A 55,103-nucleotide genomic window follows, 5' to 3' on the forward strand; every position below is an offset into this window, starting at 1 on the left:
CGCACCTGTCCGGGCACCACGTCTGGACCGTTGAGCGAGGCGGCGGCGACGCCGAGTGGACGGTGCACGCCGTGACCGGGGCCGACGGCGGCGAAGAGCGGCCGGTACGGGTCCGGGCGCGGGCCGTGCTGCTCGCCACCGGGGCCTATGAGCGGCAACTCCCCTTTCCCCGCTGGACGTTGCCCGGGGTCGTCGGGGCCGGTGGCGCCCAGGCCATGCTCAAGGGCGGGCTCGTGCTGCCCGGGAAGCGGGTGGTCGTCGCGGGGAGCGGGCCGCTGCTCCTCGCCGCCGCCTCCTCGCTCGCCGAGGCCGGTGCCGAGGTCCCGGCCGTGATCGAGGCGTCCGGATATCTGGGGTACGCCCGCCACCCCCGTGCGCTCGCCGCCAACCCGCACAAGCTCGCCGAGGCCGTGACGCACGGCGCGGTACTGCTGCGCCACCGGGTCGCGCTGCGGACCCGCAGCGCGGTGACCGAGGTGCACGGTGCCGAGCGGGTCGAGGCCGTCACCGTCGCGCGCCTTGACGGGCAGTGGCGGCCGGTGCCGGGCACGGGACGCAGGATCGCCTGCGACGCGCTGGCCGTCGGCCACGGCCTCGTCCCCGGGATCGAACTGGCCACCACCCTCGGCTGTGCCACCCGCCCCACCCCCGACGGCGCCCTCGCTCTCGCCCTGGACGCCCGCCAGGAAACCTCCGTACGCGGACTCTGGGCGGCGGGCGAGCCCGGCGGCATCGGCGGCGCCCAACTCGCCTGTACGGAAGGGGAGTTGGCGGCGCGCGCAATCGCGGCCAGGCTCGGCAGGAACCCCGGACCGGGCGGGCGCGTGCGGCAGTTGAAGTCCCGCCGCACCAGACTGCGTGCCTTCGCCGAAGCAATGGCAGCCACCCACGCGCCGGGCCCCGGCTGGGCCGACTGGCTCCCCGACGACACCGAGGTGTGCCGCTGCGAAGAGGTGACCGCGGGCCGCATCCGCGAGGCGGTCCAGGACTACGGCGCCCGCGACGCCCGTACGGTCAAACTCCTGACCCGGGCCGGCATGGGCTGGTGCCAGGGCCGCACGTGCGGGACGGCGGTGTCCTGCCTGGCGGGCGGCGCCGAACCCCCCTCGGAACGGCGCCCGTTCGCGACGCCGGTGCCGCTGGGGGTGCTGGCGGGCCTGTCTCCGGAGCCTCCCCCCGACGGGACCGACCCCTAAAAGCAACGTGACATTGTACTCTGGGTCTCCGCTCGGTACGGAGGAACAGCAGCATGGGTCACCTGAAGCAGAGCAAGGTCATCACCACCACCGAGCGGCTGCGCGACCAGGTCGCTCACGCGCTGCGCGCCGCGCTGATCTCCGGCGAGCTCCGCCCCGGCCAGGTCTACTCGGCGCCCGGCCTCGCCGAGGACTTCGGGATCTCCGCGACCCCCGTGCGCGAGGCCATGCTCGACCTCGCGCGCGAGGGTCTTGTGGAGCCCGTCCGCAACAAGGGGTTCCGGGTCACCGAGGTCAACGAGCGCGACCTCGACCAGTACACGGAGATCCGCGCGCTGATCGAGGTCCCCATGGTCGGCCGCATCACCCGCAGCGCCGACCGCGCCGACCTCGAAGCGCTGCGGCCGGTCGCCGAGGAGATCGTGCGGGCCGCCCGCGACCACGACCTCATCGGCTACCTGGAGGCCGACCGGCGGTTCCACCTCTCGCTGCTCGCCCTGGGCGGCAACGAGCGCCTGGTCGAGACCGTCGGCGACCTGCGCAAGCGCTCCCGCCTGTACGGTCTGACCGCCCTCGACCAGCGCGACGAGCTCATCCCCTCCGCCGAGGAACACGTCGAGCTCCTCGACCTCATGCTGGCCGGTGACGCCCGCGCCGCCGAGAAGTGCATGACCCGTCACCTCGGCCACGTCCGCTCCCTGTGGGCGCGGAGCGAGGCCGCGGACCCCAAGGCGAAGCGCCGCCTCGGCGCGGGCCGCTGAGCCCGCCCGTACCGTTTACGAGTCCCCGGGCCCGGTCCGCTCGACCGGTATCCACAGCACCGCGTCCGTCGTGTCGCCGACCTCCGACGGGCGGGTGCGCAGGATTTCCGGGCCCGGCCGGCTCTGGTACGGGTTGGACGGGAACCACTGGGTGAACACGTCCCGCCACAGGAGCTGGAGCGCCTGAGGGAACGGGCCGGTGTTCTCGAAGACGGCCCACGTGCCGGCGGGCACGAGGAGCGAGTCGAGGTCCTCGGGCGGGTCAGCCCGGGTCAACGCGGCGTGCCAGTAGTCGAGTTCGGTGCCCTCGGCCCGACTGGGGTCCAGGTCGTCGCAGGCCGAGACGATGCCGTCGGGCTCCTGGTCGGACAGGTGGTGGATGCGCAGCGCCGTCTCCTGCCCGACGCTCCGGATGAACTCGGCGATGGCCGGGTTGACCCCCTCGTGCACGAGCGGAACCCGCGCCTTCCTCCCCACCAGATGGAACGCTTCCTTCTCCACGACCCGGTACCGCATGCTGGTGCTCCCTTCGACGACGAGGCGGAAGGACATCCGGGGCTGGGACCGCAGGGCCGCGCCGGTGCGGCGGGCCTCGCCGGGGCCGACGCCGTGCACGGCACGAAAGGCCCGCGCGAACGCCTCGCCCGACGTGTAGCCGTACCGCACCGCGACATCGAGCAGCGTGCGCTGCCCGGCGAGCACCTCGGCGCCCGCGACGGTCAGCCGCCTGCGCCGCACGTACTCCGACAGCGGCATCCCGGCCAGCGCGGAGAACAGCCGCCGGAAGTGGTACTGCGACGTCATCGCGATGCGGGCGAGTTCGCCCACGTCGATCTCCCCGTGGAGCCGGTCCTCGATGTGGTCCATGGCCTGGTTGAGCCGCTTCAGCATCCCGGCCCCCCTTCCTTGCTTACGCGCTCCACGCTAGGAGCGGGCCACCCCGCCCGACCCGACATTCTGTGCCCGCCCCGATCGGGTCGTTGAACGAGCCCGGCGGGCCCGGTGCTGCCTATGTTGGACGGGTCGGGGGATGCCGGTAGGTGTACGTGACGGAAGGCCGATCCCATGTCTCCCATGCCTCCCACGCCGATGGACCCGGAGATCGCCGCGCTGCTGCACCGGTTCGGGGTCGACGGGCCGGGGCCCGACACCCCGCCGTCCGTCGCCGAGATGCGGGCGGGCAACCGCATGCTGTCGCTCGCCGTGGCGCCCGACCCGCCCCTCGCGGTCGGCTCGGTCGACGACGACCGGGTGGCGGGGGTGCCGGTACGGGTCTACCGGCCCGAGACGGCCACGGACCCGATGGCGACCGTCGTGTTCTTCCACGGCGGGGGCTTCGTCGTCGGCGACCTCGACACGCACGACGGGGTGTGCCGCCGACTCTGCCGCGACGTGGGGGCGGTGGTGGTGAGCGTGGCGTACCGACTGGCGCCCGAGTTCCCCTTCCCGGCCGCGTTCGACGACTGCGTGGCGGTGACGAGCCATGTCTCCGACGCCGTCGCCGACTACGGCGCGGGCAAGCTCGCCGTGGCGGGCGACAGCGCGGGGGCGGGGTTGGCGGCGGGGGTGGCGCTCGCCTTCCGCGACGAGGGACGGCCGCTGGCGGCACAGTTGCTGGCCTACCCGTGCACGGACCTGAGCGGGGCCGGTTCCCACCCCTCGCGGGTGGAGAACGCGACGGGATACCTGTTGACCACGGCGGAGGTCGAGAACGACATCCGGCTCTACCTCGGCGACGATGTCGCCGCGGGCGGCCGGGCCCCGGCCTCCCCGCTGCTCGCGGGGGATTTCGCGGGCCTGGCCCCGGCGGTCATCGGCTGCGGGGAGTGCGATCCGCTGCGGGACGAGGGGCTGGCCTATGCGGAGGCGCTGCGCGCGGCGGGGGTGGTGGTGAGGGTGCACCGGTACCCGGGTCTCATCCACGGCTTCCTCAACTTCGATACGAAGTCGGCGGCGGTGGAGGCGGCGGTGGGGGAGCTGTACGGAGAGTTCGGGTCGTTGCTCGACTGAGCCGGTTTTTCGGGGGGACGGCCCGCGAGGGGGCCCGGGCCGCCGTTGCTGGCTACTCTGCACGGGTGACCACCGAGTTGACCTTGCTTACGCGCGTCGCCTACCGGGGCCAGGAAGTGACCGCCCCCCGGCTGCGCGGCCTCCTCGCGCTGCTTGCCGAAGATCTGCGGGCGGGGTGCAGCACCGGGCGCCTCGTCGAGGGGCTGTGGCCCGAGGAGCAGCCCGAGCGGCCGGGCAAGGCCGTACAGGTCCTCGTCTCGCGGGTGCGGGCGCAGCTCGGGCCGGATGTCATCGCCAGCACCCCGGCCGGGTACCGGCTCGCGCTCGCCGAGGACCAGGTCGACAGTTCCGCCCTGCTGCTGCACGCCGCGGCGAGCGAGGCGCGGGCCCGGGCCGGCGAGCACGGCGAGGCGCTGGCCGAGGCCGAGGCCGGGCTCGCCCTGTGGGACGGGGTCGTCGTGAGCGCCGACGGGGAGGAGCTGATCGATCCCGTCGCCGCGCTCTGTCTCGCGCGGGCCGCGACGTACCGCTCCCTCGCCCGGGCCCGGGCGCTCGCCCTCGCCCGGGTCGGCAGGCGGGCGGACGCCGTCAAGCCGCTGGTCCAGCTCGCCCGCGAACTGCCCCGGGACGAGGAGGTGTTGGCCGAACTCATACGCTGCGAGGCCGCCACCGCGGGGCCCGCCGCCGCGCTCACCCGGTACGACTCCTACCGCCGTGCCCTGCGGGACGAGCTCGGGGCCGACCCGGGCGGTGAACTCAAGGAGATTCACCAGGAGTTGCTGCGCGGCGAGGCTCCCGTCGTGCGGCACGGCGTGCTGCACGAGCCGAACCCGCTGCTCGGCCGGGACGCCGACGTCGCCGCGGTCACCGGGCTGCTGCGCAGCGCCCGGGTCGCCACCGTCGTCGGCCCGGGCGGGCTCGGCAAGACCCGGCTCGCCCATGCGGTGGCCCGCGCGGCCGAGCAGCGGGTGGTGCACTTCGTGCCGCTCGCCGGTGTCACCCTCGACGACGACGTGGCCGCCGAGGTCGCCTCGGTGCTCGGCGTCGCCCTGCGCACACCGGGCCCCGCCGGGATCGTCACCGGCATCGTCGGCGCGCTCGGCCAGGGTCCCGCGCTGCTCGTGCTCGACAACTGCGAGCACGTCATCCGGGGCGCCGCCGAGCTGGTGCGGGCCCTGGTGTCGCGCTCGAAGGAGCTGCGGGTGCTCGCCACCAGCCGGGCGCCGCTCGGCCTGACGTCGGAGTCCGTGTACGCGCTGCCGGAGCTCGGCCTCGTCTCCACCGTGGAACTGTTCCGCCAGCGGGCCCGCGCCGCGCGGCCCGACGCGGAGCTGCCGGAGCCGGCGGTCCAGGAGCTGTGCCGCCAGCTGGACGGCCTGCCGCTCGCGGTCGAGCTGGCCGCGGCCCGGGTCCGGGTGCTGTCCGTGCCCGAGATCGCCCGCCGGCTGCGGGACCGGTTCGCGCTGCTGCGCGGCGGCGGAAGGGACGTACCGGAACGCCACCGCACCCTGCGCGCCGTCGTCGAGTGGAGCTGGAACCTCCTGGAACCCGAGGCCCAGGCCGCGCTGCGCGCCCTGTCGGTGTTCCCCGGCGGCTTCACCGAGGACGCGGCCGAGCACGTACTGGCCGACGCGGACGCGCTGTTCCTCCTTGAGCAGCTCGCCGACCAGTCGCTGATCAAGGCGGCCGACACCGCGTCCGGGGTGCGCTTCCACATGCTGGAGACCGTACGGGAGTTCAGTGCCGGCCGCCGCGCGGAGGCGTGCGAGGAGGAGCTGGTCACCGACCGGTTCCTCGGCTGGGCACGGGACTTCGGCCGGGAGCACAACGACGCCCTGTTCAGCTCCGACGGCCTGAACGGCTGGGAGCTGATCAGGACCGAGCAGGACAACCTCGTCCTCGCCCTGCGGCACGCGCTGGCCCGTGACGACCGTCCCGCCATCGCGGCCCTCACCGCCGTGCTCGCCTCCCTCTGGGCCACCGACTCCAACTACATGCGCCTGACTGATCTCGCCGCCGACAGCGCCGGGCCGCTCTCCCACTTCCGGCCGGGCCCCGAGGACGTCGAGTCGGCCCGCAGCGCCGCGGTGGTGTGCGCGCTGAGCCTGTTCATGGGCTACGGGCCGCACGCCGTACGCCAGTTGGTGACCCTGCGCAGGCTGCCGGCCGCCGAGCCGGACACCCTGATCAGGGCTCTGGACCGGGTCCTGCGCGTGCTGCCCGAGGTGCGTCCGCCGCACTACACGCAGCTGCTCGAACTGTGCGAATCCGAGCACCCGCTGCTCGCGGGCGTCGCCGAGTGCATCGCCAGCTATGTGTGGGAGCACGACCACGAGATGGACCGTGCGCTGGACTCGGCCCGCCGGGGTCTCGACGCCCTGACGCAGGTGCGCAATCCGGCCACCGAGATGCTCGGCCACAGCCGCATCAGCGAGCTGTGCCTGCAGAGCGAGCGCGGCGAGGAGGCGCACCAGCATCTGATGGCCGCGCTGAGCGTCCTGGAGCGGACCGGGGACTGGTCCGACTCGGCCGGCTGGCACGACGCGATCGGCGTGCGCTGGGGGCTCGTACTCGCGTGTCTCCAGCTCGGAGACGTCGACGAGGCGGAGCGCTGGCTGAACCTGGCGACCCTTGAGGCGGAGCCGGAGTCGGTGCGGGCCTTCAGCCCGGATCTCGCGAACCGTGCGGAGATCGCGCTGCTGCGGGGCCTGACCGAACTGGGCCTCGGCCTGTGGCGGCAGGCGGTGGCGCAGCTCCGCGGCGTCGACGCGCTGCACGCCAACGACCCGTTCGTGCAGGCGTGGTCCCTTCAGGTCCAGTCGGCGGCCGTGGCCGCGCACGCCCGGCACGGCCGTCTTGAACCGGCTGCCGAGCTGGCCGCCCAACTGCACGTACGGGTCATGGAGTTGCTGGCCGGCCCGAGAGCCGAGGGCAGCTCCACCGAGCTGCCGGTCGCCGGAACGGTGCTGCTGGCCGTCGGCCTCGTCGAGATCACGAAGGGCAACACCACCGTGGGCGTACGCCTGCTCGCGCTCTCCGAACGGCTGCGCGTGCACCGGGAGTTCCCGACGATGTCCACCGCCCGGTCCCGCGAGTCCGCCGAGAACGCCGACGGGGCGGCGTACGCCGACGCGGTGTCGGAGTACGCCGCCCTGGGGCGGAGCGACCTGGAGGCGGCCGCCGTGCGGTTGCTGCGCGGCATCAGCGCTGCGGATCCTGATTGAACTTCGCCTTCGACCAGAAGTAGCCGAGCACGGTGAGGCCGAGAGCCCAGGCGATGGCGAGCCATCCGTTGTTGCCGATCTCGGTGCCGAGGAGCAGGCCGCGCAGGGTCTCGATGGCGGGGGTGAAGGGCTGGTACTGGGCGATCGGCTGGAACCAGCCCGGCATCGAGTGGAGCGGCACGAACGCGCTGGACAGCAGCGGCAGCAGGACCAGCGGCATCGCGTTGTTGCTGGCGGCCTCGACGTTCGGGCTGATCAGGCCCATGCCGACGGCGATCCAGGTCAGCGAGAGGGAGAAGAGCACGAGCAGCCCGAAGGCCGCGAACCACTCCAGGACGGAGGCGTCGGTGGAGCGGAAGCCGATGGCCACGCCGACCGCGCCGACGACGACCACGCTGAGGATCGACTGCAGCACGCTGCCGATGACGTGTCCGACGATGACCGAGCCGCGGTGGATCGCCATGGTGCGGAAGCGGGCGAGGATGCCCTCGGTCATGTCGTTGGAGACGGAGATCGCGGTGCCGACCACGGTGCTGCCGATGGTCATCAGGAGCAGCCCGGGGACGATGTAGGCGATGTACTTGGCGCGGTCGGGGCCGCCGCCGCCGATGCCCATGCTCATGGTGTCGCCGAAGATGTAGACGAAGAGCAGCAGCAGCATGATTGGCGTGAGCAGCAGGTTCAGGGTGAGCGACGGGTAGCGCCGGGCGTGCAGCAGGTTGCGGCGCAGCATCGTCGAGCAGTCGCGTACGGCGAGGGACAGGGAGCTCATCGGACGGTCTCCTTCTGGGCGGCACCGGCCGGGACGGTGGCGACGGGGGCGGTGGGGTGGCTGGTCAGGGCGAAGAACACGTCGTCGAGGTCGGGGGTGTGGACGGTGAGCTCGTCCGCCTCGATGGCGGCGGAGTCGAGCCAGTCGAGGATGGCCCGCAGCTCGCGCTGGCTGCCGCCGCTCGGAATCTGCAGCGAGAGCGACTCGTCGTCGCGGGTCGCCTCGCGCAGCGCGACGGCGGCGCTCTGGTACGCGGCCGGGTCGGTGAAGCGGAGCCGGACGTGGCCGCCGGGGACGAGCCGCTTGAGCTCGCTCGCGGTGCCCTGGGCGACGAGCTTGCCGCCGTTCAACACCGCGATCCGGTCGGCGAGTTCGTCGGCCTCGTCCAGGTACTGGGTGGTGAGGAACACGGTCACGCCGCCCGCGACGAGGCCGCGGATGATGTTCCACATGTTGTGCCGGCTGCGCGGGTCGAGGCCGGTGGTCGGCTCGTCGAGGAAGATGATCCGCGGGCTGCCGACCAGCGTCATGGCGATGTCGAGGCGCCGGCGCATGCCGCCGGAGTAGGTGGAGGCGGGCTTCTTCGCGGCCTCGACCAGGTCGAAGCGTTCGAGGAGCTCGGCGGTCACCCGGCGCCCCTCGCGGCGGGACAGGTGGTTCAGGTCCGCCATGAGCAGCATGTTCTCCTCGCCGGTGATCAGGTTGTCCACCGCCGAGAACTGCCCGGTCACCCCGATCGCGGCGCGCACCGACTGGGCGTGGGAGGCCAGGTCGTGTCCGGCGACCCACAGCTCGCCGGCGTCGGCGCTGATCAGCGTGGAGAGGATCTGCACGGCGGTGGTCTTGCCGGCGCCGTTCGGGCCGAGCAGCGAGAAGACGGTGCCGGCCGGGACGTGGAGGTCGATGCCGTCGAGGACGGTCTTGTCCCCGTAGGCCTTCCGCAGCCCGGTGGCCGCGATCGCGGTTTCGTTCGTCGTTGAGGTCATGCCGCAGAGCTTGCGGCGGACCGGGTTCAACGCGGTTTCAGCCGGGTTTCAGGGGCCCCGGCCGGGTGAGTCCGGCGCCTGCGGGCAAGGCGTCCCCCTCGCCCACACATGCTGATGGGCCCGGTACCCGGTCGGGTACGAGGCCCATCGGCGTACGTGCGGTGGGGCGATCAGGCGGCGGCGAGGGAGATCTCGGTCGACTTGATCAGTGCGACGACGGAGGTGCCGGCGGTCAGGTTCAGGTCGGTGACGGCGTCCTTGGTGATCGCGGCGGTGAGCTCGCCGCCCTGGACGTCGACCTTGACGGAGGCCATGGCGCCACCGGTGGCGACGTCGGCGATGGTGCCCGGGATCTGGTTGCGGATGGACAGGCCCTCGACCGGGCCGGTGGCCAGCGAGACCTCGGTGGACTTGATCAGGGTCTTGACCGCGGCCCCCTCGGCGAGGCCGAGCTCCTTGACGGCCTCCAGGGTGATCGCGGCGGTGATGTCCTGGCCGCCGTCGAGACGGACCTTGACGGTCGCCATGACCTCGCCGGGGGTGACGGCGGTGACGGTGCCGGCGATCTGGTTGCGGATGCTCAGGCTCATGAAGAAACGCCTCACGTAGGTGGTGCCGATTTGTCAGGCTTTGGCCTGCAACATGGTTCACGCTATCGGCGCCCGGGGGCCGCGTTTCGAAGGGTGTCGCATCCGCGAGCCTCATTCGGCGGCGAGGGTGGCAGATTCGACGGTCCCGAACGGCCCGAGTTTCTTGGACCGTGCGGCCCGGCGGTATGGGGGCTTTGGACCCTGTCTCGGCGGTCGGATCCGCCCCACCCCGCCTGGGCGGAGAGGGGCGGGGTGGTGGCAGCGTGGCCCCGGGCCGTCAGAGGCCCAGGTCGGTGAAGAGCTGGTAGCTGGTGGGGTCGCCGGACAGCTGCCAGTTGATGCCCTGGAGCAGGAAGCAGGCGATCAGGTTGCTGGCGGCGAAGACGGTGATCACGGCCAGGGTGACGGTGGCGGCCCTGCGCAACGCGGGCGAGGTGGCGGTGGCGTTCAGGGGCTCGGACTGGGGAGTGAGGAAGAGGGCGGCCGCGGCGGCCACGGCTGCGCCGAGGAAGGCGATCAGGGCCCAGGTGTACAGGTGCAGGCCGAACAGGGCGCCGGCGTAGCCGGGGTCGGGGGGCACGATGTGCATCAGGACCTGGGCGGCCGAGACGGTGCTGCCGATGAGGGCGGCCACGATGGCCCAGCCCCATCCGGAGGCCCACTCGCGGGTGGTCACCTCGCCCTTGCGGGAGCGGGCGATGATCCAGGCGGGGCCCACCGCGCTGAGCAGGAAGAACATCCGCTGCAGCAGACACATGGGGCAGGGGTACTCCCACAGCCCGAACTGGAAGAAGTAGGCGCCCGCGAGGGTGCCGCACAGCCCGATGACGTAGGCGTGGGCGAACCAGAGGCCCAGCCGGTTGGAGAGCCGGACGGGGCTGGTGGTGGACGCGTCGGTGGACACGGCGGTGGTCACGGTGGTGGTTGCCATGGGAACTCTCCCCCTCAGAGGGCGATGTGGAAGGTGTGGGTGATGACGTGGGGGAGGAACGCGATCGCCGTGGCGACCAGGGTCCCGGCCCAGAGCAGGCTGCGGGAGCGGGCCGGCCAGTCGCGGAGCACTGCCATCACACACAGGAAGATGAGGAGGAAGAGGAGGGTGTACATGAGGTCCCAGCTTCATCGGGGGGTCCGTTGTTCTTTTCTTCCTCCACCCTCCGCCTGCCGGCGCGGGGCGGGTAGCCGCAACGGACCGATGCATCCATAGAACCGTTCTATGCCCTCGCCGGGGCGGCCTCCGGCCGGTGTGCGATGGCGTACAGGTCGCGGGCGGGGCCCGTGGGGCGTCGGCCGGTGGGCCAGATGGCGCGGAGCGAGCGGCTCAGGTCGAGGCCGGTGATCGGGACGGCCCTGAGGGTGGCGGAGGCGAGCTCCGCCTGGACCGCGAGGGAGCTGAGCACGGCCGGGCCCGCTCCGGAAGCCGCGGCGGTCTTGATGGCGGTGGTGGAGGACAGCTCCAGGAGGGGAGCGGTCCGCCAGTCGGGGAGCTGCGCGGTGACGGCCCGTTCGAAGGAGGTCCGGGTGCCGGATCCGGCCTCCCGGTGGATCAGCGGGGTCGCGGCCAGCTCGTCGAGAGTGATCGCGGTGCGCCGCGCCCACGGGTGGCCCGGGGCGACCACGACGACGAGCCGGTCGCGGGCCACGAGGCGGCTCTCCAGGCCCTTGGGAGCGCGCGGGCTCTCGATGAACCCGATCTCGGCCCGCCCCTCCAGAACCGCCTGGGCCACCTCCGCCGAATTGCCCGACCGCAGCGCGATGGAGGTCCCCGGAGTGCGGGCGCGCAGGGACATCAGCCAGCGCGGGAAGAGGTATTCGGCGATGGTCTGACTGGCCGCCACATGCAGGTGCGAGTCGCGCTCCGCGCGCAGGGTGTCGATCCCCGCGCCGAGCTGCTGCGCCGCGTCGATCACGGTACGGGCCCATTCGGCGACCAGGGACCCGGCCGGGGTGGGCCGGGAGCCGAGCGTGGTGCGTTCGAGGACGGGCAGCCCGACCAGTTTCTCCAGGTGGCGGATGCGGGAGCTGGCCGAGGGCTGGGTGATCCCGTGCGCCTCGGCGGCCCGCCCGAGGCTGCCCAGTTCGATGACGCTGAGCAGCAGGTCAAGGGCGGTGAGGTCCGGGACGCGGGGCGGGAGGGGCATAGAGCCATTCTATGGGCGCATCGGTTGGCTGCCATTGCTGTCAGCGCTGCGTCTGCCGCCACCGGCCACGTCGAGGGCGGCCCGGGACCGCCCTCGCGCCGCCCCTGATTGAGCCTCAGGAACCCATATGGCAGCTTCGATGAGCGCTGCGGGAGATATCGGATTAGCCTCCGGAATGAGCGCAAAGTGGATCTTTTGATGGTGCGCTCCAGTCGAACCAAGGAGGAGCAATGCGCAAGCTTCACAAGGCCGCTGTCGCGGCCGCCATGCTCGGGGGCCTGAGCCTCATAGCCAGCGGCACCGCAACCGCCCAAGGTGCAGACGGTGGCCACGGCCACGGCGGCCATTGGTGCAAGACCCATGACCTGAACATCGACATCCTCGGTCAGGTCGGGTTGCTCAACGGCCTTCTGGGCAACGCACTCAACGGTGAGGGCAACCCAGGCGCACAGTTCGACGGTGTCGGCTCCAGCTGCTGACACGGTCATCACTGAGCAACTGGGAATCGTGTAACGCCGCTTACCGATTAAGGGCCCGGCGCCCGGGCGAGAAGCCCGGCGCCGGGCCCTGTCCATGCGCACCGCCCGCACCCGCTGTCCGCACGCGGCGCGGCGGTCGGCCCCCGATCCGGCCGTCGGGTCAAGTGGCCGCCGCCGTCAGGGTTTTGGTGACGAGGGAGTCGAGGTAGGCGTCGTCGATGCCGGGGACGCGGAAGAGGGTGCGGAGGTAGAGCGGCGCGAGGATCCCGTCCAGGACGTCGGTCATCCGCAGGCGGGGTTCTCCGCGTGACACCGCCCGGTCGAGCATGGCCTGGAGGTCCTGCCCGCGCGATGCCAGGGCGTTCGGGGCGCTGCCCGTGTCCGGGGCTTCGGTGCGCGCGGCGATGAGGGCGCGCAGGAGGACGGCCGCGTCCGGCCCCTCCAGCGAGGCGGCCGCCCGGTGGGCGTACGCGAGCAGGTCTCCGCGCAGGCTCCCGGTGTCGGGGATGGCCGACACGGACGAGAGGCGCTCCTGGGAGAGGTCGAGCACGATGGCGTTGGTGGTGCGCCAGCGGCGGTAGATGGACGTCTGGTGGACCCCGGAGCGTTCCGCGATCTCGGCGATCGGGATGCGTTCGTGGCCCTGTTCGGCGATGAGTTCCGCCGTCGCCTTGAGGACGGCCTCCCGCACGCGGGCACTGCGTCCGCCGGTGCGGCGACGCGGCTGGTTCTCCGGCCCGGGCCGGCTGTCGGGCTCGGCCTCGTGCTCGCCGGCTCTGTCGTCCTCGTTCATGGCCAAAACACTAACGCACTGCTTCTTGCGTTTGCCGGTTCGGCCGCGCTACCTTCCTAACGCAATCATTCTTGCGTTAGGGGAGCTGTCATGAAGCCGATGCTGTTCGAGGACGACCCGCAGTTCTGGTACGAGACCCTGCGGGCGCTGGGCCACGCCGCCTACGGCGGCTCCGACTTCGGCGAGGTCGTCGCGACCGCCGAGAAGATCACCGCGGGGGACTACGACAGCTGGTACGAGCAGTGGTCGGCCACCGCCGAGCGCACCGCCACCGAAGCCCGGACGGCGCTCGCGGGCGGGCACCGCGTCACGGCGCGGGACGCCTTCCTGCGGGCGAGCAACTACTTCCGCTCGGCGGAGTTCTTCCTCCACGGCAACCCCGACGACCCGCGCATCGCCGCCTCCTACGAGCGCTCGGTCGACTGCTTCCACGCCGCCGCCCGCCTCTTCGAGCCGAAGATCGAGCCGGTGGAGATCCCGTTCGAGGGCACGGTGCTGCGGGGCTACTTCTACCGGGCCCCCGGCGACGCCCCCGCGCCGACGATCGTCATGCACAACGGCTTCGACGGCTCGGCCGAGGAGATGTACTTCTTCGGTGGTGCGGCGGGCCTGGAGCGCGGCTACCACGTCCTGACGTTCGACGGCCCCGGCCAGCCCGCCGCCCGCTTCCACGACGGGCTGCCCTTCCGCCCGGACTGGGAGAGCGTGATCACCCCGGTCGTGGACTGGCTGACCGACACCCGCCCCGAAGTCGACTCCGAACGCATCAGCCTGCTCGGACTGAGCATGGGCGGCCTCCTCGCCCCCCGCGCGGCCGCCTTCGAACACCGCCTTGCCGCAGTGATCGCCGTCGACGGCGTCTACGACCTCGGGCAGATCAGCACCAAGAACCTCCCCATGCCCCGCCCCGAGGCCGAGGCGCTGCTGCGGGCCGAGCACGCGCCCGAGATCGACGCGGCGATCGAAGCCCTGATGAAGACGGATTCGACGGCGCGCTGGGCGATCACGCATGGCTCGTACGCCATGGACGTGGCGACCCCGCGTCAGTTCCTGGCGTCCTACCTGGACTACACCCTGGCCGACGGAATCGCCGAGAAGATCACCTGCCCCACCCTGGTGTGCGAGGCCGAGGACGACCTGTTCTTCGCCGGTCAGGCCCAGCAGCTCTACGACCACCTCAGCTGCCCCAAGACCCTCCAGCTCTTCACCGTCGCGGAAGGCGCCGGAGCCCACTGCCACACCGGCGCCCAGCGCCTGGCCATGGGCCGCATCCTCGACTGGCTCGACACCACCCTCAACCACTGAGTCCGGGCCAGGAATCCCGGCCGGCCCCGGCGGCGCCCACCTCACAGCCGCGCCCCCGAGGGCTGCCGCTGTAGCCGAACTCCTCCGTACCGGGCAGACCATCTCCCGCCCGGCACAAGGGAGTTCGGCCCTCGGTACTCCAATCCGGGGGCTGACCAGGCCAGCGCGGAGTTCTCGATGATCGGGCGGCGCCTTGGCGACCGCACGGTGGCGCCTCGGCGGACCGTGAAGCCAATAAGCCTGTGACAGAACGAAGACGTCGCGGAAGACCGCCTGTAACTCGATGCGAGATACAAATACTTCCGACCGCACGCACCGCGCCACGTCTGGGGGAACACCATGAAGTACACCCGCGTCGCAGCTCTCGCCGCCATAGGGCTCGCCGCCACCCTCTCGCTCACCGCCTGTGGCAACGACGACGGCTCCGGGAACGACTCGTCGTCCTCCAAGAGCTCCCCGTCCGCGCCTTCTTCGTCCTCGGACGGCGCCTCGACGTCGGACGGCACCTCGAAGCCTCAGGCCGGCAACGCGAAGTCGGGCTCCGGCAAGGGCGCCGAAGCCGGCGCCGCCGGCGGCACGGCGAAGACCGGCGGCAAGTCCACGTTCTGCAAGACGGAGGACCTGGCCATCGACGCCACTAACGCCGCCCCCGACAAGACCTCCGGCAGGATCAACATCACCATGGTCAACCGGGGTTCGACCACCTGCTCGGCGACGGGCTTCGCGGGCGTCGACATCAAGGACGCCGACAACACCTCGAACCCCATCGGGCGCGGCCCGGCCCAGCCGCGCATCACCACCCTGAAGCCCGGCGACGCCGCCGTCTTCGACCTCGCCTACACCATCGACAACAGCGGCCACAGCCTCTCGAACCCGACCAACCTCCAGGTGACACCCCCGAACGAGACCCACACCGTGACCCTGAACTGGCCCGCGGGCGCGGGGAAGATCAAGGGCGCCTACACCGACGTCGAGGTCTACCCCACGCACACGACCAAGTAGGCCAAGGATCCTGTTCGGACACGCGAGTTGCACCGCAGCCCTGCGCTGGTGCAACCAGAACGTCCGGCACCTCGACGTCCTGGCCGCCGGAGCCCTGGTCGAGGGCTGCGCGCCGCCTGTGTTGTGAGAGCCCCGTGACCTTCTCACGCGAATTCTGCGTTGCTCTCGCCGCCCCAGGGTGGAATCGCGAGTGTTCGGCAAACTCCTCCTGGAATGCCCCAGTTGAGCTCCGTGATCTCCCGTGCCTACGGTGCGAGTGCGGCGGAACGACCACCTGCCGCGAAAGCACAACAAACGGGATTCAGCATGCGCACACTCGCACATTACGCCACCGGCACCGCACTGATAGCCGGGATTCTGGGCGGAGCCACCGGGGCCTACGCCTCAACTCCCGGCAGCGCAACGACCGTCCAGGGGGACGTGGACAATCTGCTGGCCCCGGGCGGCAAGGACACCACGTTCGTCCGGGACACCGTCTGGAAGATCACGCCGCCCGTCGGCCTGCACATCGTCTCGGGCCCCAACGGCGGGTTCGAGTACGCCAACTCCGCGGACAAGCCCGTCATGAAGTTCACCCCGCAGGACGTGATCGACGCCGCCGGTACAACACACAAGGTGACGTGGACCGTCAAGGGACGGACGGTTCACCAGCATGTCGACATCAGGGGTGGTTCGGTCAAGGGACACCTGGCTCCCCTGATCGAGACGTACGGGTTCTGGGGCTGGGTCAACTGCGTCGGCAAGGCGTCAAAGGGCTACGCCGTCGGCGGCGCGGTGGGCGGCTGCGTGGCAGACGCGGAGACCGGGTGTGCGCCGGGCGCGGTGGCCGGAGCCGGGGTCGGTGCCATCGCCGGGGCCGCAAGTGGCCTTTCCACCTGCTGAGCACGGTTGTCTGTCGGCACGGCGTTGAACCGGGAGCGATACGAATGACCGAGGCTCGCATGAGTACAAACCGAATCAGGGCTCTCGCGATCGTGGCAGCAGCCTGCGCGGCGGGGGTGCTGGTGAATCAGGTAGGCGGCTGGCTCGGATGGGTACTGGCCATCGCCACCGCGGCCGCCATCGGCGGTGTTGCCCGCTGGTGGCAGCGACGGTGAGTCAATCAGCGTGAACCGGAAGGGCCCGAATCCGGGCTCCGCCGGCCAACCGCGACCACCGGCCCAGCACCTGATCGTCGAGACGCACGGCATCCCCCTGGCGACGGTTGTCACCGGCGGTTTCCACCGCGCCCGGTTCGCGTCAGTCGGTGGTGAACAACAGGACCGCGTTCTGGACGCCGAAGCCGAACGAGGAGCTGAGGCCCGCGTTCTTGGTCGCCGGCCGCGGTCGGCCGACGACGATGTCCAGCTCGTGATCGCCGTCCTGGCCCTCGAAGTTCGCCACGGGCGGCACGGTCCGACGGCGCAGGGCGAGGACCGTGTACGCCGCCTGGATCGCACCCGCCGCCCCGAGAGCATGGCCGATCACGCCCTTTACCACCGCTCCGGCGAGGATCACGCGGACATCCTCTCCATGCTCATGGCGGCACGTGACGACGCGGGGGAGCCGATGAGCGACCGCGAGGTGCGCGACAACGTCACCACCATGTTCACCGCGGCGAACGCGGCGGGTCGTGCCAGCGCCATGGTGTGGGCCCTGCACCTGCTCGACGGCAAGCCGCCTCCTCGCGCCCCGTGCTCCCCCGCGTCAACACGCTGCTGGAGTCCCTGCCCCCGGCGATGACGCCTCAGCCACGGGGCTCCCGGTCATGACCGCGCCGCCCACCTCCGCGGCAAGCGCCCTCAGCGCGCGGAACGTTCACAAGGCGTACGGCAAACACGTCGTACTTGCCGGCGTCGCCCTCACCATCCGTTCCGGGGAGACGGTCGGCGTCGTCGGGGAGAACGGCGCCGGCAAGAGCCCCCTCCTGCGCATCCTGTGCGGAGACCTTCGGCCGGACAAGGGCAGCGTCACGATCGAGGGCACCCTCAGCCGCTGCCCCCAACACCCCGTTCTCAACAATGCACTTACGCCGTCCCAGCACCTGAGCCTGTTCCAGGAGGCCTTCGGCCTACGGAAGCTGGACCACGCCCACGAGCTGATCGACCAGCTCGCCTTCGCCGATCACCTGGACGTTCCCGTCAAAGTCCTCAGCGGCGGAACACGGCAGAAGCTCAACCTCGTCGTCGCCCTTATGCACGAACCCGACGTGGTACTGCTCGACGAGCCCTACCAGGGCTTCGACTGGCAGACCTATCTGGCCTTCTGGGACCTCGCCGCCGCCCGCCGCGCAGCCGGGCGCACCACCGTCGTCATCTCCCACCTCGCCTACGACATCGACCGTCTCGACTCCGTCGTTCAACTCGGCGACAAGGCGGCCGCCTTGGCCAAGGGAGCCGACCGGTGAAGGCCTATCGCATCGCGGCCCGCTACAACCTGGTCGAACTCGCCAAGAACAGGCTCGCCGCGCTCCTGCTGGCCGTCCTCATCCCGATGTGGATCCTCACCGCGCCACAGGTCTTCGCCCCCGCCTCGCTGACCTTCCGGCTACGCGCGACCGGCCGGACGCTCACCGCCGCGTCGGACCACGTGAGCCTGATCCACGGTTGCCTCGCGTGGTCATGCTCCTGACGGCCTTCCTCACCTTCAGCGCCGGCCGCCAGGCCGGCCCCCTCGACCGCCGGCTCACCGCGGCCGGCGACTCGCGCACTCGCTCCTGCTGGCCAAGGCCACCTCGCTGCTCTCGGCCGCCGCGCTCGTCGCCCTGTACACGACCGTATGGACGCTGGCCGTATGGTCGCCCCGCCACCCGGAGTTCCTGTGGCTCGGGCTCTTCACCGCATGCCTGGTCTACGGAGCGCTCGGCCTCGTCCTCGCCCTCTTCCTGCCCGGTGAACTCGAAGGCATGGTCGTCATCTTCGTCACCAGCAACCTCGACCTGCTCCCACAAAGCCCCCTGGTCAACCCCGATCCGCACGGGTTCCTGGGCCCCCTGCTCCCGGTGTACGGCCCCATGCAGACCTGCCTCGCCGCCGCCCTGGCCCCCTCGATCCCGCTCCGACCCGTAACCGCAAGCCTCGTGTGGACCGGCGCCCTCACCGTCATCGCCCTGCTCGCCTTCTGCATCCGAACCGGCAGTCGGCAGCCCCGTGACACTTCACGCTTGGCCCTGTATGGCAGCTGACCCTGGAGGCGGCATGGCTGGGTGGGCGGCTGACCGTAGCAGTCCGCACGATGCCTGGGAAGGCGAAGGATCCCGTCTGCGTGGTGTGCAAGCGATGGTGAAGCCCCGACCAGCCGGGGGAAACTGGCCGGGGCGGCTTGGGGTTGAGCGGCACGTCGCGTGTGGGTTCAGCGTGGGCCGAGGGTCCAGCGGGGGCCGGTGGGGCTGTCCTCGATGACGAGGCCGGACTGGGTGAGCTGGTCGCGGATGGCGTCGGCGGCGGCCCAGTCCTTGCGGGAGCGGGCGGCCTCGCGCTGTTCCAGGACCAGGCGTACCAGGGTGTCGACGGCCCCGTGGAGGTCCTCGCCCCGGTCGGACTCGCCGGCCCAGTGCGAGTCCAGCGGGTCCAGGCCGAGCACGCCGAGCATCGCGCGGACCTCGGCCAGGCGGGCGGTGGCGGCTTCCTTGTCGTCGGCGGCCAGCGCGCTGTTGCCCTGACGCACCGTGGTGTGGACGACCGCCAGGGCCTGCGGCACGCCCAGATCGTCGTCCATGGCCTCCGCAAACGCGGGCGGCACCTGGGCGGCGGGCTCGACAACGCCCCCGGCCTTCTCCACCACACGCTGGATGAAGCCCTCGATCCGCGCGAACGCCGACTCGGCCTCGCGCAGGGCCTCCTCGCTGTACTCGATCATCGACCGGTAGTGCGGGGTGCCCAGGTAGTAGCGCAGCACGATCGGCCGCCACTGCTTGACCATCTCGGAGACCAGCACACTGTTGCCCAGCGACTTCGACATCTTCTCGCCGGACATCGTCACCCACGCGTTGTGCACCCAGTAGGCGGCGAAGTCGTCACCGTAGGCCTTGGCCTGGGCGATCTCGTTCTCGTGGTGCGGGAAGACCAGGTCGAGGCCGCCGCCGTGGATGTCGAACGCACTGCCCAGATACTTGTGGGCCATCGCCGAGCACTCCAGGTGCCAGCCCGGCCGGCCCCGCCCCCACGGCGTCTCCCAGTCCGGCTCGCCCGGCTTGGTCGCCTTCCACATCGCGAAGTCCCGCGGATCCCGCTTGCCGGTGATGCCCTCCTCGGCCGGCTGGCGCAGATCGTCGATGTCCTGGTTCGACAACTGGAGATAGCCCGGGAAGGAACGCACGTCGAAGTAGACGCTGCCGTCCGCCTCATAGGCATGACCACGCTCGATCAGACCGCGCATCATCTCGACCATCTCGGTGATGTGCCCGGTCGCACGCGGCTCATAGGTGGGCGCCAGGCAGCCCAGCGCGGTGTAGCCGTCGTTGAACGCGCGCTCGTTCTCGTACCCGATCGACCACCACGGACGGCCCTGCTCGCCCGACTTCCTGATGATCTTGTCGTCGATGTCCGTGACATTACGGATGAACGTGACGTCATAACCCCGGTACTCGAACCAGCGCCGCATGATGTCGAAGTTCAGCCCCGACCGGATGTGCCCGATATGCGGAGCCGCCTGAACCGTGGCACCACACAGGTAGATCGAGACACAACCCCGCGAGAGCGGGACGAAATCACGAATCTGCCGGGCGCTGGTGTCGTACAGGCGAATGGCCATGGAGGGGTGCTTCCAAGGTGTTGGTGGACGACTAACTTGCGCAACTGGCCCAGGAGTTGGAGCTCTCACAAAAGCACCGGGTGCTCCTGCGCCGTGCAGGAGCACCCGGAGAGGTCCCGTTGATACGGGCCGTCTTGATTACTTGCTGACGTGGCAGCCCTGGGTGCAAACGCTGGTGGTGCAACCAGCGGCGCTGACGCAGCCCGGGGTGCAGAGCGACCAGCTCGTGATCTGAGGGCCGGCCTGAACGTCTTCAGCGGCCTGAACCTGGGCGTCGAGGTCAAAATCAGACATGTCTCAACCTTTCTAGATATTGCCCGCAGAGGGCTAGTGCGAGCGGAGGACCCGTTCGCTGAGAGCGACTCTGCCAGGCGGAATTCACGGCCGGATCACACGGCGTTCACGGGAGGCTCGACCCCTTGGAGGGCCCGTCTTCGGTGCCTGACTGAAGGCGCCGGAGTGGCAAGAGAGGGATCGTAGGGCGTGAGGCATGAGGGGCCCGACAAAAGTGCTTGCACTTAGCAACGAGTTGCCTGGCGCTAAAAGACCTTTGCTCAACGACGCAACTGCGACTACGATGTAGCAGTCATGTGACGCACCCTTTCTGTCAGCTTGTGGGCTGCAGCGCCTGGGGACGGGCGGCAGGGTGCTCGCACTACATACGGGGGTTGGGGAATGTATGACCTGGCGTCAATCTGTCATGCTCCAAAAAATGAGTCCAAAGACGAGTCCGGGGCCGCTGTACCCGCGCATCCGCCACACTTCGACTTAGACGCCCAACTGTCGGTGAATATTCCCGCAGGGTTGAGGGTAAGCATTCTGGGGCGCTGCGAAGTAAATGGTCACCGAGTAACCCACAGCAAGGCGATGGAGTTCATCACTGTGCTCGCCACAGCTGGTGGTTCAATGAGTCGGGATGGTTTGCATCACCGAATCTACGAACGCGATATATCCGGCTCCACGCTGCCCACTCTGGCGTATCGCGCCCGGCGTCTTGGAATCAGCGTTCGCTACGAGGCACTGGGCCGCCGGTACTCGCTGGCCGAGTCGGTGACGGTGGATGCCTTGGAAGTGCTCAGGCTGTTGAAGGAAGGCAAAGCGGCAGACGCATTAATTCTCTACCGCGGGCCGTGCCTTCCGGAAAGCGACAGCCCATTCGTGGTCTCCTTGCGCCAGACGATAGAGGACAAGTTGGTCCGCGCCGTACTGGACTCCGGTGACCAGGAATTGATCAAAGCCGCGAGCCGAATGATTGACCACTGGGAGCTCGCGGAACCGGCAGCAGTGGGCGACGACCCATTCTCTGCCGTCTTGTCAGATGCCTACCTGCGTAGCATGGGACTTTCCTTCGGGGAGCAGCGGTGAAGCTGTCGCTGTTGATACCGACGGTACCCGCAACGGTTGAACAGGCGGTGCCGTTCGCGCGCTATGTGGCCCAGAATTCGCAGCTCACCCGCTTGTGGCAGGGACAGAGTTACGGACTGGAGCCTGCGGCGACGTTCGCCTACCTGGCAGGTGCCGGTTATCCGGTCGCTGCCGGGACGTGCTTGCTGGTCACACCCCTGCGGCACCCCGCACAGGCCGCCCTGGAAGCGCGCACTGTCGCGGCAGTCACCGGACAACCGGCGGTGATTGGGTACGGGCCGGGCAGTCGGGCGATGCAAGCGGCTCGGCTCGGCTCCGCATACGAGAAGCCCGTCGAAGCGTGTGTGGAGTTTCTGCACGCTACGAGGAGCTGCCTGGCGCAGCGCTGGGATCCGGTGGTGCAGGGCTCGACGTCCCGCTACTTCCGTCCGGGTGAGCCGCTGCCTCCGGTGCCGCACCCGCGTGTGCAGCTCGGCCTGGGCGTACTGCGACCGGCTATGGCCCGAGCGGCGGGCAGAGCCGCTGACGCTGCCATCACCTGGTTGGCTCCGGCAAAGTACGTGCAACACACGCTGATGCCGGAAATAGCAGAGGGAGCCGAGTCCGCAGGCCGTACGGGCCCCTCCGTGATCGCGGCGGTGCCCATGGCAGTGGCACGGCCGGGGCGCAACTCAATCGACCTGGCTCATCTGTCGGCGGGCGGGCACCTCGTTCTTCCGCATTACGCGGACATGTTGGGGAGAGCCGGAGCTGAGGTACCCACGAATGATCCTGTCGCGGCTGCGAAAGAATTGATCGCCTGCGGAGGATTCCTCTATGGAAGCCCATCTCGCATCGCTGACGGTTTGAGTAATTACGCTGCTGCCGGCGTGGACGAGGTGATCCTCAACCTGACTGGCGTCCACAGCTGGTACGGCACGGACGAAACGCTGCTGGATCTCAACGAGATCCTGGCAGCCACGGTTTCAGCGCATTGATGACTGGGAGTTTGCGATGAAAAATTCTGACTACCAGATCTCGGACCGTGCTCTTGTTCGAGCTCCCGTTCGGCCCACGGATTTCTACCCGGGCCGGCCTGCCGACCGGAGCCCGCTCGACGGTATGCGCGCGTTATGGGCAGACGAGATCTTTCGAGAAGCTGTCCGCGTGGCCAGTTCTGTGCTGGCCGATCAAGTCGATGCACTGCTTTCCGCCCCGGCCGGCAGCACGGCAGGGGAGCGGGACAAGAGGATTCAGTCTCTTTATCGCGGTGTCCTCAAGTATGCGATACGCATCTCCACGCGTACCACGCCATTCGGTGTCTTCGGTGGGAGCGCGATAGTCGGCTTTGGAGAAGAGCCGCTCGTGCTGGGTCCGAATCAAGAACATCGGAAGCATGCTCGCGTAGGATTTTCTTACCTCAAGCAGCTGGCCGATTCGGCAACTGCTGCTCTTGGTGACGGTATGCGTGTGGTGGCCAATCCGACTGCTTATGTGACCGGGGACCGAATCGCGGTCATGGTGAACCCCCAGGCAGCAGACGGAAAAGTAAATGAGAAATCCAACGTCAGATACACGCCTCCGGTGCGACACGTCATGGGCGTGGCTCGCCAACCGATCTCCCTTTCGGCGATAACGGCGAGTTTGAATAGTGCATTCCCGGATGCCAAGAGCGAGGTGCTGGTCCGCTTCGTCAATGAGCTCGTTGAGCACGGCCTTTTGATAAGCGAGTTGACTCCGTCGGCGTTCGACACCGATCCAACAGCCCGTTGGATGCGTGCCGGCCTGGATGGCAAGGGCCAGATATCACGGCAACTGCGGGCAGCACGGGATTCCATCGCGACGTACCGTGCCACTGCTCTGGGCCGCGGAATCGACGAACTGAATGCCGTGTACGCCGCTCTGCGCACAGACGTCCACGCTGCTCAGGAGCAGCTTCAGGTCGACCTTTCCATCGCGGTGTCGGGGCAGATTCCCGCTGGCGTGGCGCCCAGGGTCGAGGCGGCAGTCAGCGCGATGATGCGCATGTCTCTCCTGCCGGCCCGCTTCCCTGAACTCCAGCGTCACACCGAGCGGTTCGCCGACAAATTCGGCCGGTCCCTCGTCCCGTTGCACCGGATGTTCGATCCCGTACAGGGCATCGGCGCCCCCGCCGGGTATCCGTCATCACGGCACCAGCCGAGCGAAGGGATGCCCGCTGACGGGGAGTGGCTGGGCGCTGTGCGCCGGCTGCGGGCGGGTCTGATCGACCGTGCTCGACGCACCGGAGCGAACACCGTGACGATCACTCCGGGGGATCTCGCCGCTTTCCCCACTCCTCCGGGGACACCACCGCCGAGCTACGACGCGTTCTTCCAGCTCGACGGTGACGGCGAAGAAGACATCAGGATCATTCTTTCTCCGATCGGGCTTGCCACCCCTGCGGGCAAGGCGGGTGGAAGGTTTGCGTACGGCGACCCGGACATCGAGGCGCATGTCCGAGACCTGATCGGCGCCGAGAAAGCGGCTCAGCCTGACGCCATCCTGTGTGAGCTGGACTATGTCAGCAACCGGTCCCGGGTGAACAATGTGGCTGTCGCGCCGAGCGTGTACGACTACCAATTGAAGGTGACGACCGGCGTGTTCGCAGCCGGGGACGCCTCGCCCGAGCAAGTCGCATTCGCAGATCTGCTGGTGGGCGCAGAGGACGGTCGGTTCCACCTGGTCCATGCCCCCACCGGGAAGCCGGTGGCGATCCGCACAGCAAATCTCGTCAATCCGGAAATCGCCGCCGATGTCGTCCGGTTCATTCAAGAACTCGCCCTGGACGGGACCATCCGACCCGCTTGGACCTGGGGCGATATGGAGTTGCTCATGGGCTTCCTCCCTGGGGTGGAAGTCGGCGGAGTGACTCTCTCGTTGCCCACGTGGCGCGTCCCTGTCCTGTCCGGTGACCCGGACGAACAGGATGAGCAGCTCATGGAGTGGGCCGCTGATGCAGGGCTGCCGTCCTATGTCTACGTCGGCACTCTCGACAACCGGCTCCTCTTGCACCTGCGGGACCGGATCCATCGTGACCTGCTCCGCAAGGAGGTGGCCGACGGCGCGGAATGTGTCTCGGAAGCACCGGAGCCGAGCCGCATGGGCATCATCCGCGACTGCGACGGCCGGCGATACGCGAGCGAAGCGGTGCTCTCGGCAGTCGCGCGGTACCCCGTGCCGGTCGAGCCGCCGCCGACCACACCGCACTTCGACACCACGGTCGATGCCGTGCGGAGCCTGGCACCGGGTACGGAGTGGTGGTACCTGCGCGTTTACGGAGACCGCGAGAAGCAGAACGAGATCCTGTCCCGGCTGGCAGCAACCTACGCCGAACTCCCCGACCAGTGGTTCTACATCCGTTACGCGGATCCGGACGACCATGTGCGCATACGCGTACGCTCCGCGGAAGGGGCGTTTGACCAGGTGCGTGAGGTGATTGGCGAGTGCGTGCGAGCCGGCCTCGCCCACCGCTACCACGTCGACCCCTATGTCCGGGAACTCGAACGGTACGGCGGGCCCGATGTGATGCCCATAGCCGAGCGAATCTTCTGCACGGAGTCCCAACTTCTCGCCTCGGTAAAGCAGTTGTGCCTGGCTCCCGAGCTGGCGCAGGCGGCTCACCGGCTGGACGGCGAGGAGGACCTCGACGGTCCGCTGGGCCAAACACTGCGGGATGCCGCGCACTTGATGGATCACTACCTCGCGGCTCTGGAGCTCACCAGCCAGGAGACCACTGAGCTGCTGGAGCTCATCAACACTGGCTACAGGTCGGAGTTCTCCACCACCAGCCCGGCTCTGCGCAAGGCGATTCGTCCGCTGATACGGAGGCAGCCGTCGGATGCGGCTCTCTCGGCGGGCCCGGTCCTGCACGACGCATTGGTGCCTGACACCCAGGCTCTTCTGCGAGCCCTTGCCAAGGGCGGTATGCCGTGGCACTTGCGGGCCATGACTCTGCAGAGCCTTCTGCACATGTTCGCCAACCGGATGGGCCTCCCCCGGAACCGCGAATACCAGGCGCTGTTCCTCCTCAGCGTCATCAAGCGATCCGAGGCCCACAAGGAAAGGACGGTCCGGCCGTGATCGGCGAAGCAATGGTGGCCTCGTCACCCATGAGTGGACGGACCAGGGACGAGGCGGTGGCCGCCGGGTGGGAGATTCTGCACCGGATTCGCGACTACCGTGGCGACCTGGCCGAGCTGACCGTTCCCGAACCGTTCACAACGGAACCGATCAAGGTCTGGCACCCTCTCAGCACTGATCCGGGTGACCTCGGGATGGCCCTCATGTACTCGGCCGCCGACGAACTGCGGCCCGATGACGGATGGGACCGGCTTGCGTTCGAGCACGCCCGGAGCATGTTGGCGTACTACACCAGCGCCGTGGACCTCGGCGTTGGACTGTTCAATGGGACGGCGGCTGTCGCATACACGCTGCGTGCCCTCTCCCGGGGTGGGGAGCGCTACCAACGGGCACTGCACGATGTCGAGGCGACGCTGGCCATGCGCATCGAGCGTCAGCTAGCCGCCCTGCCCTCCGCGGGGGGACTCTCCAGCCAGAACTACGACGTGATCTCCGGACTCGCCGGTGCGGCGATGTACCTGCTCTCTGCGGGAGACGGCGACGAGCGGCGTCTCCATGTGACCGAACGAGTGCTGGACCAATTCTGTCGTCTGGCTGTTGCCCGCCCCCCTCTGGGACTGTGGACGCCTCCAGGGAAAATTACGGAGATCGAACGGACGAGGTCACCGCATCTGCATGACGGCTACCTCAACCTCGGCTTCGCCCACGGGATTTCAGGCGTTGCTTCGGTCCTGGGCTCGGCAGCCTCCCGCGGAATCGGTTCGTCCGTGGTGACCGGCGCGGTGACCGCGCTGGGTGAGTTGCTTACGGACTGCCTGGTGGAAACCGACTACGGACTCGATCTGCCCTACTTCAAGCTGCCTGCCGACTGGCAGCACGAACAGCTCGGGCTGGCGAGGTCTGCCTGGTGCTACGGAAACCTCGGTGGGGCGGTGGCCCTCGCCAACTGCGCGAGTGTGGACGTGCGGTTCCTCGACACAGCGATCCAATTGCTGGAGTCCGTCGAGCGGCGTCCACTGGAACTTCGACAGATCGACAACCCGTCCCTGTGCCACGGCGTCGCGGGCCAGATCAGTATCCAACGCCACATCGCTGCGGTCGCCCAGGCCCACGGACGACACTGGAACGGACCGTCCGAAGGCACGGTGGCGCAGTTGCTGGCCATGGCCGATGACACTGCGGCATTCGGGTTGAGGAACAACAACGTCCCTGGCGCCCAGACGGACTCGCCTGGATTCCTGACGGGTTCGGGTGGTGCTGCGGTCGCTCTCGTCTCTCTGGGCAGCGACAGGATCACCGCTGCTGAGTACATGCTGTGCGGAGGCGTCCCATGCTGAGCGTTGCCGGCATGTCAATGTCCTATCGCAAGGCGCCGGTCCCGGTGTTCAGCGACGTGGACTTCAGGGTCCCGGCCGGATGCGTCGTGCCACTGCTCGGGTCGAACGGGGCGGGCAAGACCACTTTGCTCAAGATACTGTGCGGGCTCATCACCCCCACCGTGGGCTCAGTGCGCGTAGCGGACGTCGACATAGTGCGCCGTCCCACAGCCGCGCGAACACACCTCGGGGTCTCCCTCTACCCGGAGCGCAGCTTCTACTTCCGGCTGACCTGTGTGCAGAACCTGCGCTACTACGCTTCGCTGCGGAACCTGTTCGGGACTCCGGCCAAACAGGAGATAGCGCGCCTGCTCGACCAGGTGGGACTCGCCGAACACGCAGATACACAGTTCATGCGGCTGTCCTTGGGGCAGCGAAAGCGGCTCGGGCTGGCCCGGGCGCTGCTGGGGCAGCCACCACTGTTGCTGCTCGATGAACCGACAGCGAACCTCGACGCCGAGAACGTCGCACGGTTCTACGACATCATCGCTGACCACGCAGGTAGCGGCGGCTCGGTGCTGTTTTCCACTCACAACGAGGGCGACCTGACCAAGGCCACGGAGCAGTTCCTGCGGATCGAGAGCGGGCAGGTGCTGCCGACGCCGACTCCGGGAGCCTCTGGTCTGGTTCCTGATGGTGCATCAAGTGACGTGGCTGAGCGGCCAGATCTTCAGGAGGCCCGGTGAACGTCGTCCGGCAGTTCGGTGTCCATGTACTCCAGATCTACTGGGAGCGCCGCTCCTACAGAACCGCGATTGCCCTGGGGACCATCACGTCCTTGATCTCGCTGGTCCAGTTCCTCCTGATGGGCAAGTTCCTGCAGGACGGCAACACTTTCAATGGGATTCAGGGATACGGAGGCAACATCATCAGCTTCCTGATGTCCGGGTCCGTGTTCACCGGGTTCGTGGCAGTCAGCCTCGGCGCGTTCAGCAATCACCTGCAGATTGAGCAGCGCACCGGCACCCTGGAAGCCGCGGTGGTGATGCCCGTCCCACTGACCCGCGTCATGCTCTACTCCGGTGCCGGCGGTCTGATCGGGACCACGGTGGGTTCTGTGGTCATGTTCGGCCTGTTCGGAGTGGTCTTCGACATCCCGATCTCGGTGAATCTGCTGGCCACCCTGGCAGTGCTGGCGCTGTTGGTCCTCACGCTGGGCAGTTTCGGGCTCGCCGGCTGCGGGGTGCTGCTCATCACCAAGCGCGGAGACCCGGTGCGTTGGGGCATCACCACCCTGACCACGCTGCTGTCCGGCGTCATGTATCCGATCTCGATACTTCCCGGTTGGCTGCAAGCCGTCGCACGGGCTCTGCCCACCACGCAGGCGCTCGACGGGATACGTAAATCCCTGCTCACCAACGCCGACTTGGGACAAGTAGCCCCGGCATTGGGCCATATGGCCATCTGGACAGTGGTGATGCTTCCCCTGGGGTTGATCATGTTCACCACCGGGATGTCCAGGGCGCGCCGGGCAGGCTCACTCGGTGAATATTGACCTGGCCGTCCCCGCAACACAACTGCTATCCTCTGTAGCATGTCATCTTGGCGAAAGACTCAACGCCAAGGCCTGGAAGGTCACTTCGGGCCGCTGGAGCTTGCCATTCTGGACGTCATGTGGGCCAGGGGCAGGATGGACGTAGCCGCATGCGTCCAGCGGCTCGACGGCGGGCAGGCGTACACCACGGTGAAGACGGTGATGGAGCGTCTGGTGGTGAAGGGACTGCTGGCGCGGGAGAAAGAGGGCCGGCATTACGTCTACTGGCCTGAGCAGACCCGTCGCGAGGTCGAGCAGAGCGTGGCGGCCGAGCAGGTGCGGCGGGTGATGGACGGGTTCGGCGACCTGGCCGTTGCCAACTTCGTGCGGACGGTGAGCGGCGATGCCGACCAGCTCGCACAGGTGCGCGCGCTGCTGGCGGGCATCGCCGATTCGCCGACCGATGGGGAGGAAGCCGGGCGGGTGCCGGAGACGGACGAGTGAGCACGAGCTGGCTGGGCTATCCGCAGGTGGTGCTGGCCTGGTGGTGCCCCGTGGTCGCCATCGGGCTGTGGCACTTACTTCGCAGGCTTTCGGTTCGTCTTCCGGCCAGGGAGCGGTTCGTTCTCGCTGTCGCCGCCGCCATGACTCCCCTCCTGGCGGTGGCGGTTCCCTATCTGCCCGACAGCCCGTTGCGCGAGGCACTGCCGTGGCGGGCACCGATGGCGTGGGGTATCAGCAGCGGAATCACGGGAGTTGACGGGCGGCACGTGCTGTCGGCTCTCGGGACACAGCTGATGTTCGCCGCGTCCGCGGCACCGCTGGTGTCGCTGGTGGTGTCGTTCACCATCGGAGTGGTGCAGGTCGTGCGGACGGAACGCGCCGTGGCACTGCTGGCGCCTCAGCAGTGCGGTGACGTCTGGGTAGCGCACGCCCAAGGGGAGGCGGCCCGGAATCTGGCGAGTACCGTCGGCTTGCTGCGCCCCAGGATCGTCCTGAGTTCGGCGGTGGCCGCGTCTGCGGAGGCGCCCGCGATCATCGAGCATGAGCGTGCGCACTCCCGCGCGCGCCACCCCCTGTGGATCTTTCTTGCGACCTGCGCTCTGCGTTCGTGGTGGTGGATCCCCGGGCGCAAGTCGGTGCTGGCGGAAATGCGGCTCGCAGCTGAACTCTGGGCCGATCAGGACGCTCGGGAGGCCGAGGGGGCCGCCGCCGTGGCCAAGGCGCTGTGTGCGCAGATCGACGCCAGGGTCCGGCCGGGTGGCCAGGGTGGCGCGGCGGGGGGCGGCAGCACCCGCTTCCTCGACCCGGGGATAGAACTCGCCCACCGGGCACGGGCATTGGCTTGTCCGCCCCGGACGATCGCGCCCTGGTGGGCGTGGTCGGTACGCGCGGTGACGGCCGCTGCCACGGTCACTGTGGCGATCCTGCTCTGACCCGCCCCGTGTCGGGCGGGGCGATGGACATCTTCAACTGAACGAGAAGACCGAACGCCATAGCAAGATGCGCGCGGAGCGGATCCGCGCGCCCGCAATTGCTACAGTGCATAGCAGACTGATTTGCTACACGCTGTAGCAGGAAGGATGTTGATGTATTCGCCATCTCCCGATCGGAACACCGAGGACACGCCGGTCATCGAGACCCGGGGCCTGTCCAAGGCGTTCCGTCGCGCGACCGCCGTCGACTCGGTCGACCTCGCCGTGCGGCCCGGCAGCGTCTACGGCCTGCTGGGGCCCAACGGCGCCGGCAAGTCCACCACTCTGAAGCTGATTCTGGGGCTGTCGGAGCCCACTGCCGGAGAAGTGCGGCTGTTCGGCAGCCCATGGAGCCGACAGGCCCTGTCCCGCATCGGAGCGAGCATCAACGGCCCAAGTTTTTACGGCCATTTGTCCGCCAAGCAGAACCTGATGGTCCACGCACACCTGCTCGGCATGCCGGCATCCGAAGTGAACCGTGTCCTGGCCGAGGTGGAACTGGACGCATCGGACCGTAAGAAGACCCGGAGTTTCTCCACGGGGATGAAGGGCCGTCTGGCCCTGGCGATCGCGATGCTGGGTGATCCGGACGTGCTCATCCTCGACGAGCCGCAGAACGGCCTGGATCCGGAAGGCATCGCCGCGTTGCGTACGATGCTGCGCCGCTTCACGGACACCGGCCGCACGGTCGTGCTCTCCAGCCACCTGCTCGGTGAAGTGGCCTCCGTCGCCGACGACATCGGCCTGATCTCGGCGGGCCGCCTGCGCTACCAGGGGCCCCTTGCCGAGCTTGCGCCGGACGGCGACCTGGAACGCGCCTACTTCCAGCTGACCGGTGCCACCCACGGGGCCGGGGCGGTGGCGTCATGAGCGGTGCGGCCACCGTGCCCGTGCCCGGTCTGCCGGCGGTTCTACGGGCCGAGTTCGGCGCCTGGCGGCGCAGCACGGTGTCCTACCTCCCCTTGGGGGGACTGGCGTTCGCGCTCGTCAGCACGGCGATGTTCGTCTCGACTGGTCCGGGGAAGACCTGGGAGGACGTCCTCGGGTACCAGAACCTTTGGGCGATGTTCGTCGGGCCCGTGCTGACTGTGCTGCTGGCGGCCACAGCCACCCGCATTGACACCGCAGCCCGCGGCGGCGGCACCTGGTACCGGCCCGTCAAGCCGCGCCACCGTCAGTTCAGCCGGTTCACCGTTCTGGCCACCCGGTCACTGCTGCTCAACCTCCTGGGCGCAGGCACGCCGCTGCTGATCCTGGGCTTGGCGTCCAGCGCGCAACGTGTCCCCATGGGGCGCGCGATCGAGGCTGTCGTGGTGCCCTGGGTCTCACAACTGGGCCTGCTGGCACTGATGCTGTGGCTGGCCCGACAGATCCCTTGGTCGGCGGTGCTCGGCGTGGGTCTCGTCTGGACGTTGCTGGGCGTCGTGAACGCGGAGTCCTCGTCCTGGGCCGTTCTTCCGTTCACCTGGCTCACTCGCGGCGCGCTGCCGGTGATCGGCACGCACGCCAACGGCGTCGCGCTGGAAGCCCATGCCGCGCTCGCCCACGCTTCTCCGTGGCCGTCCACCCTCCTCGGCGCACTGCTGGCCGTGCCCTTCCTGCTCCTGCCGCGCCTGCGTCTGCCGTCCCCAGCGGGTGCCAAGCACCGGGCGTCGCCTCGACCCGGCCTGCTCACGCCCAAGGAGGCAGGGGCAGACGGCACGTTCGCGTACGCCCAGGCAGACGCTCCCCGCGTCCTGGCCGCTGTGGCTGGTGTCCTGCGCGGGACCGCGTTGATCTGGTTGTGCCCCGTCACGATCGGTCTGATCGCCTTGTGGCTTTCCTGGCACGACCCGGACACCAGCATCCAGCTCTTCACCCTGCTGGTCCTTCCCGTCGGTACGCTCGCGCTCAGCCTGATCGCGTGGAGCGCCGCCGGTCAGGGGTGGCGGGCCATTGCCTGCCGCACCACGGGAACGGCCAGGCCTGCTCTGGCGCTCACCGGTATCGCTGTCGGTATCGCGGCTGCCATGTCGGTCGTCATCGCCTTCGTCTACCTCGTGGCGGGGATCCCGGTGGGCCATGCCTGGCCCCTCGCGCTCACTGGTGCGGTGGTTGCGGCGATGCTCACGTCGTTCACTCTCTGGCTGAGCATCCGTGTCTCCCAGTCGGCCGCCCTGGTGGTGGGGATCATCGGCATCCTGTTCGGGGTCCTCGTCGGCGGCACCACCATGCAGCAGACGATGTGGCTGCTCATTCCCTACTCCTGGGCCAACTACCTCGACATGCATCGCATGAGCCTGACTCTCCCGCTCAGCGTCGCGGCGACAGCCCTTTTCACAGTTGGTATCGTCCGCGCGGCACGGAAGGCAGCGGAAAAATCATGATCACTGCGCCCGGCTCGACCAGGACCCGCACTGCGACGACAGCGGCCGTGGGACTGACCGCCCTCCTGCTGCTGACCGGCTGTTCACAGGAGCGCGACGCCGTCGTGAAGTGGCCGCCGGCTACGCGCAACCCGCAGTCCATCAGCGCCGACCAGCTCGGCGACGCCTGGCCGATCAAGCCTCAGAGGGGGTCGGTGTCCTGCGTCAAGACGCCCTACAGCGGCTTCGCCATCATCTTCACCACGCCCGAGGGCAAGGCCTACGCGCTCAACAACGTCGCCCAGGACGAGAAGGGCCTGCCCAACGCCGACACCGTCAAGACCTCCCCGAAGACGACGACCATGTGGCGGCTCCGGCTCTTCGGGATGCAGGTCTGCAGCGTCGACCGAGCCAAGCAGATGCAATCCACTCCGACCCCCTGACCGACACTGGCGTGGTGCCCGGCGCGGGCGCCGTGGCCAGACGATCAGACACCCTGGAAAAGGCAGATTTATCATGCCATTCTCAGCCTCGCGTGCCGTTGCCTTCGCAGCCGTTGGAGCCGCCCTGGTTCTCGCAGCCACGCCGGCCTCCGCGGCCTCGTACGACAACGCCACACCGCGGCCGCTCCCTTCGACCGCGTTCCGGGCCAACGACTGGACGGCCCCGCCCGGGTTCGTTAACGGGTTCTGCGGGGCTGGTGTGTTGTCTGACCTGCGAAATGGGAGCTTCGATGGAACCTGGGGCGGCCCGAGTTCGCACCGTTGTTGACCGGGGTTATCCGGTCTGGAGGGCACTCCGGAGACGGACCCCCTCGTCCCGAGCGAAGCGCGGGTACGCCTCGTCCCTCAGGGCACGTCATACGCCGGTGTCTGCCACTCGCCGAGGAAGTCGATCTCCGGGGTCAGGCGGACTCCCGTGCGCTCCAGAGTGCGGCGAAGTACCACGCCTATGGCGTCGGCGAAGCCGCCCGCGGTCGCATCGCCCTCGGCGACCAGGGTGTACTGCTGTGACGAGATACGTATTCCGTCCACGACCCGGCTGCCCAGGGCGAAGCCCGCGTTCCTGATCAGCCAGCTCGCGCTGATCCGGGTCGAGCCGTCGGGGAACTCGTTGACCGGGGCACGGCGTGTCCGCAGGCTCCGCGCCTGGGCCGGGGTGAGCTCAGGGCTGAGGAACACGCTGCCCGCCGATCGTCCGTCGGGTCCGGCACCCTCGATCACCATGCCCTTGCCCCGCCGCACGGTCAGTACCGCCTGAGCCACCTCGGTCATCGGCACGCGGGTCCCGACCGGTACGCCGAGCTGGTCGGCCACCTGCCGGTAGGCGATCGGCGCGCTGAGCAGCGCGGGGCGCAGGGCGAACACCAGCGTCAGCAGGGTCCAGCGCCGCGATCCCTTGAAGGTGCTGGTGCCGTCCGTCGGCCGGCCGGACTCCAGGGACTGTTCCGGCCGACTGGCTGGAGCGGGTGCGCACCGCCCCCGACAGCGACCCGATCATCGAACCACTGATGTACGCCTCGGACTACTACGACGAGTCCCTCCAGCAGATCCGGTTCGGCGAAGTCACCCGGGACGCACGCGAGTTCGCCCTGACTACACCGGTCCTCGAATACACGCCGGACCAACTGGTCGTCGACGTACCCCTGGCTTCGCCGCTGCTCGACCAGATCTTCGGCGGTGGTCTGGGTGAGCGCGAACTGACGTACATAGCCGCACAGTTGGGGCTTACGGGAGAGCGTGCCGAGCTGTTCCGCTCCTACTTCGAACCGACCCCGCCGCCCGCGCCGGCGCCGGACGGCGACGTCATCGAGTACGTCGGCCATGCCGCGGTGTTCGCCCGGTACCAGGGCACCACCTTCCTTGTCGACCCGGTCCTCAGCCACAGCGGCTACCCGGGCGGCGCCGAAGGCCGGTTCACCTACGCGGACGTGCCCGACCGGATCGACTACCTCCTCATCACGCACAACCACCAGGACCACATGCTGTTCGAGACCCTGCTCAGGCTCCGCCACCGGGTCGGCACGGTCCTCGTCCCCAGGTCGACGAACGCGAGCCTGGTCGACCCCGGCCTCGGCCGGATCCTCAGGACCCTGGGTTTCCCGCGGGTGGTCGAACTCGACGACCTGGACACCCTGCCCTGCGGCTCCGCCGAAGTCACCGCGCTGCCGTTCCTCGGTGAACACGGCGATCTGCGGATCCGTACCAAGGCCGGCTGGCTGCTGCGCTTCGGCGAGCGGTCCGTCCTGTTCGCCGCGGACTCCACCAACATCGCCCCCACGATGTACGAGAAGGTCGTCGAGCACATCGGCACGGTGGACACCGTCTTCATCGGCATGGAGAGCATCGGAGCCGCCGCCAGCTGGATCTACGGGCCGCTGTTCGGTGAACCGCTGGACCGGCGCACCGACCAGAGCCGACGGCTGAACGGGTCCAACTTCGAGCAGGGCAAAGAGATCGTCGACGCCCTGGACCCCACCGAGGTCTACATCTACGCGATGGGCCTGGAGAGCTGGCTCGGCAGTCTGATGGCCATCGACTACGACGAGAGCCACCCTGCCATCGTCGACAGCGACGCGCTGGTCGCCTACGCGCAGAGCAAGGGCCGAACCGCCAAGCGTCTGTACCTCAGGGAGACCCTGCGTCTGTGAAGGACGCACCCGCGCCGTCTGCCCCGATACCCCTCACCGAGAAGGTGCCGGTCACCATGCGAACCCTCCTGATCGACAACTACGACTCCTTCACCTACAACCTGTTCCAGCTCATCGGCGAAGTGAACGGCCGCCCGCCGGTCGTCGTCCGCAACGACGACGAGTGGTCGCGGATCCGCGTCGACGACTTCGACGCCGTCGTCGTCTCGCCAGGTCCCGGCCGCCCGGACCGCTCCCGCGACTTCGGCATCAGCCGGCGCGCCATCGAGGAGAGCGGGCTGCCCGTCCTCGGCGTCTGCCTCGGCCACCAGGGCATCGCCCAACTCTTCGGCGCGAGCGTGGACTTGGCGCCGAGCCCGATGCACGGACGGCTGTCCCAGATCCGGCACACCGGTACCGGACTGTTCAAGGGTCTCCCGTCGCCGCTGTCCGTGGTGCGCTACCACTCCCTGGCCGTCGCCGACCTGCCGGCGGAGCTGGAGGCGGTCGCCTGGACCGACGACGGCGTCGTCATGGGGCTGCGCCACCGCGAAAAGCCCCTCTGGGGCGTGCAGTTCCACCCCGAGTCCATCGGCAGCGAGGGCGGCAGGGAAATCCTGGCCAACTTCCGGGACCTCGCCCTCGCCTCCGCGCGCCGCGCCACCCCGCAGCCGCCCGCTGGCGACGAGCTGTACCCCTACCAGGTGCACGTCCGCGAGATCGGTGAACTGCCCGCCGCCGAAAGGGTCTACGACACCTTCTTCGCCGGCTCCGGCTCGTCCTTCTGGCTGGACAGCAGCTCCGTCGTCGACGGGCTCTCCCGATTCTCCTTCCTCGGCAGCGCGGACGGCCCGCTGGGCGAGTACCTCACCTACAGCGTCGCCGACGAGACCGTGACCGTCCGCGGCTCCGACGGGGCGCACACCGAGATCCACGGCCGGTTCTTCTCCTACCTGGAAGAACAGCTCGGCCGGCGTTCCGTCCCGGTACCGGACGGCCTGCCCTTCGAGTTCAACCTCGGCTACGTCGGCTACCTGGGGTACGAGCTGAAGGCCGAGACGACCGGCGAGGCCGTGTACCGCTCCGACCACCCGGACGCGGCCCTGGTGTTCGTGGACCGGATGATCGTCCTGGATCACCGGGAGCAGCGGACGTACGTACTCTGCCTGGCGCCGCGCGACCACGGCCGGCAAGCCGATGCCTGGCTGGACGACACCGCTGGGCGGCTGAACCGGCTCGCCGCCCGCAGCGCCCAGGCGGACACCGCCCCTCTGCTCCTCAGCGGCCTCGGATTCGGCAGCGACACGACCGTCCGGCACGACAAGGACGCGTACCTCAAGCGCATCGACGAATGCCTGACGGAGATCAAGAACGGCGAATCGTACGAGATCTGCCTGACCAACATGGTCTCCGTACCCACGGACGCCGCCCCGCTGCCGCTCTACTCCGCACTGCGCCGGATCAGCCCCGTGCCCTATGGAGCCCTGCTCGAATTCCCGGGCATGGCGGTGCTCAGCGCCTCCCCGGAGCGGTTCCTGACCATCGACGCCGACGGCGGTGTGGAGTCCAAGCCCATCAAGGGCACCCGGCCGCGCGGCGGCACCCGGGAGGAGGACGAGGCACTGCGCCAGGACCTCGCCACCCGGGAGAAGGACCGCGCAGAGAACCTGATGATCGTCGACCTGCTGCGCAACGACCTCAACACGGTGTGCGAGGTCGGCTCCGTCCATGTGCCCCGGCTGTTCGACGTGGAGACGTACGCCCCGGTCCACCAGCTCGTCTCTACCATCCGGGGCACGTTGCGCCCCGGGACGAGCGCCGTCGGCTGCGTACGGGCCGCGTTTCCCGGCGGGTCCATGACCGGTGCGCCCAAGAAGCGCACGATGGAGATCATCGACCGGCTGGAGAGCGGGCCGCGTGGTGTGTACGCGGGCTCGCTCGGCTGGTTCTCGCTCGGTCCTTCAGGAGGTGACCTCCTTCGTGCGGGTGCTGCGGTCCCTGCGTCAGTGGCCCGCGGGCCTGCATCTCGAACTCACCCCCGACCCGGTGACCGAGTGCCTTCCCGCGCACGTGGACGACATGGACTTCACCGACTACCGCTCCAGCTGCGACCCCCGGCTGAACCCCGAGCAGTCGGCCGAGGTGATCTCCCGCTTTGTCGCTCTCCTGTAGCCGCGAAGCCCCGTAACTCCTCGGTAGACCGATCCCCCGGAGACCGCCCCCCTTGGGACGGATCTTCCGGAGACCGACCGATCCTCGGCAGACGAAGAGATGCCGCGTCCGGCCCCCATGCGGACGCGGCATTTCCCTGTGCCCGTACGCGGACGAGGTCCGCCCCCGGAAGAGGCGTCCCGGGGGCGGACGGAGGAAGCGGGCGGACTGCGCGGGCGCTAGGAGACGAACACCTTCTCCGCGGGGCTCACCCTGGCCCGCCGCACCACCTGGGCCAGTCCTGCCGTGATGAACGCCAGCGCGACCAGCAGGGCACTCACCCACAGCGGAGAGCGGTAGCCGAAGCCGGCTCCGATGGTGATGCCGCCGATGGAGGGGCCGAGGGCCGCTCCCACGTTGAGGGCCGCGGTCGCGAACGACCCGCCCAGGGACGGGGCTTCGGTCGCCGCGTACAGCGCCTGGGTGATGAGGGTCGATCCGACGGCGAACGACAGCGTCCCCTGGACGAAGACGAGCAGGAACGCCGCCACCATGTTGCCCGCGGTGGCCGTGAACAGCGTCCAGCCGACGAGCAGGGCGAGACCCCCGGGAACGAGGAGCCGCATGGGCCGTGCGTCCGACATGCGGCCTCCGATGGTCACGCCCGCGAACGACCCGAGCCCGAAGAGCGCCAGCACGGCGGGCACCCAGCTCTCGCTGAAACCACTGATGTTGGTGACAACGGGAGCCAGGTAGGTGAATGTGCAGAACGTCGCGGCGTTCACCAGGGCGCCCAGGGCCAGCGTGACGAGCAGCCGCGGGTTACGCAGGGAACGCAGTTCGCGGCGCGCGCTGGGCGCGAGCTCGTCCGGTGCGGACGACACCGCCGGCGCGGGCCCCGGCACCGATCGGACGATCGCGAAGATGACGGGTACGCAGACGAGGGCCACGGCCCAGAACGCGGAGCGCCAGCCCCACAGCTGACCCAGCACGGCGCCTGCGGGCACCCCGGCGACACAGGCGATGGTGACACCGCTGAGGAGCACGGAGATGGCCCGTCCCTTGGCGTTGGGCTCGACCATGCTGGTCGCCGTCGCGAGACCGACGGCGAGGAATCCGGCGTTGGCCAGCGCTCCGACGACACGGCTCACGAGCAGAACGTCGAAGTTGGTGGTGACCGCTCCGACGACATGGACGACCATGAAGGCGATCAGGAAGGCGAGCAGGGCTCGTCGCCTGGACCACCGCAGGCTGAGGATCGCCATCAGTGGCGCTCCGACGATCATCCCCACGGCGAAGGCCGAGGTCAGGGCTCCGGTGGCCGGGATGGACACATTCAGATCACTGGCGATGTCCGGCACCAGGCCGGACAGCATGAACTCGGACGTCCCCTGGGCGAAGACCGCAAGTCCGAGCATGTAGATGGCAATTGGCACGACAGAACTCCACAACCACGTCGCGGTTGGATGACGAGGACGCAGCGGGCCGCGACGGCACCGGAACTGGACGCCACAAGGAGTCGACCAGGGCGGGCGCGCGGGGGATCACCGCGTGAAGGAACCCGGAGACGACGTCGCGAGCGTCACCACGAAGTGGTGACGGCGAAGCGGAATCCGGGGAAAGGGCAGTCCGTACGACGGCGATCAGGTGGCGGGTGCGGCGAAAGCACGCACGGCCTCAGCGGAGGCGGTGCTTCAGCGCGACACAACAAGAAGCCACCGGACGACCGGTGGCTAGCGTCTTGACGCCTCGGGACTGGACATGCGCCCCACCCTAGTAAGACCGGGCCACCGCCGTCCACCGGGTTTATCGCGACTGGGAGTTGAGGGGGGTGGGACAGTCTCCGGGGCGGGGCGAACCGGCGCGGTGCCTGTGCGGCAGGTCCGGCGCGTGGGGCCTGTCCTTACGACCAAGCCCTTCTCCCAGCCTCCTCGCCCCGGACTTCTCCCAACCGGTCTCCGGAAGCCACTCAGGAACCCGACCCGCCTTCTCGGATCAGGCCCGCCGCCAGCGGGCGGAAGCGGACGCTTCCGAGCAGGTGGAGGGTGAAGGGGCGACCGTCCGCCCATTCGTTCCGCGCGCACGAGACACCGCCGGCGCTCCCGTCACCCATGAGGCGTGACCACCGCTGCGCCGGACCGGCGCTCCGCTGGTCCGGCGCAGCGGCGTGTCTGTCGACGTACGCGAATGGCACGCGCCCCGAAATTGGTCTAGACAAAAACAAACCCCAGGTCGCCGACCTGGGGTTTCGTTATGGAGCGAGTGACGGGAATCGAACCCGCGCTCTAAGTTTGGGAATCAACGGGTTCTCTGGGGCTGGTGTGGTGTCTGGCCTGCGAAAGCATGGGATCTGGTGGCCCTGGTGCGGGTCGGGTTGCACCGCTGTTGACCGGGGTTTTCCGGTCTGGAGGGCACGGCGGGGGCACGAGTTGCCGAGCGCGATCTGCTGGACGCCATGACCTTGCTGAGCAGCCGCATGGTGTGTACCCGAGTGCGTGGTCGGGGGACGCCCGTTGCGGGAGCAAGGATCCTCGGGTACGGGGCGCCTTCCCCGCAGCGTGGTCCCGCCTTGCCCGCGTCGGATGTCGTGATGCACGTAGTGAGCGTGACAGCGCGGGGTCCTTGTGGGGGGCGAGTCGCGGCGGACGGCGGTCTGGATGGTGGGTGGGTCGCGCCTAAGTGGCGCTTTGTCGGGGCGGGGCGAGGACACTTGGGGCGGGATCAGTCCGGGTTTCAGCGTCGTTGAGAGGGGCCTTGTGGAGGCTTCGCCCTCTGTTGCCCAGGTGAAGGCCATCGCGGAGATCATGGTGGCGTTCCGTGAGGCTGACCATTGGCGGGCCGGTGTCCTGATGGAACGGTTTGTAGTGGATGCGGACCTGTCGGCGTTGCTCGCGCCGCGGGCATCTCTCAGCGGGGTGCTGGTTGGGAGGGAACAGGCGTAACAGGTCTCCGTGAGCTGCCGTCGGCCTTTGCGGGAGGACGTCGAAACCCCCCGATGAGCGGGGGTAGCGGCCCGGGGAGAACAGTCGCCGCCGGGATGACGTCGGCGCCGGGCGGCGACTGCGGCGCGAGGACCCCGTTGTCTCCCCTCCATCGAGGTCCTCGCGTTCTTCGTCCTCACCGGCGCCCGGGGTCGGCGGGAGTTGACCCCGGCTCGAAACGCCCGGGAGGACGAAGCGCCGGAGTCGCCGTGTGTCGGCGCATGAGCGGCTCCGGCCGTCCGTGAGAGGGCTGTGGCAGCTGGGCGGCCCAGGGTCTGAGGGTTTGGGAGGCGGCGGTCGGCCATGCCGGTCGGCGTCGGCGCGGGGACTCGCCCCTTCCTGTTCGAATCGTAGGACGGGCCGGGGGGAGTCGACCCCCGAATCGCGACTGCAGGGTGGGGGCATGTGGGCGGCACCTGGATGAACGGTGCATCGGTGGAGAAGGCGGTAGCTGGCCCGACGGGCGGGCGGGCAAGTTTTCTATGTGGGACACACCTATGACGGAGAGATGCCGGGGTGGCGGCTCGCCCTGACGGAACGGCTGTTGGCGGCTCAGGACTGCGCTGAGAGGTTGGCTGAGGGGAATCGTCAGCTTGCGGAGGAGAACCGGCAGCTCAGGTTGTCGCGTTCCCGGACGCTGGAGCGCCTGAAGACGGACCGGCCGCAGTTTCCCGCCGCGGCGAAGTGACTCCGGGCAGGTCGTTGGAGAGCGTTCCCCGGCGCGAAGCGCCGGGGCGGGGTCAGACTGCGGCTGCCCGCTCGGCGCGGGCTTTGGTCTGGGCGAGGCCGCCGGGCCGGTGCTGACCAGCCTCGCCCCAGCCGCGGCGGATTGCAGGTCGAGGCGGGGCGCCGGGTTGCCGTGCCCGCCGCCGGTGGACTTCTCCAGACGGTCATGGGCCTGTCCTGGTGGGAGGACCGCATCCGGCCGAGGTCCGAGCCGGATCCGCCCTCCGCCACCACTCTCGTCGAGACTCCGTTCGCCCCGGCGGCCCCACTCCCGGGCCCTGAACTCCGCAGCGCCACATGGGCGTTGACGCGCAATGTCGGCCGGAGTTGACTGGCGGGTACGGCGTAGGGCCATGCCGCTCCGGAACGTTCGGGCCGGGCATCCTCTTCCCCGCTTCGCACGGACCCCGCGGAATCCAGGAACGCCCCTTCCGACCCGGAGGCCCGGCCATGGCGTGGATTGGGTGTCCTGATGCCGGCCCTCACCGGCTCCGTCCTGCTCGTCGTCGACATCGTGCTCGGCCGGGTCGAAGGGGTGATCGCGGGTGCCGTGACGCTGCTGGTGTGCGGCGGGCTGTGGGGTTGTTGCCGCAGTTGGTGAGGCGGCACGTCGCGGGGGCCGCGGTCCGGGTGGCATCGGTGCCGCCGCCGGGGCCAGGCCCGGGGTGTCAGGACGTCGGCGCCGACAGAATCGGCGATGGGGGATCGGCATAGTCACCGGACGGGGTGGCCGACGGGCGTCGTGATCACCTGGGTCCGGCTCCGTGCCCGGTGGGCCGTTTCACTACGGCTAGACCGGCCGCCTGATCAGGTGCCCAGGCCGGTGAGGGGTTCGGAGTCGGTGACGAAGGCGTGGGCGAGGTCGGACAGGCGGCGGTTGTGGGAGCGGGCGTAGCCGCGCAGCGCGGTGAATGCCTGTTCCATGTCGATGCTGTGGCGTTCGGCGAGTTTGCCCTTGGCCTGTTCGATGAGTACGCGGCTGTTGAGGGCGGTCTGTAGTTGCTCGTTGAGGACGGTGCTGCGGTGGACGGAGCGCTGCTGCAGGAGGCTGATGGTGGCGACGTCGGCCAGGGCCTGGGCGATGGAGGTGCTGACCGGCTCGAAGGGGCCGGGGGCGGTGCGGAAGAGGTTGAGGGCGCCGACGACTTCGTCCCGCAGCCGCATCGGCAGGGCCTGGACCGCCCCGAACCCGTGGCGCCCGGCCTGCTCGGTGAAGTGCGGCCAGCGGTCGGTCTCCGTACGGAGATCGGGGACGGCCACCGGTGTGCCCGTGCGGAAGCACTCCAGGCAGGGGCCCTCGTCGTTCTGGAGCTGGAAGAGTTCCAGGAGGCGTACTTGTTCGTCGGAGGCGGCCATGACCCGGAGTTCGCCGTCGCGGTCCGCGAGCAGCACGCCGGCGGCGCTCGCGCCGAGCATCCCGACGCAGCGGTCGGTGAGCAGGCGCAGGAAGTCGATCAGGTCGAAGTCGGCGACCAGGGTGTCCGCCAGCTCGACGAAGGTCTTGGCCAGGAGTCGCTCATTCATCCCTACCTTCTTTCGTGGGTCGCTCGGGCCAGTCGTAGGGTTCTGGGGCCCAGGAGCGCCGGGTATGGCTTTCAGTCATCTGCCGATCATGGCTGCGGACGATTGGCCGCCCGGCGCTCCGCGACGACTCGGCCGCTGATTGAGAATTGCGAATGCATCGCTGCGTAGGGATGAGCTGGCGAGGTCGTCTGCGGGAACGCATCAGACGAGTCGTTCGGAGGCGACGTTGCAGGCATGGGCCGGGGTGGACATCGGTAAGGGCCACCATCACGTAGTCGTGATCGACCAGGAGGGGCAGCAGCTGCTGTCGCGACGGGTGTCCAACGACGAGCAGGAACTGCTGACCGCGATGGCGCAGGTGCTCGCCCTCGCCGACGAAGTTACCTGGGCCGTGGACATTAATACTGGAGGGGCCGTGCTGCTGCTCGCCCTGCTGGTGACGCACGGGCAGCCGGTGCTCTATCACCCAAGCCACTCAGATCCTCATCGCCACCACACCCGAACCCGAGGACGGCGCCGCCGACCCGGCAGCCCGATCCTGAGGATCCTCTGGTGCGTTGTGCCCCGTGCTCTGGAGCACCTGGGGTCAGGCGTCGGGCGGGACGCAACAGAGCCCGGCCGGGGTGACTGCGGGCCGGCCGGGCTCTGGGCGTGTAGTGAGTGGTGCTCTGGTCAGAGCGGCTCGTCGTGCAGGTCCTCTTCGCGCAGCAGGTCGTCCTCGCGGCGGCGCGAGGTCTCCTTCTGGCCCTGCTTCTGTCCCTGCTCGCGGGACGACTTGCCGGGCTGGGAGTGCGCGGGGTCGCCGGGGCGATGGTGCTCCTGCGCTTCGCGGCCCTTGCCCGGCTCCGGACGCTTGTCCTGCGTACCGCCCATGACAGCGACTCCTCTTGATGCGTGGGTACGGATTCCTCTCGGACGACGCTGCCATGCACAGTTACGGGCTGCATCATTTCGACAACGAGGCGAGGCACACGGGTGACGCCCGTCCCCGATGTGGCGGCGTCGGAAGGCGGGCCGGCCGTTCAGTTCCGAGGATGGGCGGGATCCCCCCCCGCCTACTGTCAGGAGCTCGTCTCATGCTGGAGCGCACGCTGCGCAAGGACCGCACGGAGGTCACCTTCGTCCTGCCCGCCGACACCCCGCCCGGCCCGGTCAGCGTGGTGGGCGACTTCAACGACTGGCAGCCCGGTGCCCACACCCTGCGGCCGCGCAAAGACGGGAAGCGGGCCGTCACGGTCGAGCTGCCGAGCGAGAGCACGCATTCCTTCCGGTACCTGGCCGCCGGTGACTACTGGTTCAACGACGAGAGCGCCGGCGATCAGGACGGCCCCAACTGCCGTCTGCACACCTGATGGAACCAGCGGCGTGACCTGGCAACGCCCGCGCCGGGTGCCCCCGCCCCACACACTCCCAGGGCGGGGAGGTGAGTGACGGCCCCTGATCAGGTGACCGGGCCCATCGAGACGGCGCACCGGCACCTTGGCGAGGTCTCCGAGGGCACCGAGTATCAGGTGACGTTCCGTACGACCGGGACCGGCGCGAGGCCATGGAGGAGCACCTGGTGGACAACCACCACTACGACTCGCCGGAGGGCATTGCGTTCGCGATCGACGTCGGCCGTGCCGAGTATCTGGCCTGCAACACCCGGGCCACCCGCTCACCCTTCGCGCGTTCCAGCAGCGCGCCTGCAGGGGCGAGGGACCGGCGGGGTTCCAGCCGCTTGATCATGAGGCGGGCCGCCCCATCGGTCTGACCGACGCGAGTCCCTCGGAGGCGTCGAGCATGGCCCAGGTGCGGCACACGGCCTCGGGCGCTCCACCAGGGGAGGTCCCGGCCCGCCGGACCGTTGCCTCGCAGATGTAGTCGTCACCCTGCGGCCGAGGGACCGGATGATTCGGCGGTGCGGCGGTATTCGGCGTTGATGCGCTGGGCTTCTTCGAGTTGGTCTTCGAGGATGATGATGCGGCAGGCGGCCTCGATGGGGGTGCCTTGGTCGACGAGTTCGCGGGCGCGGGCGGCGATGCGCAGCTGGTAGCGGGAGTAGCGGCGGTGGCCGCCTTCGGAGCGGAGCGGGGTGATGAGGCGTGCTTCGCCGATGGCCCGGAGGAAGCTCTGGGTGGTGCCGAGCATTTCGGCGGCGCGGCCCATGGTGTAGGCGGGGTAGTCGTCGTCGTTGAGACGGTCGAACGAGTCGTCTGCTGTCATTTGCACCTCTCTGTGGAACGCGTGGAGGGGCCCTGGTGCCGTACGGCACCAGGGCCCCGAAGGAACTACTACACCATCTGCCGACCCTAGTCCTGCGCCGGCCTACTGTGTCCGCACTGCCGCCCGATACGCGGGCCGAGGTGCGGGGATCGCGGTTGCTTGACCGGAGACCACCTCACTATCGATGTCCTGCGGTACCTGGGCTCAGACGTCCGCCCAGGCGATCCTGATGGCGCTCGGCTCCTCCGTTCTTCCCTCGGTGATCAACTGCTTACCCAACGGGGGGACTGCGTACTGCTGGTGATGCCAACTGCTCTGTGGCCTGCGACAGCGCCACTCTTCGGCAGCCAGCCCCGTCGCCCGTCCTGCATCTGCTCTGGCTTGGAACCCCACTGCCGAACTTCCCGGTGCGCGCGCCCGCAGCCGACGCCTTCACCGAAGTGCTGCTCACTGACTTCACTGCTGGGTACTGCGAACTGCACTTGCAGGTACTGCCATTGCATTACTGCGGTACTGCTCATGGCGGCCCCTGATCACTGCGGGCCACCCGGTCCGGCCGTCTGTCCCGTCGCCTTCCTGCAACAACCCTGGCTTCGGAACTCCACCGCCGCACCGTCCTGCGCACTGCACCTACGTGTACTGCGGGTACTGCTGTCCGGCAGTTCGTCTCTGCCCGGCCCCGCTGTCTCTCTGGGCTACGAGAGAAACCATAACCACGCCGTCGCTCAATGTCTACTCCGGCCGTCATAGATTTTCGAGTGTTCGACGGCGAGGTAATCGACCTCGAACGGCAGCGGGGCGGGGAGCAAGGCGCTGGGCATGCACATCGGCATCGCGGTGATCACGGGACTCCTCCTCTTCTCCGGAGCGATGGTGGTGGCGGACGCTGTCTTCCTCCCCGACCGCTTCTGCACCGCACTGGTTCAGCTGTGGCGCCGGGCGGCGCAGCGGACGTGATGAGGCGGCGAGCGGCCAGGCTGGTGTGGCCGGGCTTTGCGGGGCAGGCTGGGAAGTGCACCGGATCGGGTGCTTCGCCGTGCGAAGGGAAGCCGGGGATGATCCAGAGCGCGGATATCCGCGAGTGGCGGACCCACGACGTCGTCGCCTCAGGCGGCCGTAAGGTCGGCACGCTGGAGGCCGTCTACGTGGACACCAGCACCGACGAGCCCGCCATGGCCACCGTCCAGGTGGGGCTGCCCACCCGCCGCCACCTGGTCTTCGTCCCGCTGAACGGCGCGATCGTCGGGCCGGGCTACGTCAAGGTCGACTACGACCGGTCACTGGTCAAAAAGTGCCCGGCGATCGGGACGGACGATGTCCTGCCGGTCGAAGACGAGGCCGCGGTGTTCGCGCACTATGGCCTGCCCTACCGGCCGGGCGCGAACGGTGAGCGGCAGCTCGCCCGCCGCTGACCGGCGTACCGAGGAGGTGCCTTACGGCATGACGCTCTTCCTGATCCTCGTCATCGTGGCGATCGTGCTGGGCATCATCGGCGCCGTCGCCGAAGGGCTGCTCTACCTGCTGATCATCGGCATCGTGGTGTTCGTCGCCGCCCTGGTGTACCTGGTCCTGCACATCCGGCGCTCCGGTCGGCATCACCGCACGCTGCGTTGAGACCTCTCTTTGGGGAGCGGGCGGTCAGACCGGCCGCGGGTGGCCGAAGAGCAGGTTCGTAGCCGCGCTGAAACGGTCCCCACTGCGGGCGTGCTGACGGCCAGGGCGCCATTCGGGACGTAGGGGACAGCCGTCGGGGGCATGGTCTCGTTGTGCGCGGTGTGGCTGGGGGCACCTGCACGTTCCCCGGCGATGGAAGGGCTGGGACGGATGGCGCAGCTGGTGACGGAGCCGAGCGTGCGGCCCAGCGCCGCGTCGTTGGGGTCGGCGCACCTCCAGCGTCTTGACCGCGGCGGGCCGGCGACGTGGCGTGAGTGCCCTTCTCGCCCGGTAGTGCGACCGCCCGAGCGGGTGGGACGGCCAGTGAATAGAATCGGCTCTCATGTCGAAGCCTGACGAACTGCTCGTTGACGTCGCCACCTCGGTCGAGTCCGGGCAGAGCAATCAGATGTCCCTGACCGTGGTCACCGGTGGTGCTGTCATCACCGGCCGGCTGGCTCCCGAAGCCGTGTGGAGGCAGCGAGTGTCGGAGGTCCTGACGGACTCGCCCCAACTGGGCGAGTTCTCCGCCGACTTCACCGCCATGACACGCGGGGAGGGCCCGCCCACGCATCTGCACTTCCACGTCGCCCGCATCCTCCAGGGCACGGTGGGGATCCCGGAGACGGGTGGGATGTATCGCGTCTCGATCGCGGACGTCAGCGCCTGGACCGTGGGCGACTTCAGCTACTCCGACCACTGACACACCACGACGTAGAGGAACCGTCGGTACGCGGGAGGGCCCGACCGGTGTGCCGGTCGGGCCCCACTGCTGTGCTCGTGCCGGCCCGCCCCGGGCCCGTCGGTCAGACGGTCACCGGGACGCCGAGCATCGCGGATGCCTTTTGGAGCGGGCTGAGGACGCGCGTGGGCGCGGCTGCCTGGGGAAGGCCCCGGCAGGTGAAGCCGAGCTGGGTCATGGCCCGGAGGACTTCGCCGACGCTGAAGTCGCGGGGGTCCTGGCGTGTGATGACCTGGCCGACCTGCTTGACGGGGTAGGTGCGGCGGCCGATGGTCACGGACTCGCCGGCGACCTGCTCGGGCTTGATGCCCTTCATCGATTCCAGGACGTCGCTCTTGGTGAGGTCGAACGGGAACCGGGCGATGACACAGCGCATGATGCCTCACAGGAAGAGGAGGGGGACGGTCGTGCCGCGGTGAGGTGGTTCAGCGGGCAAGGGCGAGGACGCTCGGAGCGCCGCCTTGTTCGTCGACGACGGGCAGGGCATCGAAGCGGCGGTGGCGCATCGGGTGTTCGGCCTCGGCCATCGTGGTCAGGGGTGAGGCGAACGGCCCGCGGTCGTCGAGGACGTCGCGCAGCCGGACCCGGTCCGTGTACGCGGCACTGTCACGGACGGCGGCGAGCTGGGCCTGGGTGACCAGTTGGGTGCACAGGCCGTCGTTGTCGCAGACGAGCAGATGTCCCGCGCGGGCACTGGTCATGACGGACAGGGCCACTTCGACCGTCATGTCGTCACAGACCTGCGGGCCGGCCGCTTCCATGGCGTCGACCACCGTCCGGTGCGGAGCGTTGGCACTCGCCGGGCGGGGCTGCATCTGGACCAGCGTCAAAACGTGCCTCCTGCGGAGATGGGTCGGTTTCCTGATCACGTGGTTCTCAGGCCGCCGCATCAAAGGCGGACTGCCGCACGCTCATGCGCCGGGCAGCCGAAGCGGGACTGCGTCGACCACGGGAGGCTGCGCCGCGCTTGGGCCGCGCGGACACCGGTGCGGTGATGGTGACGGGGATCCCGGAGGGGGCCTGGGCGCCGGTGATGCGGTTCAACTCGGCGTCCCCGGAGCGCACTTGGGTGGTCTGCGGCACGATCCCCGCGGTGGCCATCAGGCGGCTCATGTCGCGGCGCTGGTTGGGCGTGACGAGCGTGACGACGCTGCCGGATTCTCCGGCGCGGGCGGTGCGGCCGCCGCGGTGGAGGTAGTCCTTGTGGTCGGTCGGCGGGTCGACGTTGACGACGAGGTCGAGGTTGTCGACGTGGATGCCGCGGGCCGCGACGTTCGTGGCGACCAGGACGGTTACGTGTCCGGTCTTGAACTGGGCCAGCGTCCGGGTGCGCTGGGGCTGGGACTTCCCGCCGTGCAGGGCCGCGGCGCGGACTCCGCTGTTGAGGAGGTCCTGGGTGAGGCGGTCCACGGCGTGCTTGGTGTCGAGGAACATGATCACGCGGCCGTCACGGGCGGCGATCTCGGTGGTGGTGGCCTGCTTGTCCGCGCCGTGCACGTGCAGGACGTGGTGCTCCATCGTGGTGACCGCGCCCTGGGAGGGATCCACGGAGTGGACGACGGGGTCCGTGAGGTAGCGGCGGACCAGGAGGTCGACGTTGCGGTCCAAGGTCGCGGAGAACAGCATCCGTTGGCCCTCAGGGCGTACCTGGTCCAGGAGGGCGGTGACCTGGGGCATGAAGCCCATGTCGGCCATCTGGTCGGCTTCGTCGAGGACGGTGATGGCGACCTGGTTCAGGCGGCAGTCGCCGCGGTCGATGAGGTCCTTGAGCCGGCCCGGCGTGGCCACGACGACCTCGGCGCCGGAGCGCAGCGCGCCGGCCTGGCGGCCGATGGGCATGCCGCCGACCACGGTCGCCAGGCGAAGCTTGACCGCGCGAGCGTACGGAGTAAGGGCGTCGGTCACCTGCTGGGCCAACTCACGAGTGGGGACGAGGATGAGGGCGAGCGGCTGGCGGGGCTCGGCGCGCTGCCCGGCGGTGCGGGCCAGCAGGGCCAGGCCGAAGGCGAGGGTCTTGCCGGAGCCGGTACGGCCGCGGCCCAGCACGTCACGGCCCGCGAGGGAGTTCGGCAGGGTTGCGCCCTGGATCGGGAACGGCGCGGACACGCCCTGCGCGGTGAGCGCGGCCAGGAGCGCGGCGGGCATGTCGAGGTCGCTGAACACCTCGACGGCGGGAAGCGCGGGGGTGATCGTCTTCGGCAGGGCGAACTCGCCCTGGACCGCGGCGGGCCGGCGGCCGTAGCCGCCCGAACGGCTCGGACCTTTGGAGCGGCTCGGGGCGGACGAGCCGAAGCGACTGCCCCGAACCGCTCCGGAGGCGGAGCCGAAAGCGGGGCCGCCGGTGCGGCGGCGGGTGCGGGAGGAGCGGTCGTTCGTACGTGTGGGGTTCATGCAGAACCTTCCTTGATACGGCACGTATCAAGGAATTCCCGCAGCGGACGAGCAGCGCGGGGAATCACAAGAACGGGCCGAACGAAATGGGAAAGCGAACCTGGCCCACGGAAAATCCGTACGGGCGAAGTCGCTGGAATGAGTGATGTCATATGGACGCGAAATCCAGTACATCGGCCAGGGCGGGATCCGAGGAGGCCGTATCTCTGAAGATTCTGACTCCGCAGGCGAAACCGCTGCGGAAATGCATGTAGCTGGGGCCCGCACCCCGAGGGATGCGGGCCCCAGCTACACAATGCGCTTCAGCGTCAGGCGGGAACGATGTTCTCGGCCGTCGGGCCCTTCTGGCCCTGCGCGATGTCGAAGGTGACCTTCTGGCCTTCGAGCAGCTCGCGGAAGCCCTGGGCGGCGATGTTCGAGAAGTGGGCGAACACGTCAGGGCCGCCACCGTCCTGCTCGATGAAACCGAAACCCTTTGCCGCGTTGAACCACTTCACGGTGCCGGCAGCCATGTCATATCTCCTATGGGGCAGTACACCAGCACCCGCACTGTACGGACACTGTGTCGCCGCGATGATGCCCCGCCCGGAAAATGGCCCGGAATATAAAGCGCTTCCATATGGCGCGGAGGCCGACTGGACGCGCTGAAGTTTTTGGGTACCAAAACTGCAACCGAGATCGACAGTAGCACGCCGAAGTGGCTTGTGTATGTAAAATAATTCCACCCTGTGCGTTGTGGCAAAAACTCTCCCTGCGGGGCCCGTTAAACTCTCAGGCCGCGGGCACAGATATTGATTCACCCCGAGTGCAGCGTCGCAGCGATTCTCCCGCCGCGTCCTGGACTCGGTGGAGGTCGCCGTCGTGGTCGCCGTCTCGACCTCGTCTTCGTCGAGCCCGCATCCTGCTCGCTCTGCGCCAGGCCCCGGCCTACCCGGCCGATCTTGCCGATGCCCTGGGCATCTCCCGCACCCGCCTGTCGAACCACCTTGCCTGCCTTCGCGACTGCGGCCTGGTGATCACAGTGCCCGACGGCCGCCGCACCCGCTACGAGCTCGCCGGCGAACGCCTCGGCCATGCGCTTGACGATCTGCGGGCGGCCGTCGTCGCTCCGTGCCGGACGAAGAACCTCCTTGCGCCGAACCGCAATGCCCCCTGCCCTCCCGCACGCCCTCCTCTCCGCTGCGAAGGAGGTGAACCTGCATGGCTGAGCGCCTCCTCACCGTCGCCGAGGCCGCCGAGTGTCTGGGTACCGGTGTGCGCTTCGTGCGGCGGCTCATCGCCGAACGCCGCATCCGGTAAGTCAAGTTGGGCAAGCACGTCCGCATCGCGGAGTCGGCGCTCAATGCCTACATCGCCGCGTGCACCGTCGAGCCCGCACGCCGTAAGCGCGCCGACTACAGGCCGGCGGCCTGATGGCGCCGCGCAAGCCGCAGCGGCGGCGCGACTTCGGCAGCGTGCGCAGGCTTCCTTCCGGAAGCCGGCAGGCCCGCTACTGGGCCCCGGACGGTGAACGGCGCGCCGCGCCAGAGACGTTCGAGTCCAAGACGGATGCCCAGACCTGGCTCAACGTCACCCAGGCCGACATCGAGCGAAAGGTCTGCGCGACCCTGAGGCGAGAGCGATCCCCTTCGAGGAGTTCGCCCTCAAGTGGGTAGAGGAGCGGGGCCTGGCGGTTACCACCACCGACCTGTACCGACTCCTCCTCCGCCTCCACATCCTGCCCACCTTCGGCGACTGGCGCTTGGACGAGATCGAGCCCGCCGACGTACGCACCTGGCGGACCGAGCGCCTCACGGCCACCGGCCCGACCCAGGTAGCCAAGGCGCACCGCCTACTGAAGGCGATCATGGAGACGGCCGCCGACGACGAGCTGGTCCGCCGCAACCCGTGCCGGGTCAAGGGCGCGGGCAAGGAATCTCCGGACGAGCGCCCGGTCGCCACCGTCGCTCAGGTCGACGCGGTCGCCGACGCGATGGGCCCGAGCTGGCGGCTGATGATCTACCTCGCCGCGTTACGGCCCTATGCGCCCGGAGGAGCAGGCCGCCCTCCGCCGCCCGGACGTCAGCCTCGATCCGCTCGCGGTCTACGTCACCAAGGCGGAGAGAAGGGCGCCCCCTTCCGCCGTACGACCTTCGGCCGCAAGTGGTGCAAGGCCCGCGCGCTGGTCGGGCTGCCGGACGACTTCCGCTTCTACGACCTCCGCCACACCGTCTGCATGCGGGGATCTTGCCAGCCCCGGCCAAGCCCGCCTCCCCGGGACGGGGCGGAGGTGAAGTTCAAGCCCGTGCGTTGATCTCGTCCGCGTACCAGTCGACACGAGTTTCCGGCGTCACGGTCAGGGCCTCGATCTCCCCGTCGGCAAGGATGCGTTCGGCGACCTCGGCCGAGCATCCGACATAGGTGGAGAGCAGATCGTGGTCGCTGGTAACCACCCAACTGCGGTCCTGGGGCCACCAGAACTCGGGGCCTTCGTCGGTGCCGCCGAGGCCGACACCGACTTCCTTCCGCACTGCCTCCAGCCGAGACAAGGAGGAACGGCGGATCACCGGCTTGCTCCCGCCCCACAGCAGTGCGGCCAAGTCGTAGGCGAAGTAGACCGGCTGGTCCTGGCCGGATCCGGTGAGAGCGCGAACCACGGCGCGGCGGGTCCATTCGTCGGGCTGGCCCGTCCACGCCTGCCACCGCGGGGTGCTGCCCGGGACCCGCTCCTCGTCCGGCAGCGAGAAATGCGACAGCTCGGCGTGGAAGTGCACGCCGCTCTTCTCGGCCCAGTCACGCCAGAGCCGCGTCCGGCCGGACCCGTCCGACGCCTCGAACCGGTGGAAGACGCGCAGGTACGCAGCGAAGCCGCCCGGCACCAGCTCGGCGACCACGTGCCCATCCGTGCCGCCGGGCCGGGTGAGCCCGGCCTGCAGCCAAGCTAGCTCCGTGCCGTCGTAGCATCGACTCCCGCCGACCTCACAAAACCCTCCCCGCTCGGGCCCTCGGGGCCACTTAGGGCACGCGGAGGGCACGGCGCCCCCAAAAGCGACCGAATTGGTCCAGACAACAAACAGCCCCCAGGTCGCTGACCTGGGGGCGAAGAATGGAGCGAGTGACGGGAATCGAACCCGCGCTCTAAGCTTGGGAAGCTTATGTTCTACCATTAAACTACACTCGCGTGATCGTTTCCCGTGGGGAAGCGGTCCTCGCTCACTTTACCCCATGCCCGGCCCCCGGTGGATTCACCGGGGGCCGGCGTGCTGTCGGGGGCCGGGATCACCGTGCGGGCGGGGGGAGTTGGGGCGTACCGTGGAGGGCGTGTGCGTCGGCGGAGTGCCGCGTGGAGTCGCGTCCTGTTCATCCCCTAATGTGGTGTTTTCTCCGTCCAGGCTTGTTGGGGAAGGGACTTGAGCGACTTGATGGACTCGTTGGAGCGCACCGTCGTCCGCTGCGCCGGAGGGCACGTCTTCACCACGGATTCGTTTCCGATGCAGCAGCTCGGCACCGGCCGGATCGGGCCCGGCCGGCTGATCCGCTGTCCGCGGTGTGCCCGGCTGCGACATGCCGTGCCCGTGCTGCCCGAACAGCGGTAGCGCCCCTTCAGTACCGGGGCCCACAGGCGCGCGGGCCGTCCGATTGGGGCGGGCCGCGCGCCTTGCGTATCCTCGGGGAGTGCTTCTCTCAGACAAGGACATCCGGGCCGAGATCGACGCCGGGCGGGTACGGCTCGATCCCTACGACGAATCCATGGTGCAGCCGTCCAGCATCGACGTGCGCCTCGACCGCTTCTTCCGGGTGTTCGAGAACCACCGCTACCCGCACATCGACCCCGCCGTAGAGCAGGCCGACCTCACCCGGCTCGTCGAGCCGGAAGGCGACGAGGCGTTCATCCTGCACCCCGGCGAGTTCGTGCTCGCCTCCACGTATGAGGTCATCACGCTTCCCGATGACCTCGCCAGCCGCCTCGAAGGCAAGAGCTCGCTCGGGCGGCTCGGGCTCGTCACGCACTCCACCGCCGGGTTCATCGACCCCGGGTTCTCCGGACACGTAACCCTTGAGCTCTCCAACGTCGCCACGCTGCCGATAAAGCTGTGGCCCGGGATGAAGATCGGGCAGCTGTGTCTGTTCCGGCTCAGCTCGTCCGCCGAGGAGCCTTACGGGTCCCAGCGGTACGGGTCGCGTTACCAGGGCCAGCGGGGGCCGACCGCCTCGCGGTCCTTCCTCAATTTCCATCGGACCCAGGTGTGAGCATGAACGACCAGAACGACGTGCGCGAGAACCTCACCTACGAGAAGTTCGGCGGTGCGATCCGCGAGCTCGCGCAGACCATCGCCGACGACGGCTACGAGCCCGACATCGTGGTCTCCATCGCGCGCGGCGGCGTCTTCGTCGCCGGCGGGCTCGCCTACGCCCTCGACTGCAAGAACATCCACCTGGTGAACGTCGAGTTCTACACCGGTGTCGGCACCACGCTCGAAATGCCGGTCATGCTGGCCCCGGTGCCCAACGCCATCGACTTCTCCGGCAAGAAGGTCCTGATCACGGACGACGTGGCCGACACCGGCAAGACGCTCAAGCTGGTGCACGACTTCTGCCTCGACCACGTCGCCGAGGTCCGCAGCGCCGTCATCTACGAGAAGTCCCACTCCCTCGTGAAGTGTGAGTACGTCTGGAAGCGGACGGATGAGTGGATCAACTTCCCTTGGTCCGTCGAGCCTCCCGTCGTCCGGCGTGAGGGTCAGGTTCTCGACGCCTGAGCCCCCAGCTGTAGACAAGTGAATGGGCCCCGCCGGCATCGTCCGGCGGGGCCCATTCACTTGCGTACGGCTAGATCGTGCCCAGTTTGATCAGCGACAACAGCGCGATCAGCTGGATCGCGGACGCTCCCAGCGCCTTGGGCCACGGCAGGTCGTGGGACTTGCTCACCATCGAGGTGAACAGCGCGCCCGCGGCCAGCCACGTCGCCCAGCCCAGGATCTGGACCACGCCGTTGTTGCCGCCCAGGAACAGGGCGAGCAGCAGGCGCGGGGCGTCCGTCAGGGACATGATCAGCATGGAGAGGCCCACCGTCGGCTGCCACGCGCCGTCGCCGCCCAGCTGGCGGGCCAGCGTGTGCGTGACCGCGCCGAGGATCAGGCCGCCGATCACGAACACGACGCCGGTGGTGAGGACCACCGGGGCCGCCTTGGACAGCGCGGTGCTGATGACGTCCTCGCGGGCCTTGTCGAAGCCGAAGATCGCCAGCATTCCGTAGAGGAACGTGACGATCAGCGCCGGGCCCCACACGGGGTAGTCCCGCATCTGCCAGAAGGTCGGGCCCGGCCGCATCACGATGCCGGACAGGAGCTCCTTCCAGTGCAGGCGGGGGCCGCTCGGCGGGGCCGTGACCGCGCCCGCCCGGTAGGTCGCGCCGTCGCCGTACGGGTCCTCGCCGATGCTGAACGCCTGGGTGTGGCCCGGGTTGTTCGCGTACGGGTCCTGGGCGGGGGCGTAGCCCTGCGGCTGGCCCTGGCCCTGACCCGGGTAGTACGGGTCGCCGAAGTACTCCGGCTCGTCCTGCTGCGGGTAGGGCTGCCGGTACTGCGGCTGCCCGCCCCCGTACTGCGGCGGCTGTCCCTGCCCGTAACTCTGCGGTCGCTGCTGTGCGTGCCCCTGCCCATGCCCGTACTGCGGCTGCTGCCGGTCGTCCGGCCACTGCTGTGCCGGCGCCTGCTGCTGCCCTTGTTGTTGCGGTTGCCGCGGGGGGCGGTTGTTGTCCCGGCCGCCGCGTCCCATCCTGAATCCAGCCACGAATCGAACGTACCTGTTCCGCCGGTACGCCAACCGGGGGCCGCCGGAACCGGACGCCTTTGCGGCTGAGCTGTGACATCCCCTAGGGGGAGCGGGCGGGGCTTTCCGAGGGGTTCTGCGTTTGCCACCGAGTGAGGGGGCGAATGCGGAGGGTGCCGATTTCTGCCTGGTTTGGTTGAATTCCGAGCGATTTACACAGCTGCACCCGAAGCAGGAGGTAGCCG

At 69.1% G+C, this 55,103-nt stretch carries 56 protein-coding genes, 1 tRNA gene and 6 pseudogenes (1 of these 63 running past the window's edge); 40 read left to right on the forward strand and 23 right to left on the reverse strand.

Annotation, left to right across the window (positions count from 1 at the left end; all coding sequences use genetic code 11):
* Positions 1-1,196, forward strand: partial view of an FAD-dependent oxidoreductase gene (locus tag OHA17_RS21070; protein WP_406507882.1) — the 3' portion only. The gene continues 286 nt to the left of window position 1, outside the view; 1,196 of the gene's 1,482 nt are visible here — the last part of the coding sequence; the start codon falls outside the window, past its left edge; it ends in the stop codon at positions 1,194-1,196.
* 53 nt (positions 1,197-1,249) lie between these two features.
* Complete coding sequence (locus tag OHA17_RS21075; protein WP_406507883.1) at positions 1,250-1,957, forward strand: GntR family transcriptional regulator; 708 nt, start codon at positions 1,250-1,252, stop codon at positions 1,955-1,957.
* Between the two features lie 15 nt (positions 1,958-1,972).
* Here OHA17_RS21075 and OHA17_RS21080 read toward each other — a convergent pair whose 3' ends face one another.
* Complete coding sequence (locus tag OHA17_RS21080; RefSeq protein ID WP_406507884.1) at positions 1,973-2,848, reverse strand: GyrI-like domain-containing protein; 876 nt, start codon at positions 2,846-2,848, stop codon at positions 1,973-1,975.
* A gap of 183 nt (positions 2,849-3,031) precedes the next feature.
* Here OHA17_RS21080 and OHA17_RS21085 point away from each other — a divergent pair, with 183 nt between their 5' ends.
* Positions 3,032-3,967 (forward strand): alpha/beta hydrolase, encoded by a 936-nt coding sequence (locus OHA17_RS21085; RefSeq protein WP_406507885.1) that lies wholly within the window; start codon positions 3,032-3,034, stop codon positions 3,965-3,967.
* Between the two features lie 65 nt (positions 3,968-4,032).
* On the forward strand, positions 4,033-7,191 hold the full coding sequence (locus OHA17_RS21090) for an ATP-binding protein (protein WP_406507886.1): 3,159 nt from the start codon (positions 4,033-4,035) through the stop codon (positions 7,189-7,191).
* On the opposite strand, the gene OHA17_RS21095 is transcribed toward OHA17_RS21090, so the two are convergent.
* The 6 genes from OHA17_RS21095 to OHA17_RS21120 form a co-directional block, all read right to left on the reverse strand.
* Complete coding sequence (locus tag OHA17_RS21095) at positions 7,169-7,963, reverse strand: ABC transporter permease (RefSeq protein WP_406507887.1); 795 nt, start codon at positions 7,961-7,963, stop codon at positions 7,169-7,171. The two genes, OHA17_RS21090 and OHA17_RS21095, sit on opposite strands and share 23 nt — an antisense overlap.
* Complete coding sequence (locus OHA17_RS21100; protein ID WP_406507888.1) at positions 7,960-8,949, reverse strand: ATP-binding cassette domain-containing protein; 990 nt, start codon at positions 8,947-8,949, stop codon at positions 7,960-7,962. The genes OHA17_RS21095 and OHA17_RS21100 overlap by 4 nt, the downstream gene beginning before the upstream one ends.
* A 170-nt stretch (positions 8,950-9,119) precedes the next feature.
* A complete protein-coding gene (locus tag OHA17_RS21105) occupies positions 9,120-9,539 on the reverse strand; it encodes a molybdopterin-binding protein (RefSeq protein ID WP_406507889.1) in 420 nt (139 codons plus the stop codon).
* Positions 9,540-9,816: 277 nt separating this feature from the next.
* Entirely contained in the window at positions 9,817-10,470 is a 654-nt protein-coding gene (locus OHA17_RS21110; protein WP_406507890.1) for a disulfide bond formation protein B, read from the reverse strand.
* Between the two features lie 14 nt (positions 10,471-10,484).
* Entirely contained in the window at positions 10,485-10,646 is a 162-nt protein-coding gene (locus tag OHA17_RS21115; protein ID WP_159047794.1) for a hypothetical protein, read from the reverse strand.
* A 107-nt stretch (positions 10,647-10,753) separates the two neighbouring features.
* The gene (locus OHA17_RS21120) at positions 10,754-11,680 is read right to left on the reverse strand and encodes a LysR family transcriptional regulator (protein WP_406507891.1); all 927 of its coding nucleotides are present in this window, start codon (positions 11,678-11,680) and stop codon (positions 10,754-10,756) included.
* A 230-nt stretch (positions 11,681-11,910) separates the two neighbouring features.
* Here OHA17_RS21120 and OHA17_RS21125 point away from each other — a divergent pair, with 230 nt between their 5' ends.
* On the forward strand, positions 11,911-12,159 hold the full coding sequence (locus OHA17_RS21125; protein WP_398874716.1) for a hypothetical protein: 249 nt from the start codon (positions 11,911-11,913) through the stop codon (positions 12,157-12,159).
* 160 nt (positions 12,160-12,319) lie between these two features.
* Here the strand turns inward: OHA17_RS21125 and OHA17_RS21130 are convergent, their stop codons facing one another.
* Entirely contained in the window at positions 12,320-12,952 is a 633-nt protein-coding gene (locus tag OHA17_RS21130; protein ID WP_406507892.1) for a TetR/AcrR family transcriptional regulator, read from the reverse strand.
* A gap of 90 nt (positions 12,953-13,042) precedes the next feature.
* Between OHA17_RS21130 and OHA17_RS21135 the strand changes: the two genes are divergently transcribed.
* From OHA17_RS21135 to OHA17_RS21150, 4 genes are all read left to right on the forward strand, one after another.
* On the forward strand, positions 13,043-14,257 hold the full coding sequence (locus tag OHA17_RS21135; protein ID WP_406507893.1) for an alpha/beta hydrolase family protein: 1,215 nt from the start codon (positions 13,043-13,045) through the stop codon (positions 14,255-14,257).
* Between the two features lie 339 nt (positions 14,258-14,596).
* Positions 14,597-15,259, forward strand: a complete 663-nt coding sequence (locus OHA17_RS21140; protein ID WP_406507894.1) for a DUF4232 domain-containing protein — start codon at positions 14,597-14,599, stop codon at positions 15,257-15,259.
* 306 nt (positions 15,260-15,565) lie between these two features.
* Complete coding sequence (locus tag OHA17_RS21145) at positions 15,566-16,141, forward strand: hypothetical protein (RefSeq protein WP_406507895.1); 576 nt, start codon at positions 15,566-15,568, stop codon at positions 16,139-16,141.
* 59 nt (positions 16,142-16,200) lie between these two features.
* Positions 16,201-16,356, forward strand: a complete 156-nt coding sequence (locus OHA17_RS21150; RefSeq protein WP_406507896.1) for a hypothetical protein — start codon at positions 16,201-16,203, stop codon at positions 16,354-16,356.
* 142 nt (positions 16,357-16,498) lie between these two features.
* Here OHA17_RS21150 and OHA17_RS21155 read toward each other — a convergent pair whose 3' ends face one another.
* Complete coding sequence (locus OHA17_RS21155) at positions 16,499-16,726, reverse strand: hypothetical protein (protein WP_406507897.1); 228 nt, start codon at positions 16,724-16,726, stop codon at positions 16,499-16,501.
* Here OHA17_RS21155 and OHA17_RS21160 point away from each other — a divergent pair.
* The 4 genes from OHA17_RS21160 to OHA17_RS21175 all read left to right on the forward strand — a co-directional run bounded on the left by OHA17_RS21160 (position 16,715) and on the right by OHA17_RS21175 (position 18,422).
* Positions 16,715-16,981, forward strand: coding sequence for a hypothetical protein (locus OHA17_RS21160; RefSeq protein WP_406507898.1), 267 nt, complete (start codon positions 16,715-16,717; stop codon positions 16,979-16,981). The genes OHA17_RS21155 and OHA17_RS21160 overlap by 12 nt on opposite strands.
* Positions 16,982-17,006: 25 nt before the next feature.
* Positions 17,007-17,645: an ATP-binding cassette domain-containing protein gene (locus OHA17_RS21165; protein ID WP_406507899.1), complete on the forward strand. Its 639-nt coding sequence runs from the start codon at positions 17,007-17,009 to the stop codon at positions 17,643-17,645.
* Positions 17,642-17,869: a hypothetical protein gene (locus OHA17_RS21170; RefSeq protein WP_406507900.1), complete on the forward strand. Its 228-nt coding sequence runs from the start codon at positions 17,642-17,644 to the stop codon at positions 17,867-17,869. Before OHA17_RS21165 ends, OHA17_RS21170 begins: the two co-directional genes overlap by 4 nt.
* Positions 17,870-18,143: 274 nt before the next feature.
* Positions 18,144-18,422: a hypothetical protein gene (locus tag OHA17_RS21175; RefSeq protein WP_406507901.1), complete on the forward strand. Its 279-nt coding sequence runs from the start codon at positions 18,144-18,146 to the stop codon at positions 18,420-18,422.
* 167 nt (positions 18,423-18,589) lie between these two features.
* Here OHA17_RS21175 and cysS read toward each other — a convergent pair whose 3' ends face one another.
* Both cysS and OHA17_RS21185 read right to left on the reverse strand, forming a co-directional pair.
* The gene (gene cysS / locus OHA17_RS21180; protein WP_406507902.1) at positions 18,590-19,990 is read right to left on the reverse strand and encodes a cysteine--tRNA ligase; all 1,401 of its coding nucleotides are present in this window, start codon (positions 19,988-19,990) and stop codon (positions 18,590-18,592) included.
* Between the two features lie 138 nt (positions 19,991-20,128).
* Positions 20,129-20,284 (reverse strand): gallidermin/nisin family lantibiotic, encoded by a 156-nt coding sequence (locus OHA17_RS21185; RefSeq protein WP_406507903.1) that lies wholly within the window; start codon positions 20,282-20,284, stop codon positions 20,129-20,131.
* Positions 20,285-20,857: 573 nt separating this feature from the next.
* Here OHA17_RS21185 and OHA17_RS21190 point away from each other — a divergent pair.
* From OHA17_RS21190 to OHA17_RS21240, 11 genes are all read left to right on the forward strand, one after another.
* The gene (locus OHA17_RS21190; protein ID WP_406507904.1) at positions 20,858-21,355 is read left to right on the forward strand and encodes a hypothetical protein; all 498 of its coding nucleotides are present in this window, start codon (positions 20,858-20,860) and stop codon (positions 21,353-21,355) included.
* Positions 21,352-22,332, forward strand: a complete 981-nt coding sequence (locus OHA17_RS21195) for an LLM class flavin-dependent oxidoreductase (protein ID WP_406507905.1) — start codon at positions 21,352-21,354, stop codon at positions 22,330-22,332. Before OHA17_RS21190 ends, OHA17_RS21195 begins: the two co-directional genes overlap by 4 nt.
* 16 nt (positions 22,333-22,348) lie before the next feature.
* On the forward strand, positions 22,349-25,435 hold the full coding sequence (locus OHA17_RS21200) for a lantibiotic dehydratase (protein ID WP_406507906.1): 3,087 nt from the start codon (positions 22,349-22,351) through the stop codon (positions 25,433-25,435).
* Complete coding sequence (locus OHA17_RS21205; RefSeq protein WP_406507907.1) at positions 25,432-26,772, forward strand: lanthionine synthetase C family protein; 1,341 nt, start codon at positions 25,432-25,434, stop codon at positions 26,770-26,772. The genes OHA17_RS21200 and OHA17_RS21205 overlap by 4 nt, the downstream gene beginning before the upstream one ends.
* The gene (gene ccmA, locus OHA17_RS21210) at positions 26,766-27,497 is read left to right on the forward strand and encodes a heme ABC exporter ATP-binding protein CcmA (RefSeq protein ID WP_406507908.1); all 732 of its coding nucleotides are present in this window, start codon (positions 26,766-26,768) and stop codon (positions 27,495-27,497) included. The genes OHA17_RS21205 and ccmA overlap by 7 nt, the downstream gene beginning before the upstream one ends.
* Positions 27,494-28,306: an ABC transporter permease gene (locus tag OHA17_RS21215; protein ID WP_406507909.1), complete on the forward strand. Its 813-nt coding sequence runs from the start codon at positions 27,494-27,496 to the stop codon at positions 28,304-28,306. Before ccmA ends, OHA17_RS21215 begins: the two co-directional genes overlap by 4 nt.
* 39 nt (positions 28,307-28,345) lie before the next feature.
* On the forward strand, positions 28,346-28,789 hold the full coding sequence (locus tag OHA17_RS21220; protein WP_406507910.1) for a BlaI/MecI/CopY family transcriptional regulator: 444 nt from the start codon (positions 28,346-28,348) through the stop codon (positions 28,787-28,789).
* Positions 28,786-29,721, forward strand: a complete 936-nt coding sequence (locus tag OHA17_RS21225) for a hypothetical protein (protein ID WP_406507911.1) — start codon at positions 28,786-28,788, stop codon at positions 29,719-29,721. Before OHA17_RS21220 ends, OHA17_RS21225 begins: the two co-directional genes overlap by 4 nt.
* A 153-nt stretch (positions 29,722-29,874) precedes the next feature.
* Entirely contained in the window at positions 29,875-30,630 is a 756-nt protein-coding gene (locus tag OHA17_RS21230) for an ABC transporter ATP-binding protein (RefSeq protein ID WP_406507912.1), read from the forward strand.
* The gene (locus OHA17_RS21235) at positions 30,627-32,126 is read left to right on the forward strand and encodes a hypothetical protein (RefSeq protein ID WP_406507913.1); all 1,500 of its coding nucleotides are present in this window, start codon (positions 30,627-30,629) and stop codon (positions 32,124-32,126) included. Before OHA17_RS21230 ends, OHA17_RS21235 begins: the two co-directional genes overlap by 4 nt.
* Entirely contained in the window at positions 32,123-32,548 is a 426-nt protein-coding gene (locus tag OHA17_RS21240; RefSeq protein WP_406507914.1) for a hypothetical protein, read from the forward strand. Before OHA17_RS21235 ends, OHA17_RS21240 begins: the two co-directional genes overlap by 4 nt.
* 405 nt (positions 32,549-32,953) lie before the next feature.
* On the opposite strand, the gene OHA17_RS21245 is transcribed toward OHA17_RS21240, so the two are convergent.
* The gene (locus OHA17_RS21245) at positions 32,954-33,472 is read right to left on the reverse strand and encodes a hypothetical protein (RefSeq protein ID WP_406507915.1); all 519 of its coding nucleotides are present in this window, start codon (positions 33,470-33,472) and stop codon (positions 32,954-32,956) included.
* A 101-nt stretch (positions 33,473-33,573) separates the two neighbouring features.
* On the opposite strand from OHA17_RS21245, the gene OHA17_RS21250 reads away from it, so the two are divergent.
* From OHA17_RS21250 to OHA17_RS21260, 3 genes and pseudogenes are all read left to right on the forward strand, one after another.
* Entirely contained in the window at positions 33,574-34,755 is a 1,182-nt protein-coding gene (locus tag OHA17_RS21250) for an MBL fold metallo-hydrolase (protein WP_406507916.1), read from the forward strand.
* Between the two features lie 56 nt (positions 34,756-34,811).
* A pseudogene (locus tag OHA17_RS21255) lies at positions 34,812-36,626 on the forward strand (chorismate-binding protein); the annotation flags it as partial.
* 76 nt (positions 36,627-36,702) lie between these two features.
* A complete protein-coding gene (locus OHA17_RS21260) occupies positions 36,703-36,906 on the forward strand; it encodes a 3-deoxy-7-phosphoheptulonate synthase (protein ID WP_406507917.1) in 204 nt (67 codons plus the stop codon).
* Positions 36,907-37,124: 218 nt separating this feature from the next.
* Here OHA17_RS21260 and OHA17_RS21265 read toward each other — a convergent pair whose 3' ends face one another.
* Complete coding sequence (locus tag OHA17_RS21265) at positions 37,125-38,321, reverse strand: Cmx/CmrA family chloramphenicol efflux MFS transporter (RefSeq protein ID WP_406507918.1); 1,197 nt, start codon at positions 38,319-38,321, stop codon at positions 37,125-37,127.
* Between the two features lie 2,743 nt (positions 38,322-41,064).
* Here OHA17_RS21265 and OHA17_RS21270 point away from each other — a divergent pair.
* Positions 41,065-41,193, forward strand: a complete 129-nt coding sequence (locus OHA17_RS21270; protein WP_406507919.1) for a hypothetical protein — start codon at positions 41,065-41,067, stop codon at positions 41,191-41,193.
* A 206-nt stretch (positions 41,194-41,399) separates the two neighbouring features.
* On the opposite strand, the gene OHA17_RS21275 is transcribed toward OHA17_RS21270, so the two are convergent.
* Complete coding sequence (locus OHA17_RS21275) at positions 41,400-42,116, reverse strand: GAF and ANTAR domain-containing protein (RefSeq protein WP_406507920.1); 717 nt, start codon at positions 42,114-42,116, stop codon at positions 41,400-41,402.
* 244 nt (positions 42,117-42,360) lie between these two features.
* Here OHA17_RS21275 and OHA17_RS21280 point away from each other — a divergent pair.
* Positions 42,361-42,579: pseudogene (locus OHA17_RS21280) on the forward strand (transposase); the annotation flags it as partial.
* A gap of 209 nt (positions 42,580-42,788) precedes the next feature.
* Here OHA17_RS21280 and OHA17_RS21285 read toward each other — a convergent pair.
* On the reverse strand, positions 42,789-42,989 hold the full coding sequence (locus tag OHA17_RS21285; protein WP_406510948.1) for a hypothetical protein: 201 nt from the start codon (positions 42,987-42,989) through the stop codon (positions 42,789-42,791).
* 203 nt (positions 42,990-43,192) lie between these two features.
* On the opposite strand from OHA17_RS21285, the gene OHA17_RS21290 reads away from it, so the two are divergent.
* Positions 43,193-43,468 (forward strand): isoamylase early set domain-containing protein, encoded by a 276-nt coding sequence (locus tag OHA17_RS21290; RefSeq protein ID WP_406507921.1) that lies wholly within the window; start codon positions 43,193-43,195, stop codon positions 43,466-43,468.
* A 514-nt stretch (positions 43,469-43,982) separates the two neighbouring features.
* Here the strand turns inward: OHA17_RS21290 and OHA17_RS21295 are convergent.
* Entirely contained in the window at positions 43,983-44,321 is a 339-nt protein-coding gene (locus tag OHA17_RS21295; RefSeq protein WP_406507922.1) for a helix-turn-helix domain-containing protein, read from the reverse strand.
* A gap of 813 nt (positions 44,322-45,134) precedes the next feature.
* On the opposite strand from OHA17_RS21295, the pseudogene OHA17_RS21300 reads away from it, so the two are divergent.
* The 4 genes and pseudogenes from OHA17_RS21300 to OHA17_RS21315 all read left to right on the forward strand — a co-directional run.
* Positions 45,135-45,275 (forward strand): annotated as a pseudogene (locus OHA17_RS21300) (HTTM domain-containing protein); the annotation flags it as partial.
* A 101-nt stretch (positions 45,276-45,376) separates the two neighbouring features.
* Complete coding sequence (locus tag OHA17_RS21305; protein WP_406507923.1) at positions 45,377-45,733, forward strand: PRC-barrel domain-containing protein; 357 nt, start codon at positions 45,377-45,379, stop codon at positions 45,731-45,733.
* A gap of 28 nt (positions 45,734-45,761) precedes the next feature.
* Positions 45,762-45,935, forward strand: a complete 174-nt coding sequence (locus OHA17_RS21310) for a hypothetical protein (protein WP_406507924.1) — start codon at positions 45,762-45,764, stop codon at positions 45,933-45,935.
* 382 nt (positions 45,936-46,317) lie between these two features.
* A complete protein-coding gene (locus OHA17_RS21315; RefSeq protein WP_406507925.1) occupies positions 46,318-46,677 on the forward strand; it encodes a hypothetical protein in 360 nt (119 codons plus the stop codon).
* 103 nt (positions 46,678-46,780) lie between these two features.
* On the opposite strand, the gene OHA17_RS21320 is transcribed toward OHA17_RS21315, so the two are convergent.
* The 4 genes from OHA17_RS21320 to OHA17_RS21335 all read right to left on the reverse strand — a co-directional run bounded on the left by OHA17_RS21320 (position 46,781) and on the right by OHA17_RS21335 (position 49,619).
* Positions 46,781-47,092: an SCO5918 family protein gene (locus OHA17_RS21320; protein ID WP_406507926.1), complete on the reverse strand. Its 312-nt coding sequence runs from the start codon at positions 47,090-47,092 to the stop codon at positions 46,781-46,783.
* A gap of 49 nt (positions 47,093-47,141) precedes the next feature.
* On the reverse strand, positions 47,142-47,546 hold the full coding sequence (locus tag OHA17_RS21325; RefSeq protein ID WP_406507927.1) for a CBS domain-containing protein: 405 nt from the start codon (positions 47,544-47,546) through the stop codon (positions 47,142-47,144).
* Between the two features lie 46 nt (positions 47,547-47,592).
* On the reverse strand, positions 47,593-49,107 hold the full coding sequence (locus OHA17_RS21330) for a DEAD/DEAH box helicase (RefSeq protein WP_406507928.1): 1,515 nt from the start codon (positions 49,105-49,107) through the stop codon (positions 47,593-47,595).
* A gap of 308 nt (positions 49,108-49,415) precedes the next feature.
* Positions 49,416-49,619, reverse strand: coding sequence for a cold-shock protein (locus OHA17_RS21335; protein ID WP_399247460.1), 204 nt, complete (start codon positions 49,617-49,619; stop codon positions 49,416-49,418).
* 377 nt (positions 49,620-49,996) lie between these two features.
* On the opposite strand from OHA17_RS21335, the pseudogene OHA17_RS21340 reads away from it, so the two are divergent.
* The 3 pseudogenes from OHA17_RS21340 to OHA17_RS21350 form a co-directional block, all read left to right on the forward strand.
* A pseudogene (locus OHA17_RS21340) lies at positions 49,997-50,215 on the forward strand (ArsR/SmtB family transcription factor); the annotation flags it as partial.
* Positions 50,216-50,307: 92 nt separating this feature from the next.
* Positions 50,308-50,520, forward strand: a pseudogene (locus tag OHA17_RS21345) (helix-turn-helix domain-containing protein).
* Positions 50,520-51,316, forward strand: a pseudogene (locus tag OHA17_RS21350) (tyrosine-type recombinase/integrase); the annotation flags it as partial. The pseudogenes OHA17_RS21345 and OHA17_RS21350, both read left to right, overlap by 1 nt.
* Before the next feature lie 67 nt (positions 51,317-51,383).
* Here OHA17_RS21350 and OHA17_RS21355 read toward each other — a convergent pair.
* Both OHA17_RS21355 and OHA17_RS21360 read right to left on the reverse strand, forming a co-directional pair.
* On the reverse strand, positions 51,384-51,980 hold the full coding sequence (locus OHA17_RS21355; protein WP_406507929.1) for a hypothetical protein: 597 nt from the start codon (positions 51,978-51,980) through the stop codon (positions 51,384-51,386).
* Between the two features lie 213 nt (positions 51,981-52,193).
* Positions 52,194-52,267: transfer RNA gene (locus OHA17_RS21360), tRNA-Gly, on the reverse strand.
* Between the two features lie 229 nt (positions 52,268-52,496).
* On the opposite strand from OHA17_RS21360, the gene OHA17_RS21365 reads away from it, so the two are divergent.
* The 3 genes from OHA17_RS21365 (at position 52,497) to OHA17_RS21375 (ending at position 53,846) form a co-directional block, all read left to right on the forward strand.
* Positions 52,497-52,682 (forward strand): hypothetical protein, encoded by a 186-nt coding sequence (locus OHA17_RS21365; RefSeq protein WP_159047789.1) that lies wholly within the window; start codon positions 52,497-52,499, stop codon positions 52,680-52,682.
* 79 nt (positions 52,683-52,761) lie between these two features.
* Positions 52,762-53,337 (forward strand): dCTP deaminase, encoded by a 576-nt coding sequence (gene dcd / locus OHA17_RS21370; RefSeq protein ID WP_053726460.1) that lies wholly within the window; start codon positions 52,762-52,764, stop codon positions 53,335-53,337.
* Positions 53,338-53,339: 2 nt separating this feature from the next.
* Positions 53,340-53,846 carry a phosphoribosyltransferase gene (locus OHA17_RS21375; protein ID WP_114040692.1) on the forward strand — a complete coding sequence of 169 codons (507 nt, stop codon included), beginning with the start codon at positions 53,340-53,342 and terminating at the stop codon, positions 53,844-53,846.
* Positions 53,847-53,916: 70 nt separating this feature from the next.
* Here the strand turns inward: OHA17_RS21375 and OHA17_RS21380 are convergent, their stop codons facing one another.
* The gene (locus OHA17_RS21380; protein ID WP_406507930.1) at positions 53,917-54,879 is read right to left on the reverse strand and encodes a Yip1 family protein; all 963 of its coding nucleotides are present in this window, start codon (positions 54,877-54,879) and stop codon (positions 53,917-53,919) included.
* Between the last annotated feature and the right edge of the window lie 224 nt (positions 54,880-55,103).

The sequence above is a fragment of the Streptomyces sp. NBC_00212 genome, from assembly GCF_045206365.1.
GTDB lineage: Bacteria > Actinomycetota > Actinomycetes > Streptomycetales > Streptomycetaceae > Streptomyces.

Excerpts from the sequence above, each read along its gene's own strand:
- OHA17_RS21075 (WP_406507883.1), top strand. The coding sequence starts at position 1,250 with ATGGGTCACCTGAAGCAGAGCAAGGTCATCACCACCACCGAGCGGCTG.
- OHA17_RS21080 (WP_406507884.1), bottom strand. The coding sequence starts at position 2,848 with ATGCTGAAGCGGCTCAACCAGGCCATGGACCACATCGAGGACCGGCTC.
- OHA17_RS21085 (WP_406507885.1), top strand. The coding sequence starts at position 3,032 with ATGCCTCCCACGCCGATGGACCCGGAGATCGCCGCGCTGCTGCACCGG.
- OHA17_RS21095 (WP_406507887.1), bottom strand. The coding sequence starts at position 7,963 with ATGAGCTCCCTGTCCCTCGCCGTACGCGACTGCTCGACGATGCTGCGC.
- OHA17_RS21100 (WP_406507888.1), bottom strand. The coding sequence starts at position 8,949 with ATGACCTCAACGACGAACGAAACCGCGATCGCGGCCACCGGGCTGCGG.
- OHA17_RS21105 (WP_406507889.1), bottom strand. The coding sequence starts at position 9,539 with ATGAGCCTGAGCATCCGCAACCAGATCGCCGGCACCGTCACCGCCGTC.
- OHA17_RS21110 (WP_406507890.1), bottom strand. The coding sequence starts at position 10,470 with ATGGCAACCACCACCGTGACCACCGCCGTGTCCACCGACGCGTCCACC.
- OHA17_RS21115 (WP_159047794.1), bottom strand. The coding sequence starts at position 10,646 with ATGTACACCCTCCTCTTCCTCCTCATCTTCCTGTGTGTGATGGCAGTG.
- OHA17_RS21120 (WP_406507891.1), bottom strand. The coding sequence starts at position 11,680 with ATGCCCCTCCCGCCCCGCGTCCCGGACCTCACCGCCCTTGACCTGCTG.
- OHA17_RS21125 (WP_398874716.1), top strand. The coding sequence starts at position 11,911 with ATGCGCAAGCTTCACAAGGCCGCTGTCGCGGCCGCCATGCTCGGGGGC.
- OHA17_RS21130 (WP_406507892.1), bottom strand. The coding sequence starts at position 12,952 with ATGAACGAGGACGACAGAGCCGGCGAGCACGAGGCCGAGCCCGACAGC.
- OHA17_RS21135 (WP_406507893.1), top strand. The coding sequence starts at position 13,043 with ATGAAGCCGATGCTGTTCGAGGACGACCCGCAGTTCTGGTACGAGACC.
- OHA17_RS21140 (WP_406507894.1), top strand. The coding sequence starts at position 14,597 with ATGAAGTACACCCGCGTCGCAGCTCTCGCCGCCATAGGGCTCGCCGCC.
- OHA17_RS21145 (WP_406507895.1), top strand. The coding sequence starts at position 15,566 with ATGCGCACACTCGCACATTACGCCACCGGCACCGCACTGATAGCCGGG.
- OHA17_RS21150 (WP_406507896.1), top strand. The coding sequence starts at position 16,201 with ATGAGTACAAACCGAATCAGGGCTCTCGCGATCGTGGCAGCAGCCTGC.
- OHA17_RS21160 (WP_406507898.1), top strand. The coding sequence starts at position 16,715 with ATGGCCGATCACGCCCTTTACCACCGCTCCGGCGAGGATCACGCGGAC.
- OHA17_RS21165 (WP_406507899.1), top strand. The coding sequence starts at position 17,007 with ATGACCGCGCCGCCCACCTCCGCGGCAAGCGCCCTCAGCGCGCGGAAC.
- OHA17_RS21175 (WP_406507901.1), top strand. The coding sequence starts at position 18,144 with ATGGTCGTCATCTTCGTCACCAGCAACCTCGACCTGCTCCCACAAAGC.
- cysS (WP_406507902.1), bottom strand. The coding sequence starts at position 19,990 with ATGGCCATTCGCCTGTACGACACCAGCGCCCGGCAGATTCGTGATTTC.
- OHA17_RS21185 (WP_406507903.1), bottom strand. The coding sequence starts at position 20,284 with ATGTCTGATTTTGACCTCGACGCCCAGGTTCAGGCCGCTGAAGACGTT.
- OHA17_RS21190 (WP_406507904.1), top strand. The coding sequence starts at position 20,858 with ATGGAGTTCATCACTGTGCTCGCCACAGCTGGTGGTTCAATGAGTCGG.
- OHA17_RS21200 (WP_406507906.1), top strand. The coding sequence starts at position 22,349 with ATGAAAAATTCTGACTACCAGATCTCGGACCGTGCTCTTGTTCGAGCT.
- ccmA (WP_406507908.1), top strand. The coding sequence starts at position 26,766 with ATGCTGAGCGTTGCCGGCATGTCAATGTCCTATCGCAAGGCGCCGGTC.
- OHA17_RS21220 (WP_406507910.1), top strand. The coding sequence starts at position 28,346 with ATGTCATCTTGGCGAAAGACTCAACGCCAAGGCCTGGAAGGTCACTTC.
- OHA17_RS21230 (WP_406507912.1), top strand. The coding sequence starts at position 29,875 with ATGTATTCGCCATCTCCCGATCGGAACACCGAGGACACGCCGGTCATC.
- OHA17_RS21235 (WP_406507913.1), top strand. The coding sequence starts at position 30,627 with ATGAGCGGTGCGGCCACCGTGCCCGTGCCCGGTCTGCCGGCGGTTCTA.
- OHA17_RS21240 (WP_406507914.1), top strand. The coding sequence starts at position 32,123 with ATGATCACTGCGCCCGGCTCGACCAGGACCCGCACTGCGACGACAGCG.
- OHA17_RS21270 (WP_406507919.1), top strand. The coding sequence starts at position 41,065 with ATGCCGGCCCTCACCGGCTCCGTCCTGCTCGTCGTCGACATCGTGCTC.
- OHA17_RS21275 (WP_406507920.1), bottom strand. The coding sequence starts at position 42,116 with ATGAATGAGCGACTCCTGGCCAAGACCTTCGTCGAGCTGGCGGACACC.
- OHA17_RS21285 (WP_406510948.1), bottom strand. The coding sequence starts at position 42,989 with ATGGGCGGTACGCAGGACAAGCGTCCGGAGCCGGGCAAGGGCCGCGAA.
- OHA17_RS21290 (WP_406507921.1), top strand. The coding sequence starts at position 43,193 with ATGCTGGAGCGCACGCTGCGCAAGGACCGCACGGAGGTCACCTTCGTC.
- OHA17_RS21295 (WP_406507922.1), bottom strand. The coding sequence starts at position 44,321 with ATGACAGCAGACGACTCGTTCGACCGTCTCAACGACGACGACTACCCC.
- OHA17_RS21305 (WP_406507923.1), top strand. The coding sequence starts at position 45,377 with ATGATCCAGAGCGCGGATATCCGCGAGTGGCGGACCCACGACGTCGTC.
- OHA17_RS21310 (WP_406507924.1), top strand. The coding sequence starts at position 45,762 with ATGACGCTCTTCCTGATCCTCGTCATCGTGGCGATCGTGCTGGGCATC.
- OHA17_RS21315 (WP_406507925.1), top strand. The coding sequence starts at position 46,318 with ATGTCGAAGCCTGACGAACTGCTCGTTGACGTCGCCACCTCGGTCGAG.
- OHA17_RS21320 (WP_406507926.1), bottom strand. The coding sequence starts at position 47,092 with ATGCGCTGTGTCATCGCCCGGTTCCCGTTCGACCTCACCAAGAGCGAC.
- OHA17_RS21330 (WP_406507928.1), bottom strand. The coding sequence starts at position 49,107 with ATGAACCCCACACGTACGAACGACCGCTCCTCCCGCACCCGCCGCCGC.
- OHA17_RS21335 (WP_399247460.1), bottom strand. The coding sequence starts at position 49,619 with ATGGCTGCCGGCACCGTGAAGTGGTTCAACGCGGCAAAGGGTTTCGGT.
- OHA17_RS21375 (WP_114040692.1), top strand. The coding sequence starts at position 53,340 with ATGAACGACCAGAACGACGTGCGCGAGAACCTCACCTACGAGAAGTTC.